The sequence below is a fragment of the Thermococcus sp. PK genome (genome assembly GCF_000430485.1).
Lineage (GTDB): Archaea > Methanobacteriota_B > Thermococci > Thermococcales > Thermococcaceae > Thermococcus_A > Thermococcus_A bergensis.
Window position 1 is genome coordinate 72,286 of sequence record NZ_KE387149.1, and the last position, 45,301, is coordinate 117,586.

Here is a 45,301-nt window from a genome sequence, read left to right on the forward strand (position 1 = left end):
TTTTTACTGGAAATTTTTTGGATTTTGGCAGGTTCTTCAGCTTTCCTTCTGATTCGAAGTCTGCTAAAACGTCAAGAATTGCGAATGCCACGCTTTCAGGGTCTTTGAGTCTGTGATCCCATCTGGGGATCACGACAACCACCTGAAAGAATTCAGCAAAAACCCTAATAAAGGTTACTATAAACACGCCCCTATAAACACGCCCTTCAAGGATACTGTCAGGATAACTGGGGTATCACCTCCTGAAGCCATTCAGTCACATCACCAGGCGGTCCACCAAACCGAGAATGAATTCTAACAAAATTATACCAGAATGAAAACAGAAAAACAAACCTGTGAACCCTCCTCCAGTCTCTAGCCCTGAAGTTATTCCAGAAACGCTTTGTTCTCTCTTTAACAGTCCTAAACCAGCGCTCAACACAGTTCCTCGGCCCGAAAGTCACATGCAGATAATCCAGCCCGAGAGATTTAAACGCTGATTTATACCACGGCCCTTTGTCAACCAGGAAAATTGGCTGTCCCTCGCAGGATTTCAAAACAACTAGAATGAAGTCCCTGGCAATCCACCAGTTCCTAACGCTTGTAATCCATACTGCTAGGATTTCTTTGCTCTCAACGTCGATTGCAGCCCAGAGAAATCTCTTCTGGCCGTTGATCTTTATCACTGTCTCGTCAATTGCGATGAAGTTTCTCTGTTTTTTGACTGCGAGGATTTTCGGCTGGTAAACTGCTTTCGCGAATTTTTGGACTGTTTCCCAGACTGTTGTGTGGCTGATTTCGAGGATTGTTCCTACCTGTCTGTAACTTAGTCCGTGCAGGTACAGGTTTATTGCCCTGGTTTTCTTTTTTGCTGGGTTTTGTTCCGGCGAAAGGTTTTTAAGACTGAAACCAGTAAGTAAATAATGGTTTCAGTCCTCATTTCTCTCCCCTTTTCTGAAGAGGTATCAGAAACTTAAACCTAACGTCCCACTGCTTATCCTGACAGTGTCTTTTCAAGTCTAAATATTTTTAAATACTTCATGAATTTTAGTCATAAACTTGCTCAACAAAGCATATATACTCTGATTATAACTTATGAACTGCCCTTCCTCTGGATCATCTGCTTCCAGTGGAAACCTTTTAAACGATGTTAAAATTATTCCGAATTAAGATGAAAAATATAGACAATAAGCACAAAATTTGTGCTATAATGAAAATAAGAAAAACCACAATTGGTCAAATTGTCAAGTCATTAATGTATTTCCTATGGAGGGACAGGGAATGTTACAAGAAGGCCAAACCAATTTAGGATCACTCTTTGAAAAATATCTCCACAAACAGCGAATCTTTAAGAATAAGGATGTTTTGAGACATAGCTACACTCCCCGAGAGCTTCCGCACAGGAGGGAGCAGATAGAAACTCTCGTTCACATACTGGTTCCCGTCTTAAGGGGGGAGACACCTTCAAACATCTTTGTGTATGGGAAGACCGGAACTGGAAAGACGGTCACCGTTAGGTACGTAACTGAGGATCTGATAAAAATATCTCAGAAATATAATGTTCCAGTAGATGTTATCTATCTCAATTGTGAGATTGTCGATACTCAGTATAGGGTTCTGGCGAACATAGTTAACCACTTCAAGGAAGAGAGCGGAGTAGAGGTTCCTCTTGTAGGGTGGCCCACGGATGAAGTTTATGCGCAGTTAAAGAAAGTGCTGGACATGAGAGAGCGCTTTGTGATAATAGTTTTAGACGAAATAGACAAGCTGGTGAAGAAGAGCGGCGATGATATACTGTATTCCCTAACAAGAATAAACACGGAGCTTAAGAAAGCGAAGGTGAGCATAATAGGTATTTCAAACGACCTCAGGTTCAAAGAATACCTCGACCCTAGAGTTCTCTCAAGTCTAAGCGAGGAGGAGGTAGTCTTTCCGCCCTACGATGCCAACCAGCTGAGAGATATCCTTATGCAGAGAGCTCAAGAAGCTTTTTATGACGGTGTTTTGGATGAGGCAGTCGTTCCTCTCTGTGCTGCTCTGGCAGCGAGGGAGCATGGAGACGCAAGGAGAGCTCTCGACCTGCTCAGAGTTAGCGGGGAGATAGCAGAGAGAGAAATGGCTCCAAAGGTTACCGAAAAGCATGTATGGAAGGCTCAAGAAAAGATAGAGCAGGACACCATGGAAGAGGTAATTAAAACCCTTCCACTGCACTCGAAGATTCTGCTTTATGCAATAGTCCTCCTTGACGAAAACGGGGAATTGCCAGCAAACACGGGCGATGTTTACTCCGTCTATAAAGAGCTCTGTGATTATCTCGACTTTGAACCTCTAACTCAAAGGAGAATAAGCGACTTGATAAACGAGCTGGATATGCTTGGTATCATCAATGCCAAGGTCGTCAGCAAGGGCAGATACGGAAGAACGAAAGAGATAAGGCTCAACATAACACCCTATAAAGTTAAAAACATCTACCGCTTTGAAGAGACATTGAGACCGTTAATATCTGTAAGCATGCTTAAGCAGAGGAGGTTGTTCTATGGATGAATTCGTGAGGGGATTGATGTCAAACAACTATCTGATAACTCCCCCGGCATATTTTCTTTTGTCTGAACACTACAATAGGGACTTCACACTCCCAGAGCTTATAAAATTCGCAAAGGCGAGAGGAACGTTCATAATAGATGATATTATTGCAGAAGAATTTCTGGAGTCTAAGGGAATTATAATAAGACCAAAACATCTTGAAAAGTTCATGACCAGTAAAAAACCTGAAGAGCAGTACTCGAAAGAATCGGAAGAAGGGCAGACGCTAGAACTTCCAGAAGCTGAAGAAACCTCAGAAACTCCAGCGTTTGCGGGAGAAATTACAAGCGAAGTCGCGGAGGATAATGCAGAAGTTGAAATTTCTGAAAGCCAAGAAGCAGTGCCCTCTGAAATTCCTGCTGCCGAAGAGCCCCCAATAGAGGAGAAGGATGAAGACGCCGTAAGTGAATTTGCAGAAGAAGTTGTAGAAGAAGTGGAGACAGTAGAGGAAGACGAAGAAGCTGTAGAGGAATTTGTAGAAGAAGAGTCAGAAGAGATGGAGGAGTCTTTTGACACCAACGGGGAAGAGAATGGAGAAAATGGGGAAGTTAAAAGAAAGGTTATTTTCGATGAGTATGGTGTTCCACTCGTAGCTGAAGAAGAGTTACCTGAAGAAGAAAAGAAAACTTATTCTGTTTATGCCGATTTTAAGGTTTCTCCGAGAGAGGGATTTGAATTTATCGCCAAAAAGATAGAACCGGACTTCAAGGTTAAATTTGATGTGAGAAACGTTAAGCTCAAGCCACCAAAGGCTAAAAACGGAACAACTAAGGAAGGAGAGGTCATTGTTAAGGTTTACGAGAACTACTTCAAAAGCAGGCTGAAAAAGATAAGAAAAATACTGCGCGAGAATCCGGAGGTTTCTGGCGTTATTGATATTGGAAAACTCAGCTACATAAACCCGGAGGGAGACGTAACAATCATAGGGCTTGTAAACTCAAAGAGGGAGACAAGAAACGGTTACATGTTTGAGGTTGAAGATGCAACAGGGATAGTAAAGGTCTTCATAGGAAAAGATAAGGAGGATTACAAAAAAGCCTTTGAAATAATGCCCGACAGCGTAGTGGCGTTTAAGGGAAGGTACTCAAAAAGAGGAATGTTTTTTGCAGAGCACATTTACCTCCCCGATGTGCCGATGTATAAGAGGGAAAAGCCTCCTCTCGAAGAGAAGGTGTACGCTGTTCTGATGAGCGATATACACGTTGGGAGCAACAAATTCTGTGAAAAAGCGTTCATGAAGTTTTTAGAGTGGCTAAACGGCAACGTGAACACGAAGGAAGAAGAGGAAATAGTCAGCAGGATAAAATACATAATAATAGCCGGCGATGTTGTTGATGGAATCGGTATATATCCGGGCCAGTACAACGAACTAAGCATACCGGATATTTTTGACCAATACGAGGCCCTTGCTAACTTGCTCTCCAACGTTCCGGAGCATATAACCATGTTCATAGGGCCAGGAAATCACGATGCTGCAAGAACTGCTTTGCCGCAGCCAGAATTTTATAGGGAATACGCAAAGCCCATCTATGACCTTAAGAATGCTGTCATAATAAGCAACCCGGCCGTTATAGATTTACATGGAAGAGAGTTTCTTATTGCCCATGGTAGAGGAATAGAAGACGTTGTGAGTTACGTTCCAAATATGAGCCACCACGAGCCTGTAAAGCCTATGGTAGAGCTTTTGAAATTGAGACACCTGGCGCCAACTTTTGGAGGAAAAGTGCCCATAGCCCCGGACTCAGAGGATTTGCTTGTCATTGAGAGCGTTCCAGATGTGGTTCAGATGGGTCACGTCCACGTTTTGGACTATCAAATATATAGGGGAGTTTTCTTAATAAACTCGGCAACCTGGCAGGGTCAAACAGAATTCCAGAAGATGGTTAATATCGTCCCAACTCCGGCTAAAGTTCCGATTATAGATATCGATACCGCCCGGCTAAAGACGATAGTTGACTTTAGCAAGTGGTGTGATGTTTGAGGTGAAATAATATGGAGCTTTACAGTGAAGAAATGAAAAAATATTTCGAATCCTTGCAGAGAGAGATTGATAAGGCCTATGAAATAGCTAAGCAAGCTAGAGCTCAAGGTAAAGACCCCGTGAGAGACATTGAGGTTCCCCAAGCGACCGATATGGCGGGAAGAGTTGAGAGTCTTGTGGGTCCAAAGGGTGTTGCGGAGAGGATAAGAGCGCTTGTGGAGGAATACGGGAAAGAGCTCGCTGCCCTCAAAGTTGTTGATGAAATAATAGAAGGAAAATTCGGAAAGTTTGAGAGCAAAGAGAAGCTTGCCGATCAATCCGTGAGAACCGCGTTGGCTATTCTTACTGAAGGTATTGTTTCCGCTCCGCTCGAAGGAATAGCTGATGTTAAAATAAAGAAAAATTCAGATGGAACTAATTACTTGGCAATCTATTATGCTGGGCCAATTAGAAGCAGCGGAGGAACGGCACAGGCTTTGAGTGTTCTTGTTGGAGACTACGTTAGAAGAAAGCTTGGTCTTGACAGGTTTAAGCCAACTGAAGAGCACGTGGAGAGATATGTTGAGGAGATAGACCTCTATCACAGGGCTGTTACAAGGCTGCAGTATCATCCATCACCAGATGAAGTTCGTTTAGCTGTTAGAAACATCCCAATAGAGATTACCGGAGAAGCCACGGATGATGTAGAGGTGAGTCACAGAAACGTCCCAGGAGTTGAAACAAACCATCTGAGGGGAGGAGCGATCCTTGTTTTGGCGGAGGGTGTCCTCCAGAAGGCAAAGAAGCTCGTAAAGTACATAGATAAAATGGGTATTGATGGCTGGGAATGGCTGAAGGAGTTCGTTGAGGCGAAGGAGAAGGGTGGCGAAGAAAAGAAAGAAGAAAGGAAAAGTGAAGAAATAAAACGGGAGACGACAGAAGAAAAGGCCTCTGTGAAAGTTGAGAAAGGCTTCTATTACGAACTCTACGAGAAGTTTAGAGCAAACATCGCTCCAAATTCAAAATATACAAAGGAGATAATAGGTGGAAGGCCTCTATTTGCTGAACCCTCAAGAAACGGTGGCTTCAGGCTTCGCTATGGAAGGAGCAGAGTAAGCGGATTCGCAACGTGGAGCATAAATCCAGCGGTCATGATAATGGTTGACGAGTTCCTAGCTGTAGGAACCCAAATGAAGACCGAAAGACCTGGAAAGGGCGCCGTTGTAACTCCAGCCACTACCATTGAAGGTCCTATTGTAAAGTTAAAAGATGGAAGCGTAGTGAGAGTTGACGATTATCACAAGGCCCTTGAGCTGAAGGATCAGGTGGAAGAGATTCTGTACCTTGGAGATGCGCTAATAGCTTTTGGAGACTTCGTGGAGAACAACCAGACACTTTTGCCTGCCAATTATGTTGAAGAGTGGTGGATTCAGGAGTTCGTTGAAGCGGTAAACAAAGTTTATGAGCTTGACCTCAAGCCCTTCCAGGAAAACGAGCGGGAAACCGTGGAAGAAGCTGCAGATTACCTCGACCTAGACCCAGAATTTCTGGCAAATCTTCTTTATGACCCGATTACCGTTAGGCCCTCAATTGAAGATGCCATACATCTCTCTCGCATCCTCAAGATACCCCTCCACCCATACTACACCCTTTACTGGAATACTTTGGAGGCTGAGGAGCTAATTTCCCTTCAAAACGCTCTAGTAAATGCCAGCATAGAGTGGGGAGAGTATAGAGGGTTCAAATACGCAAAGAGGGTTGAAATTTCCATAGACTCCCTTGGAAAAGCCAAGAGGTACCTGGAGCTCCTTGGGGTTGAGCATAAAGTCTCTAATGGGCTTGTTATAATTGAATATCCGTGGTCAGCCGCGCTGCTAACTCCTCTGGCAAATTTAGAGAAAAAAATCGAATTCAAAGAGTTCCACACTCCCATAGACTTGATAAACGAGATAAGTGAGGTTAAACTCAGGGACAGGGGAATCAGCTGGATAGGAGCAAGAATGGGGAGGCCGGAAAAGGCAAAAGAGAGAAAAATGAAACCCCCAGTTCATGTTCTTTTCCCGATTGGATTAGCAGGAGGAAGTTCGAGAGATATTTACAAAGCTGCCCAAGAAGGAAAAACAGCTGAAGTTGAAATAGCGCACTTCAAATGCACAAACTGCGGCCATGTGGATATCTACCCCACATGTCCTAAATGCGGAAGCGAGGCTAAGCTACTCTACCACTGTCCCAAATGCGGCTTTGAATCGACAATCGACACGGAATGTCCTAAGTGTAATATAGAGATGAGAGCATACCGCAAGAGAAAAATCAGCCCTTCAGAGCTTTTGAACAAGGCAATGCAGAATGTCGGAATTTATACCCTCGACAAGCTCAAGGGCGTAATGGGTATGAGCTCCGCCCATAAGATAGCAGAACCTCTCGAAAAAGGAATACTAAGGGCAAGAAACGACGTCTACGTCTTTAAAGACGGCACAATAAGGTTTGACGCCACGGATGCGCCAATAACCCACTTCAAACCCAAGGAAATAGGGGTAAGCGTTGAGAAGCTAAGGGAGCTCGGTTATACACACGATTTTGAGGGCAAGCCCCTTGTAAGCGATGAACAAATAGTTGAGCTCAAGGTTCAGGATATAATCCTCTCAAAAGAGGCTGGAAACTACCTTGTCAAGGTTGCTAAGTTTGTTGATGATTTGCTCGAAAAGTTCTACGGACTGCCGAGGTTCTACAACGTTGAGAAGATGGAAGATCTAATAGGACATCTCGTGATTGGTTTAGCCCCTCACACTTCAGCCGGAATTATTGGACGGATTATTGGGTTTGTTGACGCTCTTGTAGGCTATGCTCACCCGTATTATCACGCTGCAAAGAGGAGGAACTGCTTCCCCGGAGACACAAGAATAATGGTACAAATCAACGGAATTCCGCAGAGAATCACTCTGAAGGAGCTGTATGAATTATTCGAAGAGGAACATTACGAAAACATGACCTACGTGAAGAGAAAGCCAAAGGTCGGCATTAAAGTGTATTCCTTTGATCCCAAGGAAGGTAAAGTGGTTCTGACAGACATCGAGGACGTTATAAAAGCACCAGCCACCGACCACTTGATTCGCTTTGAGCTTGAGCTGGGAAGAAGCTTTGAGACAACCGTGGATCATCCAGTCCTTGTATACGAGAACGGAAAGTTCGTGGAAAAGAGAGCATTTGAGGTTAAGGAAGGGGACATGATAATTGCACCAAATACCGAACTTCCCGAAAATGAGATTGAATACTTTGACCTTCTTGAGGCATTTGCTACAGATGATTTCAAGAATTTGTGGAATAAAATAATGGTACGTGGGATTGCAAATTGGCTCTCTTCAATTGGAGCAAAAGTTAAATGGGACTATATAAGACGCGATTCCATTCCCTTGGCTGAGTTGATTAAAGTACTCCATGAGAAGGGACTCAAGTTTGAAGATGTTCCAGAATGTTACATCGGGTTCAAGCGAGATAAGGTCAAGATAAAACGCTTTATACCAATAACGTCCCTTATGAAAGTTCTTGGCTACTACCTCGCAGAAGGCTACGCGAGAAAAAGTGATAGTGTTTATCAGCTCAGCTTTTCAATTGCTGATAAAGAAGCAAGAGAAGACCTTAAAACAGCACTAAGAGAGGCTTTTGACGATGGCTTCGGAATATATGAAAGAAGAGAGAAAATTACAGTGAGCTCAAGAGTCTTATACCTCCTCTTTACTGAGGTTCTCAAAGCAGGAAGCAACGCTCACAACAAACGTGTTCCACCTATTGTATTCACCCTTCCAAAAGAAGTCGTGGCAGAGATGCTTAAGGCTTATTTTGAAGGTGATGGAAGTGCTCTAAAAACAGTGCCACGTGTCGTAGTTTATAGTGTGAACAAGACTCTCCTTGAGGACATTGAAACTTTATTGATATCCAAATTCAAGATAAGAGGGTATTACACTATTGACGAAAATGCAAACAGAGGGAACGCCCGGGCTAGAGTATATTATATTGAACGCGGTACCCAGCCTCCAGTTTCAAAAGTATATGCCCTTAACATCGCCGGTGGACATTACCACAGGTTCTTTGAAGAGATTGGCTTCGTGACTAAACGTAAGAACTTACCATACCAGCAGTATTCCTCAAGAAAGCCGAAAGGTGACAAGTACCTTCTTGGGAATGGGTGGGCAGTAAAAGTTAAACGTATTGAATATCGGAAACCAACTGAGGACTTTGTATTCTCTCTCAACGCTAAAAAATACCATAACGTGATAATTAACGAAAATATTGTAACACACCAATGTGACGGTGATGAAGATGCTGTTATGCTCCTTCTTGATGCTCTGCTCAATTTCTCGCGCTATTATCTCCCAGAGAAGCGTGGTGGAAAGATGGACGCTCCGCTGGTAGTTACAACTCGCTTAGACCCAAGGGAAGTTGATAGCGAAGTTCACAACATGGATGTAGCAAGGTACTACCCGTTAGAGTTTTACAGGACAACTTATGAGCTCAAATCTCCAAAAGAGCTCGCTGGAGTCATTGAGAGGGTAGAGGATCGCTTAGGCAAGCCAGAGATGTACGAGGGGTTGAAGTTTACCCATGATACCGAGGACATAGCTTTAGGTCCAAAAATGAGTCTCTACAAGCAGTTGGGCGATATGGAAGACAAAGTTAGCAGGCAGTTGGCTCTAGCGGAACGTATTAGAGCGGTAAACGAGCACCACGTCGCCGAAACTATAATAAACTCCCACATAGTGCCGGATTTAAGAGGAAACCTGAGGAGCTTTACAAGGCAGGAGTTCAGGTGTGTGAAATGCAACACCAAATACCGGAGACCACCTCTGAGCGGAAAATGTCCGAAGTGCGGTGGTAAGATAGTGCTTACAGTCTCAAAGGGAGCTATTGAGAAATATCTCCCGACAGCAAAGATGCTGGTTACCCGCTACAATGTTATAGACTACACAAGACAGAGAATCTGCCTGACGGAGAAAGACATAAAGACGCTCTTCCAAAACGTCTTCCCGGAAACTCAAAGAACACTCTTTGGTTTTGGAGCTGACATTTGTGAGAGAATGATAGCGGAAAGAACGGGAAAGGTAATAAAGAAGAATGGATATCTCGATGAGCTAAAAGAAAACGGTAAATTAAACAACTCCAAAAAGGAAGAGAACAAAAAGGAAAAAGCTGCAAAACAAGAAAGAAAAGAGGAAAAAGAAAAGCCCAAGCTCAAGAAAAAGACCAAGAAGGTCATTAGCCTTGAGGAGTTTTTCGGCAGCTAATTATCCATTATTTTTTCAATGTCTAGACAAAAAGGATAAATACTTCAAGTGACAATATCTTTTGAGAAAGATGAAATTAGTGCCTAGTGTGGCTTACCTTAGAATCCAGCGGCAGTTTTATGTGGGTTATTCGATGGCATTAGCCGGATGGATAGGGGAGCATCTGGTTATTCGTAAGGTTCTCCCGAAGCCTTCTTTTGTTGACAGAGCTTTGAAAAAGCTTGGCTTTTCTCTCGTGGGTGAAGACATTGGTGATGATGAATATTCCTATTTCTTTAAGAGAAAAGATATAGGAATTTCTGCATTTTTTGAACCCTCAAACGACCTGCTGTTTCTTCAGATATATCCCCTCAAAAAGAGGCTTTCCTCTGGTGTGAGCGTAAGGGCCCAGTACATAGAGTTCTACGATCAGTTTGTTGTTTCAATCGAGCCCGCACAAAAGCTTCCGCCTGGAATACGAAGTCTGGGCATTAACCCCTTGATCCTTGAGGACTACTACCCGGTATCAACCCCCTATTGGGGGATGGTGCACGAGGACTGGGAAAACGACTTAAAGATGCTTGTAATGGTGAATGAGATATTTGAGGAGCTTGAGAGGAATGAATACCGCTGTCCAGTCTGCTTTTCCGAGCTGAGTGTGGAGGACAACTATCTAAAATGCCACACCTGCGGATTTGTATATACAGCTGAAAGCGAGTTCGAGAAGGTAGTATCAAGGTTCTCATTGGGCATTGGAGAGGAAGAGATTATCTTCTAGCTGTTCTCCTGCAGGGGCGTGTTTATAGTAACCTTTATTAGGGTTTTTGCTGAATTCTTTCAGGTGGTTGTCGTGATCCCCAGATGGGATCACAGACTCAAAGACCCTGAAAGCGTGGCATTCGCAATTCTTGACGTTTTAGCAGACTTCGAATCAGAAGGAAAGCTGAAGAACCTGCCAAAATCCAAAAAATTTCCAGTAAAAACAATACTGGCAATACTCCTCTTTAAACAATACTACAACCTACCCCTCAGAGACGCCCAGCACTACGGCAGAAAATTCTTCGGAGCAAACATTCACTACTCAACCCTCCACAACTGGGAGAAAAAGCTGAACCTCGAAGAACTGACAAACCACCTCCTGAAAAAACTCCAGAAATTACCCTACGCCAGCACTCAAGCAGACTCAACCATTATTACAAATAAAAAAGGGCAGGATAGAAGTTCAGGCAATAACGAGAATCCTGCCGGGTTTACTGTATCCGGTTGCTGTGAAGATCACAACTTCTGAGAACGAGCTGATTGAACTCCTGCCGGGGGGTTCTGGGAATTTTTATGCTGATGGGGCTTATGATTCAAAGGGTAGTAAGAAGAGAGACAGAGTGTTTTCTGAAGAAGAGTACAGGCATAGGAATCCTCATGAGGGGTTCTGGGGTGCGTTTACAACGTGGTTTGGCAGTAGGATCCCCTGTTTTCTGAAAAAGACTACTGTAACCCGAATCCTGCTTGGGGTAATGTGTTATGGTCTGAAAATCCTCCTCAGAGTCAAATACTGTTTAAATAACAGGGGGTGAAACTAAACACGCCCCTGAAAAAAAGTCCCATTATAAGGCAATACGATAAGCTTAAATATGCAAATTTTTTTACATATATATGAAGGTGAGTGTTATGACCAGAATAGTCTTGACTACTGACGAAACTCTAACGAGCACATACCACGACGTACCTCTGCTAGACTTTCTCGGCTGTGCACCCTACGACAAGCTCCCGAAGTGGGTTTTCAGGTTTTTTGACACCCAGTTGCCCGATGAGAACGGCGTTCTGACTCAAGCGCCCTACGGCCTCAGGAAGGTCGAGGCGGCCCTTCTCCGGGACGGCTTCAGAAGGGACGAAGTGGTAGTCGCCCACCCGCGCAAGGTTGAGCAGTTCATAGACAAAGACACCACGATCGTTGCACTCTACGAGATGGATCCTCTCGGTCTGGGGCCGGTCAGCATGATGTTCACAAACGGCGGCAAGTGGACGAACTACACCAAAGTCAAGTTCATTGAGCTCGTGGAAAGGATAAACCGCATAAGGGAGACCAAAAAGCTGGACTTCAAAATCGTCGTCGGCGGGCCGGGGGCTTGGCAGGTTGACTTCAGAAGGGAGGAGAAGGAGAAGCTGAGGATAGACCACGTGGTAATCGGAGAAGTCGACCACGTTGCTGGGGAGCTCTTCAGGGACATCGAGAGCGGGGGCGCCGACGAGACTATCTTTATCAAGGGCTGGCCGCGGGTCGAGCAGATCCCGACGATAGTGGCGCCCTCGTATAAGGGTCTCGTCGAGGTGATGAGGGGCTGTGGAAGGGGCTGCCGCTTCTGCGAGCCGAACCTGAGGGTTGCCCACCACATACCGCTGGAGAGGATAGAAGAGGAGATAAGGCTCAACGTAAACTCTGGAATCGATCACGCCTGGTTCCACAGCGAGGACGTGTTCCTCTACCGCGTCGAGGATAAGAAGAACTTCTACCCGAATGCTGAGGCCGTTGTTGAGCTGTTTGAAATAGCTAGAAAATACACGAAGAACGTGAACCCGACCCACGGGGCCGTTGCCGGTGCCCTGGCCGCTCCAGGAATGATAGAGGAAATCTCCCGCATCGTTGACGCTGGTCCGAATCACTGGATAGGCATTCAAGTCGGCTTTGAGACGGCCTCGCCGAGGCTCATCGGGAAGTACATGAACAACAAGATGAAGCCCTTCTCACCGGAGGAGTGGCCCTGGGTTCTCCTCAACGGGACGTACGTCTTCAACAAAAACTACTGGTTCCCTGCATACACAACGATTCTGGGATTGCCTGGCGACACTGATGACGACGAGATAATGACTGCCCAGCTAATAGTCACGATGGAGAGGGAGCTTGAGGAGAAGCTCGGTAGTAGAGCGCACTTCACTGTGACGCCACTGGCATTCGTTCCGATGGGCATGCTCAAGAACCAGGATTTCTACCAGATCGACGAGATGATAACCTACGGCCAGTTCCTCCACCTCTACTACGCTTGGAAGCACATGATGAAGGAAGTCACAAGGGGCCTGCCCGCAGTTATGAAAAACAACCCATTCCTAATACCTTTCTACCCGCTGGCGAGGCTTGGAACTCGGATCGTCATAAGGCAGATAGAGAAGTGGGGCAAAAGTAAGGGCTACGAGGTAAAGCCTCTTGAGCCGCTCGATATTCGGACTGAGGTAGAAGAACACCGCTGGTATTCTCAGCCGAGCCTTATGGAAGATTATTGAGCGGGCAAAAAAGTTATACACCTCAAGTTAGAACTATGATTTAGGGGATGAAAAATGAAAGTTGCCCTTGTCAGGACAAACCCGGGAAAGAGCGGATATGCATCGGCTTACGGATACATAGCTCCTCCGTTGGGGATCTTATCTCTTGCCGGAGCCATTAGGGAAGTCGCCGAGGTAAAGGTCATAGACGCGGAGGCAAGGGGACTGGCGGAAGAGGAGACCGTGGCGGAGATAGAGGCATTTGACCCAGACATTGTGGGCTTCACAACCATAGCATCCACCTATGTGAATCCCTCTCTGAGAATCGTTAGAAGAATGCGAGAAGAGGGGCTTGATTCTTTTGTGGTCTTCGGAGGTCATCACTCGACCTTTACATATCCTCTCGTTCTACGCGAAGGGGTCGATGCAGTAGTTATAGGAGAGGGAGAAAACACGTTTCAGGAGCTGGTTAAAGCATTGAAGGAGAGAGGGAGCATAAGAAATGTTAAGGGGATAGCTTATGTGGAAAAAGGGGACGTGAAAGTCTCCTACCGGGAGCCAATCGTTAACCTTGATGAGCTTCCAATGCCCGCCTATGACCTTGTTGATTCAAAAACATACAGGGCAACAATTCTCGGGGAAAACGCAAGGATAGCCTCTGTGGAGACTTCAAGGGGATGCCCTTACAACTGTGAGTTCTGCAGTGCCTCGGCGATGTGGGGGCACGCATGGAGATTCAAGAGCAATGAGAGGGTAATTGAAGAGCTGGGCTTCATAAAAAGCCTCGGCTACAACTGGGTTTTCTTTGTTGATGATAACTTCGTTGTTCCCTTCAAATATGAAGAGAGGCTTAAGCTTCTCGATGCTATAATAGAGAACGGGCTCAACGAGATTAACTTTATCATACAGATAAGGGCAGATATAATATCAAAACATCCCGAAATTGCCAAAAAGCTTGCGGATGCAGGTGTTAGAGTTGCTTTTATGGGAATTGAATCTGGAAGTGAAGAAGTTCTTAATAGCATGAGAAAGGGGTTAAGAAAGAATGACACACTGAGAGCTGTTCAACTGCTCAGCGAGCAGGGAATAATCACTTATGGCGGAGTCATTATTGGAGCACCCTACGAGTCAAGGAAAGACAGAAAAGCAACTTACAAGTTCGTTCAAATGCTCGGTGATCATGGTTTAGATGCCCTCCAGATATCAATATACACTCCACTGCCTGGCAGTGACTCCTTCTATAAGGCACTCAAAGAGAGGTCTCTTTTGACACTTAATTGGGATCTTTATGACGTTCTACGACCGGTAATCAGAACAAAAGAAAAGCTCTGGAGGCTGTACTTTGAAAGTAGGGAAAAGACGTATATGTTTTACTTCAAGAAGTGGCTTCATAGCGTTATGGGGAAAGCTGAGGAGTATTCAAAGCCCGTTCTGAGCAGCGCTAAAGGCTACGTTGTCCGAAGGATGCCTCACTACATAAAGAACTTTCTGAAGCTTCCAGTGGAGAGCTTTCTTGTTCAGAAGAGAATATTAAACTCCGCGAAGAAGCTTGACGAGAGCACTATTAGAATTCTCGAAGAGGTTTATACGCGTCACGTCATGGCTTATCTAAGAATGTTTCACGAAGCTATGAACCAGAAAAGGAAAACAAAAGTCTAAAGGGTTATTCCACATACTCCCGTTTATTTCCCCCCATAACTTTCGGAAATTTCCGAAAGTTTTATAACTTGAAAGCACGATAAAGGTTTTGATGAGGCATGAAAGCCTTCATACTACTAGTCACAAAGGGAGATAATAGTGAAATTATGAAAAGCTTGAATTCCTTTCCATGCGTATTAGAAGCGCACAGGCTTTATGGAGATTACGATATAATCGTTAAAGTTAAGGTACAAGATATTCATGAGCTTTCAAAGCTCAAGAATAAACTTTTGAATGAAAGCTCAGCTTTGTATGCTGAAGTGCTGATCATTGAGGAGGGATAATGGTGGGAGTTGAGGAAGCTAAAAGGATCATGATGGAGCACTTCGCAAATACCGCAAGAAGATTCGGGTTAAGTGAGCTCTACGGATATATATACGGAGTTCTCTTCTTTGAAGATGAGCCATTAAGCTTCGGAGAGATTGCCGAAAGAACGGGATATTCGCTTTCTCACGTGAGCACCGCACTGAAGCTCTTAGAAAATATCGGGCTCGTGAAAAGGATCAAAAAGCCAGGAGATAAGAGGGCATATTATACAGCAATAAAGAATATTCGAGAGTGGAGAAAAGAGGCATACTATAAAAAAATAGAGGAAGACGTCAAGCAAACCAGAGAAAACCTTTTGAAGGCTTTGAAGGAAGTGGAAAACGATAAAAGCGAAGAGGCAGAGAAAATAAGGCAGAGAATAGAATTTGCACTCCAAAGAAACGCGATTACGGAAAAAATCTTAAATATATTTCTGAAACATGAGGATGAAAAAGTCCTTAAAGCCCTCCTCGAGTGCCTCGAAGAAAAGCTAAATAGTGAAAACCCTTAAAAACAAGCCCAAGTTAATTAGGGCGGTGGTTAAATGAATGAACTGCTAGAAGCTTTGTGGTACATTCTCCCAGCGTATTTTGCAAATGCCTCCCCAGTGATCTTCAAAGGCAAAACACCAATGGACTTTGGAAAGAGTTTTGTCGATGGAAAGAGAATTCTTGGTGATGGGAAAACCTGGAGGGGCTTTTTCGGAGGACTTTTTACGGGAATTTTAATAGGAGTTATTCAATATCAAATCAAGCCTGATTTTTATGGCTCGTTTTCGATTGCCTTAAAACTTGCTTTTGCGCTCTCCTTTGGAGCTCTTCTCGGAGACTTGATCGGGAGCTTTGTTAAGAGAAGAATAGGTATGGGAAGAGGTTATCCAGCAGTTGGTCTCGACCAATGGGGCTTTTTAGTTTCTGCACTGGTTTTAGCTTATCCAATAAAGACTCTCACGACTGGACAGGTATTGTTCCTTCTCCTTGTAACTCCTTTCATCCATTGGGGAGCCAACGTTTTGGCGTATAAGCTAAAGTGGAAAAGTGTTCCTTGGTAATCACTTTTATTTTATGACAAACCTTTTATAAAACACACCCAGTAATTTTAGATGGTGAGAAGATGAAGGTAAAAGTGAGGTATTTTGCCCGCTTTAGGGAGCTAGCTGGAACAGGAGAAGAGGAAATTGATCTTCCAGAAGGAAGTAAGATAAGAGACCTTGTTGAGAAGATAAAAGAACTCCACCCCAAGTTTAAAGAGGAAATTTTCGGTGAAGACTACGATGATAGCGCAGATGTGAACATCTCAAGGAACGGTAGATACGCTTCTTTCGATGAGGAATTAAAAGATGGTGACATTGTAGCTTTATTCCCGCCCACGAGTGGTGGATGATATGTTGACGGAGAAGGAGCTGGAAAGATACGACAGACAGATTAGGATTTTCGGGGTTGAAGGGCAAGAGAAGCTCAAAAAGAGTAAAGTGGCCGTTGTGGGTGTGGGAGGACTCGGAAGCCCCGTCGCTTATTATTTGGCAGCTGCGGGAGTAAACCTCTTGCTCATAGATGAACAACTCCCAGAACTGAGCAATTTAAACAGGCAGATTCTTCACTGGGAAGAAGACTTGGGAAAGAACCCGAAGCCACTATCAGCTAAATGGAAGCTTGAGCGCTTTAACTCCGACATAAAAATAGAAACCTTTTTTGGAAAGCTAACGAAGGACAACATAGAAGTGGTTCTTAGAGACGTTGATGTTATTGTTGATTGCTTAGATAACTTCGAGACGAGGTACCTTCTGGATGAGTTTGCCCATAAAAGGGGAATTCCCCTTGTTCACGGAGCCGTTGAGAGCCTTTACGGGCAGGTAACCACTATCATTCCCGGAAAGACAAAGAGTCTTAAAGAAATCTTCCCAGTGCCACCAAAGAAAAAAGAAAAATTCCCGATTTTAGGAGCAACAGCTGGAGTTATAGGAACCATACAAGCGGCAGAGGTTATAAAGCTGTTGACTGGCAAAGGAGAAGTCTTAGCAAACAAACTGCTCATTGTTGATCTAATGCACAATTCCTTTGAGGTGATCGACCTTGAAGATTAGACTCTTTAAAAAACCCGAAGATTTTGACATTGCTGAAGCCGTTGGGCTTGTTTCGTCTCCAAAAAGTGGGGGAATCGCGATATTTCTCGGAAAAGTTAGAAACGAGAGCCACGGCAGGAGAGTTAAAAAGCTCATTTATGAGGCCTATGAAGAAATGGCGATAGAAGAGATGAAGAGAATTCGAGAGGGGGCCCTGAAAAAATTCCCAATATTGGATATGGTAATATGGCATCGGTATGGGGAGCTTGAAGTTGGGGAGAACACAATTCTCATAGTAGCTGCCGGAAAGCACAGAAAAGAAGCTTTTGAGGCCTGTATTTGGGCTGTAGATGAAGTGAAAAAGAGGGTCCCAATATGGAAGAAAGAAGTGACAGATGAAGGTGTTTTTTGGATTGAAGGAGAAAAAGCAGTGCCAGACAAAAAGGTGCATTAGAGTCCTTTTTTAACTATTATTAATCATAATTTAAAAACAACAAGAAATAGTAAAATTAATAAAGCTTCTCATTGTTTAGTTAGCGGTGATTAAATGGAGGTTAGTGGTAACGATGGGGCCTTTAATAAGGCTCGAAACATCGTTACATTCGCAAAACCTCCATGGGTGGAAAGAGAGCACAGTGGAAAGCTAGAAAGACTTATACTGCAACTTGGCTCAGGAAAAGGGGAGTTTTCGGAAGTGGAAGGAATACCGCGATCAATAGGATGCATTGGCAACAATAAGTTCATTCTTCGAGATGCTTCCCTAGAGCTTGAGCGGATAAGAGAGGTAATAAGGGAGTTCTCAACTATTTCCGGCAAAGACCTTTATCTGACAAATTATGATGACTTATCTCTTCTGGAAGAGCTTTCTCGCTTCTCTGCAACACTTCCAATTGAGAACGTCTATCCCGTTGTTAGACTTGAAGACTTCGAGAAGATATCCTTCCCAACAAATGTTAAGCCTATTGTAGAAGCTAGATATTCCCACAAAAATATAAAAAGGCTTCAAAACATAGAGGGAGCGTATACTGTACTTCTAATGATTAAAGGAGACGAAGTTGGAAATATTGCGGATTTTTCGTTTCCTGGTGAGGTATACCTTGATGTACTTTTTCCGGGCTCACTGAGAAAGGTAGATTTTGATTTAATGGAGGCTAAGAGAATATTTAAGGCACACATGACGTTTCATCCATGTTTAAGCGGCACGCTGGCTATAACCGCGGAAGGATTCGCTCTTCCCTGCCCTCTTTTGCGGAATTTTGTAGTAGGGAGTGTAAGAGAGCTAAGCCTAAAGCAGATACTCAGGAAACGCAGATTGAAAAGATCCTGGAAACTGAGAAAGGAAGAAATAGAAGGCTGCAAACTCTGTCCATTTAGCTCCACATGCCATGATTGCAGAGCACTGGAATATTATGCCTCTGGGGATATAATGGGGCTAGAATACTGCCCATTGGACTACCCCCCAGGATATAATGTCCAAAAAAGTTTTTATGTAGTGAAAAATTAAGTAGTAGATGGTGATGGGAATGGTCAAAATAGAGGTTGTAGAGGTGGAAAAACCAGAGGGGGTAGAATGCATCATCGGTCAGGGAAACTTCTCAATATTCACCGTTGACGACTTAGCTAGAGCCCTTCTCACAGCGGTTCCCGGAATAAAGTTTGGGATCGCTATGAACGAGGCGAAGCCACAACTAACAAGGTACACCGGGAACGATAAAGAACTCGAAGAATTGGCTGCAAAAAATGCTTTAAAGATTGGAGCAGGTCATGTTTTTGTAATCCTTATGAAAAACGCCTTCCCAATAAACGTGCTCAACACCATAAAAAATCACCCGGCAGTGGCTATGGTCTACGGTGCGAGTGAAAACCCCATGCAGGTTATAGTGGCCGAAACAGAACTTGGACGCTCTGTTCTCGGAATAGTAGATGGAAAAGCAGCAACCAGAATTGAAACCGACGAACAGAAGAAGGAGAGAAGAGAGCTTGTTGAAAGAATTGGCTACATTATAGACTAAACTTTTTTAATCTTTTCTTCACTTCTGTTCTTTAGGTGAAAACAATGAGGCTAGTGTTTGTGACGTCTAACAGGGGAAAACTAGAGGAGGCTAGAAAGTATCTATCGCCTTTGGGCATAGAAGTCGTGCAGAAAAGCATAAGCTACCCCGAGATACAGGCAAACACTCTCGAAGAGGTTGTTGCCTTTGGAGTAAGCTGGCTAAGGGATCACATAACAGGGCCGTTTTTTATAGATGACTCCGGTCTTTTTGTTGAGGGCTTAAATGGGTTCCCCGGAGTCTATTCCGCTTACGTTTACAAAACCTTAGGAAACGAAGGGATTCTCAAGCTCATGGAAGGAGTTGAGGATAGGAGGGCATACTTCAAAAGCGTTATAGGGTATTACGACGGGGAGCTCCACATATTTACCGGCGTTGTGCATGGAAAAATAATTAACGAGAAGCGCGGCGATAAAGGGTTTGGGTTTGACCCAATATTCGTGCCGGAGGGATACAGCAAGACGTTTGCTGAAATGGAGATTGAGGAAAAAAACAAAATTTCTCACAGGGGACTAGCTCTGAAGGAGTTCGCACAATGGTTAAAAGAAAATCTTAAAAAGGATTGAACGACAATAAAGACAAATGTTTATTGAAAATCTGGCGATTATGGGGGATTTGTATGGACGAGATAATAGACACACTTGATTTAAGACTGCTTAAAGAGCTTAAGGAGAATTCGAGGGAGAATATAGCCAGTTTAAGTAAAAAGCTGGGCATTCCAAGGACAACTGTCCACTATAGAATAAAGAAGCTCGTAAATGAGGGTGTCATAGAAAAATTCACCATCAAACCCAACTACAAGAAGCTAAATTTGGGGACTACAGCGTTCATTCTCGCAAGGTATGAGCCCGGTTCAGGGCTAACACAGAGGGAAGTTGCCAAAAGAATCGCCCAAATTGAAGAGGTTTATGAAGTTCACATAATTGCTGGAGAATGGGATCTCCTGATAAAGGTTAGGGCCCCTTCGGCTGAAGACATAGGAAGAGTTGTAATCGATAAACTTAGAGAGATAAAGGGCGTCGGGCAAACAGTAACTATGGTTTCCTTTGTTACCGTGAAAGAAGAACTCTAGTGCGGGCGATGATTAGCGTTCTCCTTTCTGATTTTTTAATGATGAAGTAGCAAGAAATGAGCCTGCAAACAAAAAATCTTTTATTTTTATCAATTTTTCTCAGTTCTCAGATTGTTCTACGGCTAAACAGAAACAGAGAAAATTGGTGGGGGCGCGGGGATTTGAACCCCGGTCCGCGGGTTTCTCCGGGTCAGAGCTCCAAAGGCTCATCCCCAATCAGCAAACCCGCTCGTCTTCACACCTCTGGAGCCCGCGATGATGGACCAGGCTACACCACGCCCCCGTCAATAACACTAAATCCTTCCTTAATTTATAAACTTTACTTTTTTCTTCTGAAAGTATCACCCTTAGAGCGGGGGGAGACCAGATAACAATAAAAACCAACAACTTTGAAAGAACTTCCAGAGAACGCTTGTGAGTTTTAGAACTCTCTCCGGGAAAATACATGCTGCCCAAGCCCTACTAGTTTTTTATGGATGGGATTATCACCGCTACGGGTAACGCAAACTTTTGGTTGGTAACACTAGTATTAAGAAAATCATTTAAAATATGTTACTCCACTGCAGATAGGTGACACAATGTCCATCCTTAACAAGCTTGTAAGTGAGAGAAAAGCAGAAGACATACTCGAATATGCAAGGGAATTTCATGGGCATGTCTGTCCCTATCTAGCTCTTGGGATAAGAGCATCGCTAATTGCAATGGACGAACTGGGAGTCGGAAGACTTGACTACTCGGAGAGTGTAGATGAGAGCATTTTGGCAATAGTCGAGGTTAACAGTTGCTTTACCGATGGTGTTCAGGTAACCACCGGATGCACACTTGGAAATAATTCCCTAATTTACTTAGATATCGGCAAAAATGCGTTAACTCTTGTTAAACGTTCAACATGGGAAGGAGTTAGGGTTTATATAGATGCCGAAAGACTTGAGAAATACTATCCTCCCGGAGCAAAAGAGCTTTTCAACAAAGTTATAAGAGAAAGAAAAGGGACAGCAGAAGAAAGAAAGCAGCTTAAAGAGCTTTGGGAAAAGGCTGCAAAGAATATGCTCCATATCCCCCGAGAGGAATTTAAAATAGAGCACGTTAATGTACCCCCAATTGAACAGGCTCCCATTTTTGACAGTATCCGCTGCTCAAAGTGTGGAGAACTCACAATGTCGAGAAGAGTGGTTTATGTCGATGGAAGGCCCTTCTGCCTAAGGTGTGCCGAAAAAGAGTACTATGCCGTAGTTGGAAGGGGCATAGTCAGAATTAAGGGGAGGTAAGCAAATGCAGTTTTACATCAGTCCAATAGGGATAATAAAATCCCCGTACAAAAGCAAAGCAGAATGTCCCACTCAGGGGAAGTTTTCAAAAGAAGTATTCACAATAGAAATTTTTCAAGAATTTGAAGAAGGACTGAGAGACATCGAGACCTGCACACATTTAATAATCCTCTACTGGCTTGATAAAGCTAGGAGAGACGTATTAATAGCGATACCTCCACATGATAGAAGAGAACACGGCGTTTTTGCTACACGCTCTCCACACAGACCAAATCCCATAGGCTTTGCAGTTGTAGAGCTCATAGAAAGAAAAGGTAGGAAACTAATAGTGAGGGGGTTAGATGCCATTGACGAAACACCTGTTATTGACATTAAACCTTATTCTTCAGACCTAGACTGCGTGGAAAACGCAAAAATTGGGTGGTTCGAGGAGGGAAAAAAGAATGAAAGCTAAGGTACTTATTCCACTCATAGTTTCGCTTTTACTGGTATCTGGATGTTTGCAGAGTGCGTCAGTTAAAGGAACAGAAACAGTGACTGTAAAAGACCTCGCTGGAAGAGATGTCGAAGTCCCAGGGAACGTTAAACGAGTAGTTGCAGCCGGTCCCGGAGCTTTGAGGATCGTCGTGTATTTAAACGCCAGCGACAAAGTGGTAGGAGTTGAAGACTTCGAAAGGCTCCGCGAGTATGGAAGGCCCTACATTCTGGCACACCCAGAACTTAAAGAGCTTCCAAGTATTGGACCCGGCGGCCCGGGAAAGCTCCCCAACTTAGAGGCACTGCTTAAACTGAAGCCGGATGTAATTTTCATGACTTATGTGGACGCCAAGACAGCCCAAGACATTCAAGAGAAGACCGGAATCCCCGTTGTTGTGCTCAGCTACGGAGAACTGGCAACATTTGAAGATGAAGAGCTCTTTAAGTCTTTAGAGCTCGCAGGCAAAATCCTTGGAAAAGAAAAAAGAGCTCAAGAGGTTATCAACTTCATTAAGTCCCTCCAAGAGGACTTATCAAAACGTACAGAAAATGCCAGCAGTCCAAGCGTTTACGTTGGAGGGGTTGGATACAAAGGAACACATGGAATTGAGAGCACTATTGCCAAGTACCCGCCTTTTGTAGTGCTTCATGCCAAGAACGTTGCCGACGAGCTCGGAGAGGGACACAAATTCATTGACAAAGAGAAGCTCTTAGAGTGGGATCCAGAATACATATTCATCGATGAGGGCGGGCTGAGTATAATCCTCGACGACTACAAGAAAAATTCAGAGTTCTATGAGTCGCTAAAGGCCGTGAAAAACAAGAACGTCTATGGAATTCTACCCTACAACTACTACGCAACAAACATAGGGACTGCCCTCGCAGACGCGTACTTCATTGGAAAAGTCCTTTATCCAGAGAGCTTTAAAGATGTAGATCCCATAGATAAGGCAAACGAAATATACGAGTTCCTAGTGGGCAAACCAGTATACGAAATACTTGCCGAGCAGTTTGGAGGGTTTGGAAAGATTGACATCTCAAGCGGAAGTATTGAAGCTTTATCATCCCAGTGAGGCCCTATGGAGTACAGAGAGTATACTGCAAAAAGAGTTTTAGCCGGGATTGTTCTCCTTCTTCTTTTGCTTATAGTTAGCATATATGCCATTTCACACGGTGGATATGAGCTTTCGGCTCAAGAGATTTACCGGGCAATGGTCGGAAAGGGGGACGAAAAAGCGTATCTAGTGGTCTGGAACATCAGGCTTCCAAGAGTCATTGCAGGAATCCTCGTAGGCGCTTCTTTAGCAGTTTCGGGGGCAGTAATGCAGGGAGTACTTAGAAACCCCCTTGCAAGCCCCTTTACTATGGGAGTTTCACACGGAGCAATGTTTGGGGCATCTTTGGCAATTATCCTGGGAGCCGGATACTCGGAAAGCTCGGGAAGAGTTATTTTAACCAGCCCATACACTATAGTACTATTTGCCTTTCTGGGGGCCATAAGTGCTACCCTTATAATTTTATCCCTAGCAAAGCTAAGAGGTCTCAGTCCAGAAGCCATTATACTTGCTGGAGTCGCAATGAGCGCCCTTTTTACGGCCTTAACAACCCTTGTCCAATACCTCGCAGACGAGCTCCAGCTGGCAGCGATGGTGTACTGGAGCTTTGGGGATATTGGAAGAGCAACATGGAGAGAAAACACAATACTTGTGGGGGTTTTTGCCATTGTTTTTGGATATTTTATTCTAAGATCTTGGGACTTAAACGCAGCCGTCATGGGAGATGATGTAGCGAAATCTGTAGGAATTGAGATTGAGAAAGTACGGCTAACGCTAACCTTCCTCGCAACTCTGGCAACAGCAACGAGTGTCGCATTTGTAGGAGTTATAGGATTTGTAGGTCTAATAGCTCCCCATATGGTCAGACTTTTATTTGGGGAAGACTATAGATTCCTCATTCCACTCTCCTGCCTGTTAGGCGGACTACTACTTCTTACAGCAGATACGCTCGCACGGCTGACATTTTCACCAATGACTCTTCCTGTGGGTGTTGTAACATCATTTCTTGGTGCCCCAATGTTTATATATCTCCTCATACGGATGGAGGGGGCCAGATGAAAGTTATAAGAGTTGAGAACCTTAAATTTGCATATAATGGTCTAAATGTCTTAGAGAACGTATCCTTAGAAATTGAACGTGGAGAGTTCGTGGCAGTATTAGGCCCAAACGGAGCTGGAAAGAGCACTCTGCTAAAATGCATTGCTGGACTTCTCAGGTGTGAAGGTATTGAGATTTTAGGGAAGCCCCTTGAGCACTATTCCCGAAGAGATCTCGCAAGGATAATAGGATACGTACCACAAAGCGTAAATCCCGGGTTTATGAGAGTCTTTGACATTGTTCTTTTAGGTAGAAAACCATATATGGGTTTTAAACCCTCTGGAAAGGACATCAAAATCGTCAATGAGACCCTCAAGAAACTCGGTATTCAGCACCTTGCTTTAAAGCCTGCCAACAGGCTTAGTGGGGGAGAGCTGCAAAAGGTAAGCATTGCCAGAGCTCTAGCCCAAGAACCGGAGATACTACTAATGGACGAGCCAACAAACAATCTTGATCCAAAGAGCCAGCTTGAAGTCATGAAGATAGCCAAAGAATTCGCAAAAGCGGGCAAAGTCTCGATAGCGGTTATGCATGACGTCAACCTAGCTCTACGCTTTGCCGACAGGTTTATCTTTATGAGAAACGGCAAAATAATAGCAGATGGAAAAGAGGAAATCTTAAAACCCGAAATTTTTGAAAAGGTTTATGAAATCAAAGGATTCGTCGGCAAGCTCTCCGGAATCCCCGTATTTATAGCCGACCCACGGAGTTGAAATCCCACAAAAGAAATCCAAAATCTTAAAAGACCATACAGTTAAGGGCAAACATGATGAAAATAAAGCTTCCAAATTCATATTTCGAAGAAGCCGAAGAGAGCATAAGGTTAATCTGGAGAAACACCCTCTACGCTGATTTTGAGAAATCTCTCCTTGAGAAAGCCATTAAAAGGAAATTCAGAGTAAAACCTGAGATTCATGTTGAAGATGGTTACCTTATGGTGAATATTGAAAACGAAGAGATTGAGAAGTTTCTCGCATTCTTTATCCAGAGCCACCTTGGGGAATTTTTAAGGAGCAGATACACGAAAAGGAAAGTCCTATACGTCCACGAGGGGATGGAAGTTCCTCTTCTGGGATACAACGGGTTTGGTTTAATCGACAGGGGCACAAATCTAATCCAAGTAAGGGGTTCGACTGGATGTAATGTCTCGTGCATCTTCTGCTCCGTTGATGAGGGGCCCTATTCCAGAACAAGGCTCCTTGATTACGTTGTCGATGTTGACTATCTGGTGAAATGGTTCGATGAAGTTGCCAGATTCAAGGGCAAAGGGCTCGAAGCCCACTTAGACGGGCAGGGAGAACCCCTGCTCTATCCATTCATTGTAGAACTCGTCCAGGGGCTAAGAGAAAACCCAAACGTCAGCGTAATCTCGATGCAGAGTAATGGAATACTGCTGAACGATAAGCTCATTGAGGAGCTTGCAGAGGCAGGGCTTGATAGGGTAAACCTCTCAATTCACTCCCTCGACCCCGAAAAGGCAAAAATGTTAATGGGGATGAAAGACTACGACCTCAACCATGTTTTGGAGATGGCCGAGGCACTTGTAAATGCCGGAATTGACGTTCTTCTGGCCCCGGTAATAATCTTTGGAATAAACGACAATGAAGCTGAAGCTTTTATAGAGTTTGCAAGAAAAATCGGTGCCGGGAAAAGGTGGCCCGCTCTAGGCTTCCAGAACTACGTCCCCTATAAGTTTGGGAGGCATCCCACTGTGAAGTTTTTGCCATTTAAAGAGTTTTATGACTGGCTGAGAGCCCTTGAAGAAAAAACCGGAATGAAACCCCTCGTCTTAAGACCAGAGCACTTCGGAATGCACAAGAGAAAGTTCATTCCTCTGCAGTTCCGTGTTGGAGAAGTCGTCAAGGTAAAAATAGTCCTTCCGGGAAGAATCGAAGGGGAGATGCTTGGAACCGCGAGGAACAGGTTGATAGAGATCATAAACACGAACGCAAAAGTCGGCGATGAGATTAAGGTCAAAATCGTGAGGACAAGACATGGAATCTATGTTGCAACTCCGGCTTACTGGTTTCAGTCTTAAAAACCTTTCGCCGGAACAAAATCCCAGCAAAAAAGAAAACCAGGGCAATAAACCTGTACCTGCACGGACTAAGTTACAGACAGGTAGGAACAATCCTCGAAATCAGCCACACAACAGTCTGGGAAACAGTCCAAAAATTCGCGAAAGCAGTTTACCAGCCGAAAATCCTCGCAGTCAAAAAACAGAGAAACTTCATCGCAATTGACGAGACAGTGATAAAGATCAACGGCCAGAAGAGATTTCTCTGGGCTGCAATCGACGTTGAGAGCAAAGAAATCCTAGCAGTATGGATTACAAGCGTTAGGAACTGGTGGATTGCCAGGGACTTCATTCTAGTTGTTTTGAAATCCTGCGAGGGACAGCCAATTTTCCTGGTTGACAAAGGGCCGTGGTATAAATCAGCGTTTAAATCTCTCGGGCTGGATTATCTGCATGTGACTTTCGGGCCGAGGAACTGTGTTGAGCGCTGGTTTAGGACTGTTAAAGAGAGAACAAAGCGTTTCTGGAATAACTTCAGGGCTAGAGACTGGAGGAGGGTTCACAGGTTTGTTTTTCTGTTTTCATTCTGGTATAATTTTGTTAGAATTCATTCTCGGTTTGGTGGACCGCCTGGTGATGTGACTGAATGGCTTCAGGAGGTGATACCCCAGTTATCCTGACAGTATCCAACTCCGGTTTAGAAAAGTTTATTAACTTTCTTTTGGATAAAAATACTGAGAGAGTTAAATGAAACGTTCACACATTGCTTTAATTCTCGTGCTTGCAGTGGTCACAGCTTTTATTTTTGGAGATTTTGTATTCATCAGCTCCAGATCAGATATTAATGCCTCAACTGGAGTAGGACGAGTATGTGGAAATGTAACTATCAACGAAGGCTTTTGCATTTACCCGAATTCAGATTTCGGAAGGATTATGGCAGACGAACTACAAGCCCGAGGAGAAGAAGTCGTGATACTCGAATCCCCCACAAAATGTGAGGGGCAGTTCCTGGCGGTTTGGGTGGAAGAAATGAACGTTATGTATTCTCCGTTTTTCTCACGAGGCAGTATAAAAGCGCACTTTATATACTCCAACGTTGGTGACCCAGCCCATTATCTAAGGTATGAAAACGCCACAGATAAGGAGAAGGAGTTTATCAAATTCATAGTAAACAAATCTGAAGTTGGGGCTTCCGGAGAAATAATTTTAATTGACCGCTCCAAGGGAGTAATGAGCCTCAAAGGGTACAAGAGATATCTTCTAAAGCGGGCGGCAATTGCCATAGTCAGCGAATTGCAAAAAATTGATCTGGATAATACAAAATGTCCAAATTCCTCTTAATTCACCACTTAGCGAAATCCTAATATATCCGCGAGATAATCACCACTGGTGATACATAGAATGAAAAGGTGGACTTCTGTAGGAATTGTATTAGTTTTCATAATAGGAATAATAGCCTCAGGATGTCTTCAGCAAATCAAAAGCCAAGGTACCGAACAGACTTTAACCCTTCCAGAAGATAACTACAAAACGCTTTACCTCAACGAAAAAGTAAAAGGCACCTGCCCTACTGGAAAAGTCCCCGTAACTTTCACGTATAACCCACAAGGAAAAAACGTCACTTCTGTTAGCTTGCGTGGGAGTTTCAATAACTGGAAAGAACTGCCAATGGAGAATGAAAATGGAGTATGGAAAAAAACTGTTTGCCTGGAGCCAGGTCAATATGAATACAAGTTCTTCATAAACGGCGAATGGGTAAAGGATATGTCTACAGTTGATCCAACAGCCGATAGCTATATTGATGACGGCTTCGGAGGCAAAAATGCAGTAAAAATAGTGGAAGGAGAACTTGAGTTAACTATAGAACACGATCCCGAAAATCCCGCTTATCTATCCATTGCAGATAATAGAACGGTTATCCGGTTTAAAACAAGACCCAATCAAATAAAATCAGCTTTTCTGGTGAGTTCTGAGGGAGAGCACGAAATGGAGCGCCAGCTATGGTGGGGTTCCGGGGAAGTATGGAGGGTGGAACTCCAAGAAGTAACTCCAATAAAGTACTATTTCAAACTTGAGACGAATGATGGGGAACTTTTAATCCTCAACACATCCAAAAATCCGTTCTTTTACTTTGACGGCGTGGATAGATTCCCTCAGGTTCAATGGGTAAGTAAAGGAATAGGGTATCAAATCTTCCCGGATCGCTTTAACAATGGTGACTCCAGTAACGATCCCCTAGCGCTTCAAACGGACGAGCTCTGGTTTAATGAAGTAACGGATAAAAAGCCAGTTCTCTCCAACTGGAGCGACCCGATAACGGGATTACATTGCTGCCACCAGTATTATGGTGGTGATATCAAGGGAATAATTGAGAAGCTCGATTATCTCCAAGAGCTTGGTGTAACTTTAATATATCTAAATCCCATCTTCCTAGCCGGAAGTGCCCATGGATACGACATCTACGACCACTACAGACTCGACCCTCAATTTGGAACGGAGGAGGACTTAAAAACCCTGCTTGAAGAGGCTCACAAAAGAGGTATCCGGGTTATCTTTGACTTTGTACCAAACCACAGCGGGATTGGGCACTGGGCCTTTTTGGATGTTGCTTCCAGAGGAAAAGAAAGTCCCTACTGGAACTGGTATTTCATAAAAAGGTGGCCCTTCAATCTCGGTGATGGAAACGCCTATCTCGGCTGGTGGGGCATTGGAAGTCTTCCAAAGCTCAACACTGTAAATCCCGAGGTAAAGGAGTACTTAATAGGGGCGGCTCTGTACTGGCTGGATTTTGGCTTTGATGGCTTAAGAATAGACGCGCCAACTGAACTTATAAACAGCAAAGAGTTCTTTTCCGAGTTAAGGAAAGCCGTTAAGGAAAAGTATCCCGATGCATATATAGTTGGGGAAATCTGGCAGCTATCCCCGGAATGGGTTCAGGGAGATGCTTTTGACTCCCTTATGAACTACGCCCTCGGGAGGGACATTCTCCTAGCTTACGCTAAAGGACAGTGGAACGGAGAGAGAACCCTTGAGCTCTTGGGAAGATACTACGCAAGCTATGGAGAAAATGTCGTTGCAATGGGTTTCAATCTTGTTAGCTCCCACGATACCTCAAGAGTCCTCACTGACTTAGGCGGCGGAAACTTAGGCGATACTCCCAAGCCTGAGGCTATTCAAAGACTAAAGCTCCTTTCAACGCTCCTCTATACACTTCCGGGAATGCCTGTAACTTTTCAGGGAGACGAACGAGGTCTTCTTGGAAATAAGGAGCACTTCGATTCACAGAGGTACCCTATACAATGGGATACCGTAAATGAAGAAGTTTTGAACCACTACAAAAGCCTTGCAGATTTGAGAAAAAGCGTTCCGGCATTAACAAGCAGCAAAATAAAGCTATACACTGCAAAAGAAGGAGTGATAGCATTTTTCAGAGGGCATGAGGACGAAGTTCTCGTAATTGCAAACAATGCACTAAAAAGTACGACTATCTCCCTTCCTTCAGGTAAATGGAAAGAGATCTTCCCAAGTGGAGACAAAATATATGAAAAAGAGCTAACAGTTCCAGCTCTGGGAGTCCTTGTGCTTGTGAGGGGCTAAGCCCTTTTCTTTTTTAAATGAACCTCGAGCTCTTTACCTTTAGCTCCCCTCTTTCGTAAAGAGTTAATAGTATCTCGACAATTCTTTCTCCAGCCTTCCCGTCTCCAAATGGATTCTTGGCACTTGCCATCCTGCCGTAGAATTCTTCATCGTTTAGGAGCTTATCGACATAACAAAGAACTCTGTCCTTCTCAAGACCAACCAGAACGTTTCCTCCGGCTTTTATTGTCTCCGGTCTTTCAGTATTATAGCGGAGGGTTAGGCATGGGACGTTGAGGATTATGCTCTCCTCCTGAACTCCACCGGAATCTGTTAAAACGAACTTAGCATTCTTCTGCAGCTTTAAAAAGTCAAGGTAGCCAAGAGGCTTTGTGAGGACTACGTGTTCTTTTGCTTCCAGCCTCTCCCATAAGCCAAAGGACTTCAGCCTTTTTTCAGTCCTTGGATGAACGGGATAAACTACAGGTATCGGTAAAGACTCTATTATTTCCACGAGCTTTTTGAGGTTCTCTTCGCTATCGGTATTCTCGGCTCTATGGGCTGTCAAAAGGGCGTATTCTTTTGGTTCTAGTCCAAGAGTTTCTAAAATTCTGCTTTTCCTTTCGGCTATCTCCGAGTTCTGAAGGACTGCATCCACTATCGTGTTTCCAACCACGTAAACTCCTTCAACGATGCCCTCTCTCTCAAGGTTCTTCTTTGCGTCCTCCGTCGGAGCAAAGAGAATCTCACTCGCATGGTCAGCCAGAATTCTGTTTATTTCCTCCGGCATAGTTCTATCAAAGCTCCTTAAGCCTGCTTCAACGTGTGCAACGGGAATTTTAAGCTTAACACTCGCCAGAGCCCCCGCTAGAACAGTATTTGTATCGCCCTGAACCAAAGTAACATCTGGCTTCTCTTCCATGAGAACCTCCTCTATCTTTATCATTGCAATTCCAGTTTGATAAGCCTGAGTCCCGGAGCCCACTTCAAGGTGATAGTCGATTTTATGCAGCTCCAGCTCCTCCAGAAAAATCTTGCTCATCTCGTAGTCATAGTGCTGGCCCGTGTGGATTATTAGCGGCTCAATGCCCTTCCTTTCGAATGCCCTTATTACGGGTGCAAGCTTTATTATTTCCGGCCTTGTGCCAAAGACGAAAGCCGGCTTCAATACTCGCCCCTCCCGATCCCCTTGAATATAAATCCTTTCGGAGGCTCTTTTATGACATGTCTTCCGTCTATGAGTATTTTATTTCTCATAAGGCCTCCGATGGATTGCCAGTCCAGGTTCTTAAACTCTGAATGGTCTGTTGCTATAACAACAGCATCCGCTCCTTTCAAAGCTGCTTCAAGGCTTTCGTGGGTCCCCCTAACGTAGGGGTCATAGGTTCTTACTTCCTTAACGACATCTTTTATTTCCTCGATGAACTTGATAGCGGGAGAATTCCTGGTGTCATCGGAATTGCCCTTGTAAGACAGCCCCAAGACCGTCACTACAGCTTCCTCCGGTGGAAAGTTAATGGTCTTCAGAGAGCTCATGAGGAGATCTTTTGCAAAGAGCGGCATGTCTTCATTAATTTCTCTTGCTTTCCTTATCAGTCCAAAGTCTTCTTTTGCAGAACTGAGGAGCAAATATGGGTCTTTTGGCAAACAATGGCCCCCAACACCGATTCCCGGGATATGGATTTTAACCCTCGGGTGAGTGTTGGCGAGCTCTATTGCCTCAAAGACGTTAATCCCATACTGATGAGCAAGGAAAGCGAACTCATTAGCCAAAGCTATGTTTACATCCCTGAAGGTGTTCTCCATCAGCTTTACCATCTCACTTGTGGTCGAGTTTGTTTTGAAGATTTGGCCCCTTACAAACGTCCTGTAGAGAAGCTCAGCAAGTTCAGAGCTCTCTTCGTTTATGCCACCAACTATTCTGGAGTTATAGATGAGCTCCTTGAATATTCTGCCGGGCATGACCCTTTCGGGGGCATGAACCATATAGAAATCCTCCCCGGCTTTGAAACCACTCAACTCCTCTATGAGCTCTGCCATCTTTAGAGTCGTCATAGGGGGAACGGTACTTTCTATAATCACGAGAGAACCCCTCTTCATGGCTTCAGCAGTTGTTCTAACAGCGCTTTCAAGATAGCTCAAGTCGGGAGTTTTGTCCTCCTTCAAAGGGGTTTGGACACATATTATGTAGACATCCTTACCTTTTATTTCTTTTTTATCGGAAGTGGCCTTCAAATTTCCGTTTTCAAGCGCTTTCCTTAGCATTTCCTCTATTTCTGGTTCAATTATGTGAGAATTCCCAGAGTTTACTTTTTTTACGACCTCTTCCCTTATTTCATACCCTATCACTTTAAATCCGGCATTAGCGAACATAATAGCCGTGGGAAGACCGATATAACCCAAACCTATAACCACAATTTCTGCACTCCTGTCCATTATCTTTTCTCTCATGTATTCTCACCAAGAAGAAAGAGCGGGGATCAAAATTTAAGGTTTTTCTACGAAACAATTTCAAGTGGTAATCCAAGAAGATTTCCCATGATATTCAGAAAAATTTTACCAAACCAAGATTAGCTTAACAGTTTTACATAATTACCCCAATATTAGGGGTTTTTTCATGGACAGAAAGGGTAATAAACGATTAACAAAACAAAGGACATCTAAATAACCCGAAGAATAAAGGTCAGAAAACCGTTTTACAGAAACCCTTTTAATGGACAAAGCTGTCCATAATAATGGGTGAAATCCGTGAAGATATGGGTGGATATTACCAATGCACCTCACGCTCACTTTTTCAAAGGTATAATCAGGGAGCTCGAAAAAAGGGGACACGAAGTGTTGGTCACTACTAGAGAATTTGATGGCCTAACTGGAATTTTGGATATGTTGGGAGTAGATTATTACGTTGTGGGAAAGCACGGAGGAGTAACACTTGAGGGAAAGCTTCTCGCAAGCTCCGAGAGAATGTACCTGCTCAGCAGACTCATAATTGAGGAGAAACCCGATATGGCACTTTACAAGCACTCCGCAGAGGCTCCACGTGTCGCCTTTGGCCTTCAGATACCATCTATAGGCTTCGTGGACAACGAAACGGCCATTGGTCAAAACAAGCTTATTCTCCCCTATACAAAGCGGCTTTTATTCCCAAAGGCGATAGACGCATATGAACTTCTCAAGTGCGGTGCCGATCCCAACGGAATGAGGCCTATAAACGGCTTCTCGGAGCTGGCCCATCTTTACGGATTCATACCCAGCAAAAAGCCCCTAAAGGAGCTGGGGTTACATTCACACAGCTACATTGTAATGCGGACGGAGCCCATAAAGGCCAACTACTTCAACAGGGATGCCGAGAAGAGTGTTCTTGAAAACATAATTCCCTTACTTCCAGACATCCCAATAGTGTTATTCCCAAGAACAGAAAGTCAAAAGAAGCGCTTCGAGCACTTTGAAAACGTCATAATCCCGGAACACGTTACGGACAGCTTGTCTCTCCTCTACTATGCAAAGCTAATGATAGGCGCTGGAGGGACAATGAACAGGGAGGCCCTAGCTCTAGGAACTCCAACCATTTCAACTTACCCGGGTAAGCTCTTAGCCGTCACGAAATGGCTTATAGGCCTTGGTATTAAGTTCCACTCCACGGACCCACTCGAAGTTTCTGAAAAAGCCTGGGAACTCATGAGAAAGAACGGAACCTTTAGAAAGCATATACGAAGCATCATTGGCTCCATGGAGAACCCGATAGATATCTTCCTGAAGGAAATTGAACTTTATGAGGAATACGGTACCTTCCCTGTTCAGGAAATTGCCGCAGAAAGTGTGGACAAAAAATGAAAGCCAATGCTATTTCAAGCTGTTTTTCTTTTTTAAACACTTGAGGCAACGACTGGAGTAATGTATGCCTCAACAAAAGCTGCCACCAAGAGCATCACAATTGCCAATGCGAGCATTCTCATAGACTTCTTGAATCCCCTAAAAAATCGCTCTCCAATAGTCCCCTCTCCGCCGATTATCTCTAGATACCAATCTATTCCGCCCATTCCTGCAACTGCAAAAGCCGGGATTTCTATTACTCCATGGGGGACAATAGCAAGAAGGATTCTCGCCAAGCTTTCTCCCTGCGCGTTTAAGTACCGGACAACTAGTCCCACTATAAAGCCGTTAAAGAACAGTATTCCCGCTGGGACTACGCCAAAAAGAACCCCACCGAGAGCACATATCACGGCAACCCTTGAGTTGTTAAGGAAAATAAATGTAAAAAGGCTGAATCTGTCTGTATTTTCTCCTATGGTTCCTCCAAAAAACTGCCTAAGGTTTGAGAACAGAGCCTCCGCAGAACCAGGGCTTAACACAGAAAACATTACACCAAAAAGAACCCCCGCAAGAAAAACCCCAAGAAAGGCATAGAAAACTTTAGTTCTCATTTTCACCACGCAGGGCATTTTTGAGGGCAATTTTAAAGTCCTCAACGTTTATATAAGGCATCTCAATGTCCAGCCTCACTGCGAAGAAGTCCTCTATCTCTCTCTCAAGCTCCTCAAGATTTTTCCCTTTTAAAGTGCTCTCAAGTTCGCTGACTGCTTCTTCAGGATAGATGAAAAAGTCCCCGGTAATCTTTACATCCTTTGCAATGCCATTTTCTTCTTCAATCTCAAACCTTATAAGGCCCTTTTTGGCTTTGTGTTCGCCTATCCTTTTCATGCCCACCACAAACAAATTTAAAGCGGGTAGTTTTTAAAGGTTTATGAAAAATGAGGGACAGGTGGTGAATGTGGCTTACGATGATGTCAAAAGAGAGATCAAGGGGATAATAGAAGAGGTCATCTCTGAAATGCTGGAAAAAGAGGGCAAAAGCTGGGAAGGAGAGGTTTTATTTGATGAAACGCCCAGTATGGAGCTCGGCGATTTTGCCACTACTGTTGCCTTTCAGCTCGCAAAGGTGTTTAGAAAAGCTCCTAGAATGATAGCCCAGGAAATCCTCTCAGGCTTGGAAGGAAAGCTCCCGGAATATATTTCAAGGGTGGAAGTTGCAGGAGCAGGGTACATAAACTTCTTCCTGGACTATGAGAAATTTGGCAGGATTGTCACAAGAGAGATATTAGAAAAAGGCGACCAGTTTGGAGAAAGTGACTTAGGGAACGGAAAGAAGGTCATTGTCGAGCACACCTCTGTAAACCCAACAAAACCCCTCCACATGGGGCACGCGAGAAACTCGATTCTCGGCGATACAATGGCAAGGATAATGAGAAAACTTGGCTACAATGTGGAAGTTCAGAACTATATAGATGATTTGGGGGCTCAATTTGCTCAGGTTCTGTGGGGCTACCTAAACCTGAAAGACGAATTTGAGAGAATCATTAGAGAACTCGAGAAGAGAGGGCTCTCTAAGAAGGATATAATCGACCACGCTCTGGGTCTGCTCTATGTTGAGGTTCATAAGAGAATGGAAGAAGACCCAGAGGTAGAGAGACAGATAAGAGAGCTCATGAAGAAGCTGGAAGAAGGGGACAACGAGATAGCTGAAGAGGGTAGAAAGTTAGCCGAGAAAGTTGTCAAAGCACAGATGGAAACTACATACAGAATGAACATATTCTACGACCTGCTCAGCTGGGAAAGCGACATAGTGAGGAGCGGGATATTCGAAGAGGCCTACGCAATGATGGAAAAGAACGAGCACTTCGAATGGGCAAAAGAAGGCAAATACAAGGGAGCATTCATAATGAAGCTTGGAGACATCTTCCCGGACCTTGAAAACCCAGATATTGTGCTTATACGAAGCGACGGAACGGCAACTTACACTGGAAAGGACATAGCATATCACTTGTGGAAGTTCGGCAAGGTTAAAGCGGACATGCGCTACAAGCTCTGGGATAGAAAAGAAGACCACGAAACATGGACGACCGCAAAAGACGGGGAAGAAATGCCGGAAAGGTTTGCAAACGCAGACATAGTGATAAACGTCGTCGGCTCGGAGCAGAGATACGAGCAGAAAGCAGTTGCCTATGCCCTCAAGCTCCTTGGCTATGAAGATGCATACAATAACTTCTATCACTTAGCCTACGAACACGTTGTAAGGCCTGAAGGGAAGTTCAGCGGAAGAAAGGGAACCTGGATAGGCTTTACCGTGGATGAAGTTCTTGATGAGGCTGTAAAAAGGGCTAAAGAGCTCGTAGAAGAGAAGAACCCGGGATTAAGCGAGGAGGAGAAGGAGAGAATAGCCGAGATAGTCGGAGTAGGCGCAGTAAGGTACAACATGATAAAATATTCGCCGGAAAAGATAATCACGTTCAGATGGGAGGATGTGCTGAACTTTGAAGGTGAAAGCGCCCCATACATCCAGTACGCCCACGCGAGGTGCTGTTCCATACTTAAGAAGGCCCAAGAAGAAGGAACAAGCATCGAGAGCAAAGAGCTCTTAAGCAGGGCAGACTTCTCAAACCTTGACCTGAAAGAAAAAGAGCTCATAAAGACCCTTTCAAAATTCCCGGAGGTCATAAAAATAGCTGGAAGAGACGTTAAGCCCAATACAATAGCGACCTATGCAAACGAGGTAGCGATGGTCTTCAACAGGTTCTACATGGCATTGCCGGTTCTGAAGGCAGAAGAAGGAATAAAGGAGAGAAGACTGCTTCTGGTTATGGCAACGAGACAAGTCCTAAAGAACGCTCTGAACTTAATGGGAATCGAAGCCCCAGAAGTCATGTGAGGCCCTTTTCTTTTTTCACAAACCTTAAGTAGACCAAGCGCTTATTTCTTTCTTGGTGATTTAATGAGAGGAGTAATAGTCCCCCTCGTAACCCCCTTCAACGAAGACTATTCTATAGACCTCCAAGCACTGGAAGAGCACATAAACTATCTCCAAAGAGCCGGAGTCAACGGAATTTTTATCAATGCAACAACTGGCGAATTCACGAGCCTCAGCTTTGAGGAAAAGAAGCTTCTTGCGGAGAAGGGCCGAGAGATGGTTACCTCTACGTTCTATCTGGTGGGAACGGCTTCAACGAACACATTTGAGGTTCTTGAGCTAACCAAACATGCTCAGGACATTGGAGCAGATTATGCAGTCATAGCACCTCCGTACTACTGCCCCCTGAGTGAGGAAGCCCTTTTCAACCACTACTCCATGATAGCGGAGAAAACGGACATTCCGATAATCATCTACAACATCCCGAGCTGTGCAAACCCCCTAAGCGCCCCGCTCATAAAAAAGCTGGCTTTGGAATATTCAAACATATCTGGAATAAAGGAAACCATAGACAGCGTAAACCATGTTAGAGACGTTATATTTGAGGTCAAAGGCGAAAGAAAGGACTTTAAGGTTTTCACGGGCTTAGACCAGCACTTCCTCAACACGCTCCTCCTTGGAGGGGATGGAGGAATAATGGCCTGCGCAAACTTTGCCCCAGAGCTTCATATTGCCCTATACAGGGCTTTTGAAGAGAAAAACTTCGAAAAGGCTATGGAGTATGCCAGAAAGCTTGCCAGACTCTCAAAGGTTTACGACCTCGCATCCTCCTTCGGCTCTGCGATAAAGATAGCCATGGGCATAAGAGGTTTCTCAATAAAGCCCATCCTAAGACCACCCTACACGATGGACGGAGAAGATGTTAGAGAAAAGATAAAAGAACTCCTGTCCTCACTGGAGCTTGTACCTTAAAATTGCTCCAAGCCCTCCAAATGCCCTGTAGAACTGCTGACCTTCCTCGGTGTCGAGGGAAATCACTTCAACTTCAGCCCCGCTCTCCTCTGCCATTTTTATTAACTCCTCTGCAACATCCCACTTCTCAAAGCTTATGTTCTGGCTTCCGCACTTTGGACAGGTTCTGAGGTTTTTCCTGTAAACCTCGTACTCGCTTTCGGTCATGGTTTTAAGCTCTTCCCAGCCGCAGTGGTTGCACTTAGCCCTAACGCGAACTCTATCGTAGCCCTCGCTTATCAGAAGAGTATCGACCGCCCCAAGCTCAAGGGCTTTTCTCACTTCCTTTTCTCCATATGTTATCAAGCCCGTATCTTTGACCAAGTGTCTGAAGAACTCCTGCACGAGCTTTCTCTCTCTAATTGCCTCGTGCTCCTTCAGTATGTCGCTTGCCTTTTCAACGAGCTCCCTCAACCCATACTCGCCGTGATAGCTTATGTCCACTACTCCTATGATCTTCTTCTTGAGCTCGTGGTGGAGGTAGTCGCCTTCAACGAATTCCTCCTTTGTAGGCCCAGGACCCCCTATAATAATTCCCTTCAGCTCACCCTTTTCAAGGAGGGGCAGAAATGCCTCGTTGGCATGCTGCCCAATTCTCTTCATGAACTCATGGGTCTCTTGCTCTCTAATTCTCTCGTAACGCCTAGCCGACTGACCTCCAGCCCTCGTCTTTCCGGGGACGTTGGATGTAAGCTCATCAATGACCTCTATCTTCTTACCCCTGAGAACCCCTATTGTTGCTTCGTTCTTTTCGACCGTTATTAAACCATAGGCGTCTTTTACTCGAAGCATCTCTTCGAGGGGCTCGGTTACAAAAGTTTGGTCACATCGATAGAGCCTGACGTTAAGCGGTTCAGGTGGGATTATGGCAAAAAGCTGTATGTCTGTAACACCTTCCTGTTCGCTGACGTTTCCCACAAATAAGGCCAGGCCATTCTCTGGTGTTTGCTTGTAAAGCTTGAGGTGCTGCATTGCCCTCTCCAATGCACCAAGGACGTTCTTTCGGGTTGTTTTTGACTTAATGTTTTGTGCCGTGCCGTACTCTTCCCTAAGCTGCTGCATAACCTTGTTTATGTCATAGCCTGCAGGAATGTAGAGTGAAACAAGCTCAGTCCCTCGACCTCGAATCTTTTTCAGCTCTTCAACCTTCTTTTTGAGCTCGTACATCTCAGCAGATTTGTGAGACATGAACATCACCTCTAATAACTTATTTTCTCTCTCCCAACCACTTTTAAAAATTCGACTTTATAAAGGTTTGGAAAAAGCTAAAGGAAGGACAGAAAAATCAAAAGAAAAACTCCCAAAATTCCGCCAACAGCTATTATGAGGAAGTTTATGAGGTCGAGCTCTATGTGGGTAACCGTTCTGCCTACCCGTAAAGTGTGTGTAAAGTGTTAATTTCATAACGGGTAGGCTTCCAGCCTCCCGTCTTCATTGGCTGGCTTTCGGGGGGAACGGAGACTCCCCACATCTTCAAGGCTCTCGACAGTCCCCATTCGGGCTTGACAAACCCCACATTCTGGGAACTGCTTCACCACAAGGAAGTATAATTAGAGACTATTTAAAAATTACGGAAAACAAAAGAATTCAAAAGTTCCATTTATCACTACCTATGAAACAGCCCGAGGTAGTTTAGAATCCCCACCAAGATTAGTCCCACTATAGCGTTTACCGCCATCCACCTGAGCACGGCAAAGGTCAGCTTGACCACTATAACCGCTGCAATTATTAGAAGTATCATGAATACTATGAAATTAATCATTCACCTTACCTCCAAGTTCTTTTATAACTTTCTCGGCTATCTCCCCAAGGGAAACCCATTTAATGCCCTCCAGAGGCAGGATTACAGTATCGTCGACGTCCTTGAACTCCTCTATTACCGGAAGGGCCTCTTTCACGTTAAGCCTTCCAAGCATTATAATCGCAAAGGCTTTCCGGTTCTTATCCCCCGTCCGGAGAATTTCAATCAACAGGGAGGCCATCTCGTTCTTGAACTTCTCCCCGACCCACGGGAAGTACTTCAGCATAGCCTCAAAGCTCTGCATGGCGTTTTCTTTTACATACGGGTCAGGGTCGTTTATGAGAGAAAGCACAGTTACGGGGAGGCCGCTCTCAATATAGGGCATCATGAGGTCTCTGTGTCTGATGGTTAGCTCCCCAATGATCAGAAGGGCATCTCCCCTTATCCCCGGATTTTCCTCGTTGAGAAGCTCTACTATGGCATCTACATATTTAGGGTCTTTCGCTGCAGAGTGGAGGATCTTCTCAAGCTCTCCCTCCGAGAGCATCTTTATGATCTTATTCTTTTTTGAGCCGAAGGAGAATAACCCCATAAGTCATCCCTAAGCTATTTTATACTTTCAACCTTAAATGGGTTTTGGGGTTTTCCCTGTGGGGAAGTTAGTGTAATTTTGTGGAATTTTATCCCAATTCTTTGTTTTTCTATTACAATAATCCCGTAGGGATTGGTCTTCATTGGCCCTTCATTGGGCTTTCCAGCCCTCGAAACCTCCAACCCTTTCGGGGTAACCCCCGAGCCCCACATCCGAAGGTTCAAGACAGCAATAAAATCCCTATCCTCGACCAAACCGCAGTTAGAGCACTTCATTAACCGCCCCTCTTGGGGTATTAGCTGACCCCCGCATGCGGGGCAAGTGCGGGAAGAATTTCTCGGATTAACATAAACAACAGGAACACCGAACCATTTGGCCTTGTACTCGATTAGCCTTTGCAGTTCACGAGCATTCCACTTTGAGATTTTCCTATTAAAATCTTTTGAACCGTTTAACACTTTCTCCTTTATTCCTCTCAGATCTTCGAGAATTATACCCATCCTCTTTCTGTAGGCAATCTCAACGATTTTGTTAGCCAACTTATGGAGAAAGTCTCTCATCCTGTTTCTCTCCCTTCCAGAGTACTTTTCCAGCAATTCCCCACTCAGCCTCCTATTCCATGCTGAAATCCTCTGGATTTTCTGCCTCTTCACTTCATAAACCCTGTGGGTGTGATAAAGCCCTCTTGTATCAAAATGATAAACTGTCAGTCCAGCGAGGGCTGTAATGTTTGTGAGGTTGATGTCTATACTCATCCAGTCTTTCGGCTCAAAATATTCTACGCTTTTTACGAAGTTTAGGATGAGTTTCTCTGGAAACAAAAACAAACCGCCGAGTTTTACTTTCCCCTCTTTGATTTCCTCAAGAAGAGGATGCAGGTAGTGATATTTCGCTAGGTCAATCTCAAGATAGTACTCTCTCGGCACTATTGTTATTTTCAGCCTTGTCCCTTTTAGTCTGAAGAGTGTGGACTTCACGTAAACGAGTTTCTTTTTCAGCCTTGGTTTCTGAACTTTCTTTCCTTTCTTGAGTTTTCGCTTGTATGACTTCACAAGACCAAGCATTTGGTTTATTGCGGAGTCAACGTAGTGGGCAGCGTAGCTCCAGTTTTCCAACAGTTTGTCCCTAAGTTGCTTTCTCTCAACCTTCGTGAATTTTTTGGCATTGAGAATTTCTTGGAGTGTAGTCTTTGCCATGTTGTGATACTCTTCAATAAAGTTTAGAATAACATCGTTGGCCCGGAGGGGAATTGAGTACGCCCTGACGATGGTTTCATTCTTGGAAGAGCTGTTTTGCATTCTCCACAACCTCTTCATACTTGCGGGAGCGCATTCCGTACAGCTTGCCGGCAAAGTGCGAGATTATTGCTATCAGGTCTTCAATGAGTTCTTCTCTTGGCTCTTTTTGAAGTTCTCCATTGATTACTATTATCTCTGTTCCAAAGGCTTGGAAGAGCGTTTTTAAAGTTTCAAAACCGAATCGTGTTAACCTGTCGGAGTATGTAATGATGACTTTCGAGACTTCCTTGTTTGTCACCATTTTGAGGAGCTTCTGGTAGTTTTTCCTCTTTTCGTTTAACCCTGAGCCAATATCCTTGAGGATTTCAATGTCCCAACCTTTCTCTTTTGCGAATTCTTTTATCGTTTGGACTTGTCTGTTCAAATCATCTTTTTGAGTTCTGCTTGAGACTCTTGCATATCCAATTATTTTCCTTTCCTCTTGAATCCCAAGTATTCTCTTGATTTCGCTTTCTGGAATTCTTCTTCGACCCCCAACTGTTCTGACAACCCTGATTTTCCCTTGTTTGTCCCAATTCTGAAGTGTTTTTACAGTAACTCCAAGGATTTTTGAGGCTTCTTTTAGAGTATAATGCCTCTCCATGCTACCCCTGATATAGAATACGCACACATCCTTTATATGTTTTTCTATTGTTTTCCATGAAATTACACAAAAAGAAAAACAATCAAAAACGGCTAACCTTTAAAAGGCTCCCGAGAATTTAAAGTCGGGCAATGAGGAGAGCGAATTGCGCTGAGCTGTGATGAGAATCCACACCGAGCCTTTTAAGGGGTGAGAGAATGCACATAAGGGAGTTTCAGGAGCTGATTAGGGGGCTTTACTTTTTCTTCTGAAAGCCTCGCCCTTTAGGGCGGGGATGCAGTAAACTACCCAACAGCCCTCAAACAGGAAAGCGAAAAAGCATTTAAGCAATAATGCAGACCATACATTAAGGGGTTCACAATGAAACCCGAATCACCTACCATTTCGTCTGGATACCAAAATACCGGAGAGACATTCTCACCGGAAAAGTCGTCGAGAGACTCAAAGAAATGTTCAAAGAATACTCGGAAGAAATCGGGTGCGAGGTTATTGCCCTCGAAGTAATGCCCGACCACGTTCACGTCTTCCTTCAGGCAAAGCCCAACCTCTCGCCAGCCCAAATAGTGAACCACTTGAAAGGCAAAACCGCCAGAAAACTCCTCCAAGAGTTTCCAGAACTGAGGAGCAAGACGACACACGGTAGGTTATGGTCTCGCTCCTATTTCGTCGCCTCAGTCGGCTACATAACGGACGAGATTGTGAAGCACTACGTTGAAACCCAATGGGAGCGTGAGTTGAAACGAAGAGGAGCGTAACGCTCAAACTCCAGCCCTCAAAAGAAACCGAGAGAATTCTCTTCGAGTTAGCTGACATTGGGGCTAAAGTTTGGAACCAGATAAACTACCTTCGCAGGCAGGAATTCTTCGAGGGTAAACCAGTGGACTTCAACAGGACGGAGAAAATCGTCTATGAAGAATTCAAAAAGGAAATCGGCTCCGCAACAGTCCAGCAAATTTGCAGGAAGAATGCTGAAAGCTGGAGGAGCTTCTTCTCACTCTTAAGGAATAAGCGGAACGGAGAACTGCCCGAGTGGTTGAAGCCGAAGCCACCGAACTACTTGAAAGACGATGGGAAAAGAAAACCTTTAATCGTACTCAGGAACGACCAATACAAGATTGAGGGCAACAGGTTAATTCTCAAAGGCCTCGGCAAGTTCAAACGCCTCGAAGTCCAGTTTAAGGGGAAAATACACCTCAAAGGCAAACAAGGAAGGCTGGAAATAACCTACGATACCGTTAAGCGGAAATGGTATGCCCACATCAGCATTACCGTCGAGGAGAAACTAATTGGAGGCGAGTGGATTGAAGTTCCAAGGAAACCATTGGGCGACCTTTCAGCGGGAATTGATTTGGGAGTGAACAATCTAATGGCGGTCTACGTTGAGAACGGTGAAAGCTTCCTCGTGAACGGCAGGCCATTAAAATCAATAGCCTTTTACTGGCGGAAGAGGATTGCGGATTATCAGTCAAAACTTAACAGGTCGGGAGCGAAGAGAAGTAGAAAACTCAAAAGAATGCACGGGAAGGCTAAACTTCAAGCAAAGCATTACATCAACACGGCAGTAAGACAGACCGTTGAAAAGCTCTACCACCTCGGAGTTTCGAGGATTGTTGTAGGTTACCCGAAGGGGATTGCCAGAAACTCTGAGAAAGGCAAGAGGCAGAACTTCCTCCTCTCCCACGTCTGGCGGTTCAATACTGTGATTCAAAGGCTCAAGGAAGTGGCTGAGGAATATGGCATCGTTGTTCAGGTTGTTAATGAGGCTTTCACCTCAAAAACCTGCCCCGTTTGCGGGAAGCCCCACGAGGGGGCCCGCTTTGTTCGTGGTTTGTTTAAGTGTCCCGCGACGGGGCTTGACTTTAACGCGGATTTGATTGGTGCTTTCAACATTTTAAAGAAGGCTGTGGAAAAGATAACCCCGAATCTGGGCGGCCTTTATGCTCAGAGGAGGGGTAACGGGGGGAAGACCCTCCCCGAGGGGTCGAAGACCCGCTTTAACTTGGGTCTAAATGAAACCCCTCAAACCTCCCTGCCAATGGCGAGGGGTTAACTCGTTGGAACCCTCGCCCTTCAGGGCGGGGAGGAGGTCAGATAAACGAATCACTCGCATGGTTTCTGTCATTGAACCTTCCTCTTGATGTGGAGCAATCAGCCGCGATTCTGGTTGAAAGGGTTTCGGAAAAGGTAAGCGAATACCTCCTCAATTACACCCTTTCTATCCCCAAGCTGATTCTCCAGGCTATCGTTTTTATCACAGTTTTTTATGGAATGCTTGTGCACTCAGAAACTTTATCTAAAGAGCTTTATGCACTGCTGCCCGAGGAGAGGAGAGATTTGGGTATGGAGCTAGTAGAAAAGGCAAAAGAGACGTTAAATGCCATTTTGAGGACTTGGCTTATGCTGAGCATCTTTAAAGGCTTTCTGCTAACCTTGGGCTTTTATTTCCTTGGGGTGGCGAACCTCAGTGGAGCAATTGCAGCAGGGATACTCTGCGTTGTCCTTGAGCTTTTACCCGTTATTGGGGGATGGATAGTGTGGATAGCTGGGGCCATCTATCTGTTTACTCAGGGGGATATCTTTGCAGCGGTCATGCTCTCGGTATATGGTGTAGCTTTAATATCTCCTGGCCCTGATATTACAATTAGGCCAAAACTTGTTGCAAAAGGTGCAAAAATAAACCCTGCCCTTGCACTGGTGGGAATATTTGGCGGAATAATGGGCTTTGGAATAAAGGGATTAATAATTGGCCCTGTAGCTTTGGGTTTGCTTTCAACACTGCTGGAAGAGTGGAAGGAACAAAAAGGAAGGGCTAAATCCTGAATCCCTTTGCTATTTTTCCCTTGTTTTCCCGCTATTATGCGAGAATAGCAGTGTGGGGAGATGTTTCAGAACTATTCTCCTTTGATTTTCAAACTTTTTTAGATTTTTAGGCTCACCAAATCTTTTTAAGGGTATCTACACACCATTAACTAGAATTAGGTTTGCCTAATGGTGATGCTCATGTATGTACGATTAACTCAGATGCGTGAAGGAGAGAAAGGCGTTGTGGTGGACATCCAAGGAGGGTATGGGGCTAGGCAGAGGCTTTTGTCCATGGGAATAGCTCCAGGAACAAAGATTTTTGTGGTCAAATCGGGAAATCCTGGCCCGTATATAATCGCTATTGGAAACACCCGCATAGCCCTGGGGCGAGGAGTGGCGGAGAAGATAGTTGTTAGGAGGGAGCTTTGATGAGTTCTTGTTGCAGCGTTGAAAAAGTTCCAGAAGAAAAGAAAGAGGGCCTAAAAGTCGTTGCACTAGCGGGCAATCCAAATGTGGGGAAAACCACGATATTTAATGCCTTAACCGGTTTAAGGCAGCATGTAGGTAACTGGCCCGGTGTAACTGTTGAAAAGAAAGAAGGCATAATGAAATACCGTGATAAAGAGTTTCTGGTGGTTGATCTCCCCGGAACGTATTCTCTCACTGCAAACTCTGTAGACGAGCTCATTGCGAGAAATTTCATCCTAAACGGGAACGCAGACGTTATTGTGAATGTGGTCGATGCCTCCTGCCTTATGAGAAACCTCTTTTTGACGATGGAGATATTCGAGATGGGAGTCAAGAACATTGTCATTGCATTGAACAAGATTGACATCGCAAGAAAAAGAGGAGTTCACATTGATATCAAAAAAATGGA

The 45,301-nt window shown here is 44.4% G+C and carries 44 protein-coding genes, 1 tRNA gene and 2 pseudogenes; 35 read left to right on the forward strand and 12 right to left on the reverse strand.

Annotated features, from left to right (window positions below; all coding sequences use genetic code 11):
• Together THEPK_RS13330 and THEPK_RS02205 are read right to left on the reverse strand one after the other, a co-directional pair.
• Positions 1-187: hypothetical protein (locus THEPK_RS13330; RefSeq protein WP_198011276.1), on the reverse strand; the 187-nt coding region annotated here is incomplete at its 3' end.
• Positions 188-218: 31 nt separating this feature from the next.
• Positions 219-919 (reverse strand): annotated as a pseudogene (locus THEPK_RS02205) (IS6-like element ISPfu5 family transposase).
• 341 nt (positions 920-1,260) lie between these two features.
• Between THEPK_RS02205 and THEPK_RS02210 the strand changes: the two are divergent.
• The 18 genes from THEPK_RS02210 (at position 1,261) to THEPK_RS02295 (ending at position 20,221) form a co-directional block, all read left to right on the forward strand.
• Positions 1,261-2,523, forward strand: coding sequence for an ORC1-type DNA replication protein (locus THEPK_RS02210; RefSeq protein ID WP_042697804.1), 1,263 nt, complete (start codon positions 1,261-1,263; stop codon positions 2,521-2,523).
• Positions 2,516-4,543: a DNA-directed DNA polymerase II small subunit gene (locus THEPK_RS02215; protein ID WP_042697808.1), complete on the forward strand. Its 2,028-nt coding sequence runs from the start codon at positions 2,516-2,518 to the stop codon at positions 4,541-4,543. Before THEPK_RS02210 ends, THEPK_RS02215 begins: the two co-directional genes overlap by 8 nt.
• 11 nt (positions 4,544-4,554) lie before the next feature.
• The gene (locus THEPK_RS02220) at positions 4,555-9,801 is read left to right on the forward strand and encodes a DNA-directed DNA polymerase II large subunit (protein WP_042697811.1); all 5,247 of its coding nucleotides are present in this window, start codon (positions 4,555-4,557) and stop codon (positions 9,799-9,801) included.
• Between the two features lie 70 nt (positions 9,802-9,871).
• A complete protein-coding gene (locus THEPK_RS02225) occupies positions 9,872-10,558 on the forward strand; it encodes a hypothetical protein (protein ID WP_042697814.1) in 687 nt (228 codons plus the stop codon).
• An 18-nt stretch (positions 10,559-10,576) separates the two neighbouring features.
• Positions 10,577-11,068 (forward strand): hypothetical protein, encoded by a 492-nt coding sequence (locus tag THEPK_RS02230; RefSeq protein ID WP_042701724.1) that lies wholly within the window; start codon positions 10,577-10,579, stop codon positions 11,066-11,068.
• Positions 11,049-11,351 carry a hypothetical protein gene (locus tag THEPK_RS02235; RefSeq protein WP_042697817.1) on the forward strand — a complete coding sequence of 101 codons (303 nt, stop codon included), beginning with the start codon at positions 11,049-11,051 and terminating at the stop codon, positions 11,349-11,351. The genes THEPK_RS02230 and THEPK_RS02235 overlap by 20 nt, the downstream gene beginning before the upstream one ends.
• Before the next feature lie 94 nt (positions 11,352-11,445).
• Entirely contained in the window at positions 11,446-13,053 is a 1,608-nt protein-coding gene (locus THEPK_RS02240) for a B12-binding domain-containing radical SAM protein (protein WP_042697820.1), read from the forward strand.
• A gap of 54 nt (positions 13,054-13,107) precedes the next feature.
• Complete coding sequence (locus tag THEPK_RS02245) at positions 13,108-14,691, forward strand: B12-binding domain-containing radical SAM protein (protein ID WP_042697823.1); 1,584 nt, start codon at positions 13,108-13,110, stop codon at positions 14,689-14,691.
• 98 nt (positions 14,692-14,789) lie between these two features.
• Complete coding sequence (locus tag THEPK_RS02250; RefSeq protein WP_042697825.1) at positions 14,790-15,014, forward strand: Lrp/AsnC ligand binding domain-containing protein; 225 nt, start codon at positions 14,790-14,792, stop codon at positions 15,012-15,014.
• The gene (locus tag THEPK_RS02255) at positions 15,014-15,547 is read left to right on the forward strand and encodes a GbsR/MarR family transcriptional regulator (protein WP_198011277.1); all 534 of its coding nucleotides are present in this window, start codon (positions 15,014-15,016) and stop codon (positions 15,545-15,547) included. The genes THEPK_RS02250 and THEPK_RS02255 overlap by 1 nt, the downstream gene beginning before the upstream one ends.
• A 33-nt stretch (positions 15,548-15,580) precedes the next feature.
• Entirely contained in the window at positions 15,581-16,087 is a 507-nt protein-coding gene (locus THEPK_RS02260) for a CDP-2,3-bis-(O-geranylgeranyl)-sn-glycerol synthase (protein WP_042697828.1), read from the forward strand.
• Between the two features lie 62 nt (positions 16,088-16,149).
• A complete protein-coding gene (locus tag THEPK_RS02265) occupies positions 16,150-16,419 on the forward strand; it encodes a ubiquitin-like small modifier protein 1 (RefSeq protein ID WP_042697831.1) in 270 nt (89 codons plus the stop codon).
• A gap of 1 nt (position 16,420) precedes the next feature.
• Positions 16,421-17,119, forward strand: a complete 699-nt coding sequence (locus tag THEPK_RS02270; RefSeq protein WP_042697834.1) for a ThiF family adenylyltransferase — start codon at positions 16,421-16,423, stop codon at positions 17,117-17,119.
• A complete protein-coding gene (locus THEPK_RS02275) occupies positions 17,109-17,552 on the forward strand; it encodes a molybdenum cofactor biosynthesis protein MoaE (RefSeq protein WP_042697837.1) in 444 nt (147 codons plus the stop codon). Before THEPK_RS02270 ends, THEPK_RS02275 begins: the two co-directional genes overlap by 11 nt.
• Before the next feature lie 240 nt (positions 17,553-17,792).
• Positions 17,793-18,602 (forward strand): SPASM domain-containing protein, encoded by an 810-nt coding sequence (locus THEPK_RS02280; protein ID WP_232194500.1) that lies wholly within the window; start codon positions 17,793-17,795, stop codon positions 18,600-18,602.
• 19 nt (positions 18,603-18,621) lie between these two features.
• Positions 18,622-19,110, forward strand: a complete 489-nt coding sequence (locus THEPK_RS02285) for an adenosine-specific kinase (protein WP_042697840.1) — start codon at positions 18,622-18,624, stop codon at positions 19,108-19,110.
• Positions 19,111-19,154: 44 nt separating this feature from the next.
• Complete coding sequence (locus THEPK_RS02290) at positions 19,155-19,715, forward strand: XTP/dITP diphosphatase (protein ID WP_042697844.1); 561 nt, start codon at positions 19,155-19,157, stop codon at positions 19,713-19,715.
• A gap of 53 nt (positions 19,716-19,768) precedes the next feature.
• On the forward strand, positions 19,769-20,221 hold the full coding sequence (locus THEPK_RS02295; protein WP_042697847.1) for an Lrp/AsnC family transcriptional regulator: 453 nt from the start codon (positions 19,769-19,771) through the stop codon (positions 20,219-20,221).
• A 143-nt stretch (positions 20,222-20,364) separates the two neighbouring features.
• On the opposite strand, the gene THEPK_RS02300 is transcribed toward THEPK_RS02295, so the two are convergent.
• Positions 20,365-20,504, reverse strand: a tRNA-Trp gene (locus THEPK_RS02300).
• 295 nt (positions 20,505-20,799) lie between these two features.
• Here THEPK_RS02300 and THEPK_RS02305 point away from each other — a divergent pair.
• The 9 genes from THEPK_RS02305 (at position 20,800) to THEPK_RS02345 (ending at position 29,733) form a co-directional block, all read left to right on the forward strand.
• Positions 20,800-21,489, forward strand: a complete 690-nt coding sequence (locus tag THEPK_RS02305) for an FmdE family protein (RefSeq protein ID WP_042697850.1) — start codon at positions 20,800-20,802, stop codon at positions 21,487-21,489.
• A 4-nt stretch (positions 21,490-21,493) separates the two neighbouring features.
• Positions 21,494-21,943, forward strand: a complete 450-nt coding sequence (gene tsaA / locus THEPK_RS02310) for a tRNA (N6-threonylcarbamoyladenosine(37)-N6)-methyltransferase TrmO (RefSeq protein ID WP_042697852.1) — start codon at positions 21,494-21,496, stop codon at positions 21,941-21,943.
• Positions 21,933-23,039: an iron ABC transporter substrate-binding protein gene (locus tag THEPK_RS02315; protein WP_042697855.1), complete on the forward strand. Its 1,107-nt coding sequence runs from the start codon at positions 21,933-21,935 to the stop codon at positions 23,037-23,039. The genes tsaA and THEPK_RS02315 overlap by 11 nt, the downstream gene beginning before the upstream one ends.
• Positions 23,040-23,045: 6 nt before the next feature.
• A complete protein-coding gene (locus tag THEPK_RS02320) occupies positions 23,046-24,080 on the forward strand; it encodes a FecCD family ABC transporter permease (protein ID WP_042697858.1) in 1,035 nt (344 codons plus the stop codon).
• Entirely contained in the window at positions 24,077-24,832 is a 756-nt protein-coding gene (locus THEPK_RS02325; RefSeq protein WP_042697861.1) for an ABC transporter ATP-binding protein, read from the forward strand. Before THEPK_RS02320 ends, THEPK_RS02325 begins: the two co-directional genes overlap by 4 nt.
• A 53-nt stretch (positions 24,833-24,885) precedes the next feature.
• The gene (locus THEPK_RS02330; RefSeq protein WP_042697863.1) at positions 24,886-26,157 is read left to right on the forward strand and encodes a radical SAM protein; all 1,272 of its coding nucleotides are present in this window, start codon (positions 24,886-24,888) and stop codon (positions 26,155-26,157) included.
• Positions 26,142-26,816 (forward strand): IS6-like element ISPfu5 family transposase, encoded by a 675-nt coding sequence (locus THEPK_RS02335; RefSeq protein WP_042697865.1) that lies wholly within the window; start codon positions 26,142-26,144, stop codon positions 26,814-26,816. Before THEPK_RS02330 ends, THEPK_RS02335 begins: the two co-directional genes overlap by 16 nt.
• Before the next feature lie 97 nt (positions 26,817-26,913).
• Entirely contained in the window at positions 26,914-27,477 is a 564-nt protein-coding gene (locus THEPK_RS02340; RefSeq protein WP_232194501.1) for a hypothetical protein, read from the forward strand.
• A 48-nt stretch (positions 27,478-27,525) separates the two neighbouring features.
• The gene (locus tag THEPK_RS02345) at positions 27,526-29,733 is read left to right on the forward strand and encodes an alpha-amylase family glycosyl hydrolase (RefSeq protein WP_232194502.1); all 2,208 of its coding nucleotides are present in this window, start codon (positions 27,526-27,528) and stop codon (positions 29,731-29,733) included.
• 13 nt (positions 29,734-29,746) lie between these two features.
• Here THEPK_RS02345 and wecB read toward each other — a convergent pair whose 3' ends face one another.
• Both wecB and THEPK_RS02355 read right to left on the reverse strand, forming a co-directional pair.
• Positions 29,747-30,880, reverse strand: coding sequence for a non-hydrolyzing UDP-N-acetylglucosamine 2-epimerase (gene wecB / locus THEPK_RS02350; protein WP_042697871.1), 1,134 nt, complete (start codon positions 30,878-30,880; stop codon positions 29,747-29,749).
• Positions 30,877-32,163 carry a UDP-N-acetyl-D-mannosamine dehydrogenase gene (locus THEPK_RS02355; RefSeq protein ID WP_042697874.1) on the reverse strand — a complete coding sequence of 429 codons (1,287 nt, stop codon included), beginning with the start codon at positions 32,161-32,163 and terminating at the stop codon, positions 30,877-30,879. Before THEPK_RS02355 ends, wecB begins: the two co-directional genes overlap by 4 nt.
• A gap of 297 nt (positions 32,164-32,460) precedes the next feature.
• Here THEPK_RS02355 and THEPK_RS02360 point away from each other — a divergent pair, with 297 nt between their 5' ends.
• Positions 32,461-33,546, forward strand: a complete 1,086-nt coding sequence (locus THEPK_RS02360) for a DUF354 domain-containing protein (protein WP_042697876.1) — start codon at positions 32,461-32,463, stop codon at positions 33,544-33,546.
• Between the two features lie 32 nt (positions 33,547-33,578).
• On the opposite strand, the gene THEPK_RS02365 is transcribed toward THEPK_RS02360, so the two are convergent.
• Positions 33,579-34,136 carry a stage II sporulation protein M gene (locus THEPK_RS02365; protein ID WP_042697879.1) on the reverse strand — a complete coding sequence of 186 codons (558 nt, stop codon included), beginning with the start codon at positions 34,134-34,136 and terminating at the stop codon, positions 33,579-33,581.
• Positions 34,126-34,413, reverse strand: a complete 288-nt coding sequence (locus THEPK_RS02370; RefSeq protein WP_042697882.1) for a lipoate protein ligase C-terminal domain-containing protein — start codon at positions 34,411-34,413, stop codon at positions 34,126-34,128. The genes THEPK_RS02365 and THEPK_RS02370 overlap by 11 nt, the downstream gene beginning before the upstream one ends.
• Before the next feature lie 70 nt (positions 34,414-34,483).
• Here THEPK_RS02370 and THEPK_RS02375 point away from each other — a divergent pair, with 70 nt between their 5' ends.
• Positions 34,484-36,418: an arginine--tRNA ligase gene (locus THEPK_RS02375; RefSeq protein WP_042697884.1), complete on the forward strand. Its 1,935-nt coding sequence runs from the start codon at positions 34,484-34,486 to the stop codon at positions 36,416-36,418.
• 63 nt (positions 36,419-36,481) lie between these two features.
• A complete protein-coding gene (locus tag THEPK_RS02380) occupies positions 36,482-37,369 on the forward strand; it encodes a dihydrodipicolinate synthase family protein (protein WP_042697886.1) in 888 nt (295 codons plus the stop codon).
• Here the strand turns inward: THEPK_RS02380 and prf1 are convergent.
• The 5 genes from prf1 to THEPK_RS02405 form a co-directional block, all read right to left on the reverse strand.
• Entirely contained in the window at positions 37,349-38,596 is a 1,248-nt protein-coding gene (gene prf1, locus THEPK_RS02385) for a peptide chain release factor aRF-1 (protein ID WP_042697889.1), read from the reverse strand. The genes THEPK_RS02380 and prf1 overlap by 21 nt on opposite strands.
• Before the next feature lie 418 nt (positions 38,597-39,014).
• Entirely contained in the window at positions 39,015-39,170 is a 156-nt protein-coding gene (locus THEPK_RS12920) for a hypothetical protein (protein ID WP_042700461.1), read from the reverse strand.
• The gene (locus THEPK_RS02395) at positions 39,163-39,741 is read right to left on the reverse strand and encodes a HEAT repeat domain-containing protein (protein WP_042697892.1); all 579 of its coding nucleotides are present in this window, start codon (positions 39,739-39,741) and stop codon (positions 39,163-39,165) included. Before THEPK_RS02395 ends, THEPK_RS12920 begins: the two co-directional genes overlap by 8 nt.
• Before the next feature lie 14 nt (positions 39,742-39,755).
• Entirely contained in the window at positions 39,756-41,039 is a 1,284-nt protein-coding gene (locus THEPK_RS02400) for an RNA-guided endonuclease InsQ/TnpB family protein (RefSeq protein WP_052315875.1), read from the reverse strand.
• Positions 41,014-41,622: an IS607 family transposase gene (locus THEPK_RS02405; RefSeq protein ID WP_042697895.1), complete on the reverse strand. Its 609-nt coding sequence runs from the start codon at positions 41,620-41,622 to the stop codon at positions 41,014-41,016. Before THEPK_RS02405 ends, THEPK_RS02400 begins: the two co-directional genes overlap by 26 nt.
• Positions 41,623-41,978: 356 nt before the next feature.
• Here THEPK_RS02405 and tnpA point away from each other — a divergent pair.
• The 5 genes and pseudogenes from tnpA to THEPK_RS02430 all read left to right on the forward strand — a co-directional run.
• Positions 41,979-42,377, forward strand: a pseudogene (tnpA, locus tag THEPK_RS02410) (IS200/IS605 family transposase); the annotation flags it as partial.
• A gap of 35 nt (positions 42,378-42,412) precedes the next feature.
• Positions 42,413-43,672: an RNA-guided endonuclease InsQ/TnpB family protein gene (locus THEPK_RS02415; RefSeq protein ID WP_052315877.1), complete on the forward strand. Its 1,260-nt coding sequence runs from the start codon at positions 42,413-42,415 to the stop codon at positions 43,670-43,672.
• 71 nt (positions 43,673-43,743) lie between these two features.
• On the forward strand, positions 43,744-44,442 hold the full coding sequence (locus tag THEPK_RS02420; RefSeq protein WP_232194503.1) for an AI-2E family transporter: 699 nt from the start codon (positions 43,744-43,746) through the stop codon (positions 44,440-44,442).
• A gap of 168 nt (positions 44,443-44,610) precedes the next feature.
• Positions 44,611-44,853: a FeoA family protein gene (locus THEPK_RS02425; protein WP_232194504.1), complete on the forward strand. Its 243-nt coding sequence runs from the start codon at positions 44,611-44,613 to the stop codon at positions 44,851-44,853.
• Positions 44,853-45,301, forward strand: a 449-nt coding sequence (locus THEPK_RS02430) for a FeoB small GTPase domain-containing protein (RefSeq protein WP_042697906.1), incomplete at its 3' end; no start/stop codon positions are given. The genes THEPK_RS02425 and THEPK_RS02430, both read left to right, overlap by 1 nt.

What these genes read in the sequence shown, in the direction of transcription:
- THEPK_RS02425 (WP_232194504.1), top strand. Translation starts at nt 44,611, where the DNA reads ATGGTGATGCTCATGTATGTACGATTAACTCAGATGCGTGAAGGAGAG.
- THEPK_RS02330 (WP_042697863.1), top strand. Translation starts at nt 24,886, where the DNA reads ATGATGAAAATAAAGCTTCCAAATTCATATTTCGAAGAAGCCGAAGAG.
- THEPK_RS02400 (WP_052315875.1), bottom strand. Translation starts at nt 41,039, where the DNA reads ATGCAAAACAGCTCTTCCAAGAATGAAACCATCGTCAGGGCGTACTCA.
- THEPK_RS02240 (WP_042697820.1), top strand. Translation starts at nt 11,446, where the DNA reads ATGACCAGAATAGTCTTGACTACTGACGAAACTCTAACGAGCACATAC.
- THEPK_RS02305 (WP_042697850.1), top strand. Translation starts at nt 20,800, where the DNA reads ATGTCCATCCTTAACAAGCTTGTAAGTGAGAGAAAAGCAGAAGACATA.
- THEPK_RS02380 (WP_042697886.1), top strand. Translation starts at nt 36,482, where the DNA reads ATGAGAGGAGTAATAGTCCCCCTCGTAACCCCCTTCAACGAAGACTAT.
- THEPK_RS12920 (WP_042700461.1), bottom strand. Translation starts at nt 39,170, where the DNA reads ATGATTAATTTCATAGTATTCATGATACTTCTAATAATTGCAGCGGTT.
- prf1 (WP_042697889.1), bottom strand. Translation starts at nt 38,596, where the DNA reads ATGTCTCACAAATCTGCTGAGATGTACGAGCTCAAAAAGAAGGTTGAA.
- THEPK_RS02245 (WP_042697823.1), top strand. Translation starts at nt 13,108, where the DNA reads ATGAAAGTTGCCCTTGTCAGGACAAACCCGGGAAAGAGCGGATATGCA.
- THEPK_RS02220 (WP_042697811.1), top strand. Translation starts at nt 4,555, where the DNA reads ATGGAGCTTTACAGTGAAGAAATGAAAAAATATTTCGAATCCTTGCAG.
- THEPK_RS02295 (WP_042697847.1), top strand. Translation starts at nt 19,769, where the DNA reads ATGGACGAGATAATAGACACACTTGATTTAAGACTGCTTAAAGAGCTT.
- THEPK_RS02370 (WP_042697882.1), bottom strand. Translation starts at nt 34,413, where the DNA reads ATGAAAAGGATAGGCGAACACAAAGCCAAAAAGGGCCTTATAAGGTTT.
- THEPK_RS02270 (WP_042697834.1), top strand. Translation starts at nt 16,421, where the DNA reads ATGTTGACGGAGAAGGAGCTGGAAAGATACGACAGACAGATTAGGATT.
- THEPK_RS02355 (WP_042697874.1), bottom strand. Translation starts at nt 32,163, where the DNA reads ATGAGAGAAAAGATAATGGACAGGAGTGCAGAAATTGTGGTTATAGGT.
- THEPK_RS02255 (WP_198011277.1), top strand. Translation starts at nt 15,014, where the DNA reads ATGGTGGGAGTTGAGGAAGCTAAAAGGATCATGATGGAGCACTTCGCA.
- THEPK_RS02225 (WP_042697814.1), top strand. Translation starts at nt 9,872, where the DNA reads ATGAAATTAGTGCCTAGTGTGGCTTACCTTAGAATCCAGCGGCAGTTT.
- THEPK_RS02365 (WP_042697879.1), bottom strand. Translation starts at nt 34,136, where the DNA reads ATGAGAACTAAAGTTTTCTATGCCTTTCTTGGGGTTTTTCTTGCGGGG.
- THEPK_RS02210 (WP_042697804.1), top strand. Translation starts at nt 1,261, where the DNA reads ATGTTACAAGAAGGCCAAACCAATTTAGGATCACTCTTTGAAAAATAT.
- THEPK_RS02260 (WP_042697828.1), top strand. Translation starts at nt 15,581, where the DNA reads ATGAATGAACTGCTAGAAGCTTTGTGGTACATTCTCCCAGCGTATTTT.
- THEPK_RS02285 (WP_042697840.1), top strand. Translation starts at nt 18,622, where the DNA reads ATGGTCAAAATAGAGGTTGTAGAGGTGGAAAAACCAGAGGGGGTAGAA.
- THEPK_RS02215 (WP_042697808.1), top strand. Translation starts at nt 2,516, where the DNA reads ATGGATGAATTCGTGAGGGGATTGATGTCAAACAACTATCTGATAACT.
- THEPK_RS02265 (WP_042697831.1), top strand. Translation starts at nt 16,150, where the DNA reads ATGAAGGTAAAAGTGAGGTATTTTGCCCGCTTTAGGGAGCTAGCTGGA.
- THEPK_RS02290 (WP_042697844.1), top strand. Translation starts at nt 19,155, where the DNA reads ATGAGGCTAGTGTTTGTGACGTCTAACAGGGGAAAACTAGAGGAGGCT.
- THEPK_RS02325 (WP_042697861.1), top strand. Translation starts at nt 24,077, where the DNA reads ATGAAAGTTATAAGAGTTGAGAACCTTAAATTTGCATATAATGGTCTA.
- THEPK_RS02315 (WP_042697855.1), top strand. Translation starts at nt 21,933, where the DNA reads ATGAAAGCTAAGGTACTTATTCCACTCATAGTTTCGCTTTTACTGGTA.
- THEPK_RS02250 (WP_042697825.1), top strand. Translation starts at nt 14,790, where the DNA reads ATGAAAGCCTTCATACTACTAGTCACAAAGGGAGATAATAGTGAAATT.
- tsaA (WP_042697852.1), top strand. Translation starts at nt 21,494, where the DNA reads ATGCAGTTTTACATCAGTCCAATAGGGATAATAAAATCCCCGTACAAA.
- THEPK_RS02395 (WP_042697892.1), bottom strand. Translation starts at nt 39,741, where the DNA reads ATGGGGTTATTCTCCTTCGGCTCAAAAAAGAATAAGATCATAAAGATG.
- THEPK_RS02320 (WP_042697858.1), top strand. Translation starts at nt 23,046, where the DNA reads ATGGAGTACAGAGAGTATACTGCAAAAAGAGTTTTAGCCGGGATTGTT.
- THEPK_RS02405 (WP_042697895.1), bottom strand. Translation starts at nt 41,622, where the DNA reads ATGGAGAGGCATTATACTCTAAAAGAAGCCTCAAAAATCCTTGGAGTT.